The following is a 57671-nucleotide window of genomic DNA, read 5'->3' on the forward strand; positions in this document are numbered from 1 at the left end:
GCAAGGTTCGTTGCTCGACATCGACCACGGCACCTACCCGTACGTGACCAGCTCCAACACCACTGCCGGTGGCGTTGCGACCGGTTCGGGCGTAGGCCCGATGTTCCTGGATTACATCTTGGGCATCACCAAGGCTTACACCACGCGTGTGGGCTCGGGTCCATTCCCGACTGAGCTGTTCGACGACGTCGGCGCTCACCTGGCCAAGCAAGGTCACGAGTTCGGTGCCACCACTGGCCGTGCCCGTCGTTGCGGCTGGTTCGACGCCGTTATCCTGCGTCGCGCTATCGACGTGAACAGCATCTCGGGCATCTGCCTGACCAAGCTGGACGTACTGGACGGTCTGGAAACCATCAACATCTGCGTAGGTTACAAAGACGCAGACGGTAACGAGATCGCACCGACCGACGCTGACAGCTACGTGGGCCTGCAGCCTGTGTACGAAGAAGTGCCGGGCTGGACTGAATCGACCGTGGGCGCCAAAACCCTGGAAGAGCTGCCAGCTAACGCACGTGCTTACATCAAGCGCGTAGAAGCACTGATCGGCGCACCGATCGACATCATTTCGACTGGCCCGGACCGCAACGAAACCATCGTTCTGCGTCACCCGTTCGCTTAAGTCGTACGCTGTCAAACAAAGGGCCCTTCGGGGCCCTTTGTTGTTTTTGCCGCGAATGCAGTTCACGGCATGACCCTTGCTGTAGAGAACCCATCAAAGGTGCCATCAATGTAATGGCACCGTCGTAGAGGGGTTCGTCATGTCAGCCATTCTTTCTCTGTTACAAAGCCGACTGTTGCGGCCCGTGTTCGTTACCCTTGGTATCGCCCTTTTGGTGCAAGTACTGGTCGCGGTTGCACTGACACGGAGCACGGTCACGGCGTTGGAGTCGGATCTGCACACGCGTTTGGGGGCCGACAGTCAAAAACTCTCGGCGGAACTGGAGCAAGCCGGAAACGAAGTAAAAGGCAGTCTGGAAGGCTTGTCGGCGAGTACGCGGCAACGCCTGACAGCAGGGTTATCCCCGCGCTTGAAAGCCGAGCAGGCGCAGGTGCGTACGACCCTTGAAAAAAGCTTGATGGATTCCGCGAACGACATGGCGCAACTCCTTGCCGCCGTAGCGCCGCGTGCGATGTGGGACAGCGACGTGCCTACCCTGTCTGAATTCGCCCGTCGTGCTCAGCGTAATCCCAACGTGCTGTTTGTGGTCTACGACGACGCCACCGGCCAGCACCTCACGCGTTACCTCAACCGTGAAAACCCAATCAACAAAGCGCTGCTGGAAAAGGGTCAGGGGGAGCGTGCGCTGGATAAAGTGCTGGATGCGGCCCGCCATGCTCCGGCGGTGTATTACCTCGAAGCCCCTATCAGCCCCAATGGTGTGGAGATTGGCAAAGTTCTCATGGGCGTTTCCACCGCGACGATTGAGCAGGACGTGGTGGCGCTCGATAAACGTTTTAACGGGTTGATTGCCAGCAGTGAGCAGTTGGTCAGCGAAAGTCTGCAAGGGGCGGCCGCCGACAGTGCGGGCGCATTGCGTTCGCGACTGGAATCGGCCCAAGCCGCAGCCGCCCAGATGCAGGCCAATACCGCCAGCACTGTGCGTGATGCGGCGGACACCCTGCGCTGGCGCATTGGGCTGGGGCTGGCGATTGTCGGCTTTGCTGTCCTGCTGCTGGTGGCCGTAGTGCTGGGGCGGCGCGTGGTCAACAAGCTCTTGTTGCTGATCGCGGCACTGGATGACTTGGCTGCCGGGGAGGGCGACCTGACCAAGCGCGTAGGGCTTACCAGTAAAGATGAAATCGGTGACATGGCGGGCGCGGTCAACCGCTTTGTCGATAAATTACAGCCCATCGTGCGTGAAGCAGGGGACGTGGCGCAGCGCACCGGTGTCGAAATCGGTGCCATGACCCTGCGCAATGCCGGAGCGGACGCCGCCGCGCAATTGCAGCGTGATGAGGTGGCTCAAAGTCTGGACGCCTTGTCGACCATGGCCGATGACGCGCAAACGGAAAGCCAGGCGATGCAGGCAGCGCTGCAACAGGTGATGGATATTCGCCAGGCCACTGATGAAAACACCCGTACCTCCGCGCAGGTAGGCGGTCTGATCGAAGCGCTGGCGGAGCAGGTCGGTGCCGGGGCCAAAGTGATCGAGCGATTGGCACAGCAAAGCGAGCAGATCGAAGTGGTCCTGACTGTGATTCACGGTATCGCAGAGCAAACTAACTTGCTGGCCCTTAACGCAGCCATTGAGGCGGCGCGAGCGGGAGAGACCGGTCGGGGCTTTGCGGTTGTGGCAGACGAGGTGCGAGCACTGGCGAGCAAAACGCAAAGCTCGACGGGCGATATCCAGGCGCACATCGTGGCCTTGCAGCAAGGTGCTAAAGAAGCGGTCACTGCTATCGGGCTAGCGGGGCGTCAAGCGGATGAGGGGCTGGCGGTGCTGCGTGGCAGCGTGCAATTACAGAAAACCGTCCAGGCCTCGGTGGAGAAGGTGCATGCCGCCATTGACGACGCCACCCGAGCCGCAGCTCATCAGGCGCAGGGTGCCCATGCGGTGCGTGCGCGGGTGCAAGTGATCCATGCGCAGACCGAGCGGGCGGCACAGGCTGTGAGTGAAACCACGGCCAGTGGAAGGGTGCTGGATGGGTTGGCAGCGCAGTTGAAGGCGAGTCTTGGGCAGTTTCGTGCCTGAAAGCCAAGGCCTCACCCTGCCTCTCATTGCGTGAGTGGGGCGGGGTGAGGGCCTACTGTTTACCGGCTTAAATACATCCGTGTGGTCAGCAAATACACCGGCAACCCTGACACCAGAATCAACAGCGCGGCATACGGCGCCGCCGCAGCGAACTCGATGTTTGAGGTGTGCGACCACACTTGCGTAGCCAGCGTATTAAGCCCGGTCGGGCTCAGCAGCAATGTCGCCGTCAGTTCTTTCATCGCATCGAGGAACACCAGCGCAAACGCTGCGCCCAAGGCCGGGAAGATAATCGGCAATGTCACGCGGCAAAATGCCGAGAACGATGAAGCCCCCAGCGTGCGTGCCGCCTCTTCAAGTTGCGGCGCGGCCTTGTTCAGCGCCGTGCGGATCGGGGCTTGAGCCAGCGGTAAAAACAACAACGCGTATGCGATCAGCAGCAAGGCCGAGGTTTGGTACAGCGCAGGCACGTAATGCAGGGCGAAGTACACCAGCGCCAAGGCAATCACCAGGCCCGGCAAGGCGTGCAGCAGATACGGTAAACGTTCGGCCCAGATCGCCAACTGACCTTTATAACGCACCACCAGCAACCCCACCGGCACCGCCAGTACCAGACACAGCGCTGCACCGCCCAATGCCAAGGACAGCGATGAGAACAAAGCTTCGCCAATCTCCGCCATCGGGAAGGCGGCCGAGCTGCCTTTGACCAGCCAGTACACCAACATACCCAACGGAATCCCGCTGCCAATGATCGCCAGTACCAGGCAATACAACTGACCTGCCAACGCAAACGTGCCCAGACGCACTTGTTCGGCATGACGTGCGGCACCCTGGCCGATGCGCACATGGCGCCCCTTGCCGCGCACTTTGAGTTCCAGCCACAACAACGTCAGGCACATCACCAGCAGCACGGCTGACAGCATTGCCGCATTGGCATTACTGAATTCCAGTTCGAACTGCTGATAAATCGCAGTGGTGAACGTTTGCAGGCCGATGATCGACAGCGCGCCGAACTCCACCAGCATATGCAGTGCAATCAGCAGCGAACCGGCCAGTAGCGATGGCCACAACAGCGGCAGGGTGATCCTGAAAAACACGCCCCAGCGGTTCTGGCCCAAAGTGCGGGCCGACTCTTCCAGGGCCGGGTCGAGGTTGCGCAACGTGGCCGCAACCGGGAGGAAAATCAGCGGGTACTTGGACAGGCTCATCACCAGAATGGCGCCGCCCAACCCTTCAAAACTGGAGCTGAGCGACACCCAAGTGAAGCTGCTGACAAACGCCGGGACCGCGAACGGCAGGCACAAAATCACCCCCCACAAACGGCGTCCCGGCAGGTTGCTGCGTTCCAGCAACCACGCCAGTGACAGACCGACCAGTGCGCAGGTCACGGTTACGCCTACCATCAGCAGTAACGTGTTGCGCATCAGGCCGAACACATAAGGCCGCCACAACATATGCGCCGCTTGCGCCCATCCGGCTTGCCAGGCTTTGGTGCCGACATACAGCAGCGGCAACAGGCTCAGACCCACCAGCAACAGGACGGGCAACAGCAACCAGATCGAAGGCCGTTTGCGTTTCAGGGTGAAGCGGGCAGGTTGGGTGGCCGCGAGCATTAGAGCAGGCCAACGTCGCGTTCGAGGTCCAGCGCTTCTTCGGCGTTGCCCAGATCGGCCGGGGTTACTTTTGGCGGTTGCAACTCATCGAACGGCTTGAGCCCGCGCTCCGAGACCATGCCTTTGCGCATCGGGTATTCCGCAGTGGTGTTGGTAATCACGCGCTGGCCTTCTTCGCTGGCCATGTACGCCAGCAATTGCTGGGCTTCTTTCGGATGCTTGCTGGCTTTGAGCACACCTGCGCTGGACACGGTAATCAAGCCGCCCGCATCACCGTCGGTGAAGTAATGCAGCTTGGAGTCCAGTTGGCCTTTTTCGCGCTGCAAGGCAAACCAGTAGTAGTTATTGACCAACACTGCCGCCACTTCGCCATTCTCGACAGCTTTGAGCGCCACCATGTTGTTGGTGTAGGTCTTGCCGAAGGCACGCAGGCCAGTCAGCCATTCTTCTGCGGCTTCACGGCCATGCAGTTTGATGATGGCCACGGCTTGTTCCTGAAACGCGCCGCTGGTGGGCACGAAACCGATCTTGCCTTGCCATTCGGGGTCAGCAAAGTCCAGTACCGACTTGGGGAGGTCCTTTTCATCAATCTTTTTCGGGTTGAACGCAACCACGCGAGTACGTGCAGTCACGCCGATCCACGTGCCATTGGCGGCCACGTATTCCTTGGGCAGTGCTTGCAGGGTGGCGTCATCAGCCTTGGCCAGGAAACCCTGTTCGCCCAGGTTGTTCAGTGGCGGGGATTCCTCGGCGTAGAACACGTCGGCGGGCGAGCGATCACCTTCTTCCATGATTTGGCTGGCCAGCTGGTTGCTGCTGCCTTTGCGCACATTCACATGAATGCCGGTCTTGGCTTCGAACGCGGCGGCGAGGTTATCACCGACCTCCTTGTGCTGACCGTTGTAGAGCGTCAGGGAGACTTTGTCGGCGGCGTAGGCGGTAGGTGCGGTGAGTGTGAGACCGATAGCGGCGATCGACAGGCCGCGCAGTAGGAATGTCGCAAGCTGGGTATTTCGGAGCATCATTCGCTGGGTTCCTCGCTTGGGTACTACAAAACTTGTAACAATAATAAACGATATTGTTTCTCATGTGCGCTTGACCCAGCGTCCAATTGCGCAAACGCGACCAACTGTGATGCCGTTGCCCTCATAGCGTGTCGAGAAAACTGCGCAAGGCCCGTAATTCTTCCTTATCCATGTTCAGGGCTTTCAGACGTTCGCTGGTGGTGGGGAACAGCGGATCGTTGATTTGTTGCGCGGTGGGCCGTGGGCGCGGCATGCCCATGTTGTAAAACGCCAGCGTGCCTTCCATGTTCACGAACAGACCGTTATGCATCCACGGCGCGGTTTTGCTGACTAGTCGCAGGGACGGCGTACGGAAGGCGCCGACGTCTTCGGGCTTGTGGGTCACTTCGTAACGCCCCAGGTCCTCATATTTACGTCCGTAATAACTCAGTCCCACGTTATGGAATTGTTCGTCGCTCAAGGCGGGGCCGAAGTGGCAGTTCATGCAACGCGCTTTGGTGCGGAACAGGTGCAGGCCGTAAAGTTGCTCCTCGCTCATGCGCTGCGGGCGCCCGCGCAGTAATTGTTCAAAGGCGGTCGTGCGGGTAGCCGTTACCAGCGTGCGTTGAAAGGTCGCCAATGCGTGTGCGGTTTTTTCCTGGGTAATCGGCCCGGGCCCAAAGACGCGGGCAAACTGCGCCACGTAGGACGTGTCCGAGTTGAGTCGTTGCAACAGTTGCGGGATGTCGAAGGCCATTTCCACTGGGTCAGTGATCGGGTGCATGGCCTGTTGTTCAAGATTACCGCCGCGGCCATCCCAGAACAGCGCAGTGCTGTAGCCGCTCATCACCAGGCTGGGCGCATTGCGGCGGCCGTTTTGGCGGTCATGGCCAAAAGATACGCGTCGGCCATCGGCAAACGCCATGTCGGCTTCATGGCAGGACGCACAGGCAATCTGCCCTGAGCGCGACAGCTTGGGGTCGTTGAACAGTTTTTTACCCAGGGCGGCCTTGTCCTCGTTGAAGGGGTTGCTGGGGGGCGCGGGGGCATGAGCGGGGAGAGCGGCCATCTCTTGCCATTGCACGTCGGCGTCTATGCGAGGTGCTGGCCATTGCGCAATGGGCTGGCGATAAAGATTCGCGATGCAGGTTTTGTACTCGGCGGACCCTGCGATGCAGGGTTCAGCGGCGTGCGCGCTGCAGGCTAGTGCGCCCAGCCATAACCCAAGCACGCAGCGATGAAGGAGACTGTTCAAAATGTGTAACCCACTTCGACCATAAATTGGCGACCCACTTCAAAGGTTGTCATCCCCGTGGTGTCGGTGGTGCTGACGATTTGTTTGTCCAGCAGGTTGGTGACATCCAGGTTGACGAACACCGACTGGTCCCTGGCTGTTGGCATTTTCCAGGCCAGGCGGGTATCCCAGGTCAAGGCCCCGGAAAACGCTGTCTCTTCCCAGACGCGCACGGCATCCCCCTGAAACGCCGTGGTTTTACCCGTGGCCGCGATGCGCCGGTAGCCGTCGCGATAGCGCAGGAAGTTGCTCCACGTCAGGTGCAACGGTTCAACCTCGGTGACGGTGGTCAGGCGTGCCGTCCAGGGGCGGTTGTAATTGCTCGCGGGCATGTCCGAATAGTTCATGAACTTGCCGTCGTACTGGATCGTAGGGTCTTCCACATAAAGGGCGCCGATGTTAGCGCTGTAGTTGGACAGGCCAGTGTTTTGCACATTGCTCCAGTCCATGGCGAATTGCCCTGTGGTGCGGGTGCTGCCCACCACGAGGGGGTGCAGCGGGGTGATGGTCAGGGTGTAGATGTCAGCTTCGCTTTGGCCGCCGTTGTAATAGGTGTAGTAATTGGCCGCCAGGGTGGTGGGGTCGTCGGTGGGCGCACCGATCTGCGAGCCCCAGGCGCGGCTGACTTGCTCGCGGCCCTTACGGTTGACGTATTTGACGGCGAATTCGGTGTCCCACTGCACGTGGCTCAGGCCCAAGGTGAGTTCGTCGTCGTAGGGCACCTTCAACTGGTTGAACTTGCTGTCGTTGGGCGCGCGTTTGGTCATTTGCCAATCGGCCGAAGGTGTGGGCCGCGTGTATTCGGTGTTCATGGCGGCCACCCCGTCGCGCAGTTTGTAGGCGTACAGGTTGCGTCCGTAGTAACGATTGGCGCCCGCGGTGAGTCGGGTCTGCCCGTTGCCGAATACATCCAGCTCCACGGCGAATCGCGGCGCAAGTGTGACTTGTTTCATGTAGTCATCGCCGTCCATGCGCAAGCCGGGTCTCACGGTCAGGCGTTTGTAGCGTATTTCGTCCTGGATATAGAGCGCCCAGGAGCGCGTGTCGAAGGACGTCTTACCTTGGGTCACGGTTTTTTTGTTGGCATATTGCCCTTCCCAACCATTGACGGTCGTGCCCATCGAGCACAGCGGGTCATTGGCCGGGCAGGACGTGGCCTTGGCCACCGAATAACTGGTGTAGGGCGTGGCGCGCTCGTACATCACCGAGTTTTGCGCCAGCTCCAGACCGGTTTGCACGGCATGATCGACGCCCAGCCAGTTGACGCTGTTCCAGTCTGCCTTGAGCTTGTAGACCAGGGTTTTCTGCGCTTCATCGATATAGCCGAACCCGCCTTCCGTGGCCGTAAGCGCATTGGTCCAGTCTTTGGTTGTAGAGGTGCGCCAGAACACCATGTAATCGCTGTCCGAGGTGCGGGAGGTGTTCATCTGGCTCCAGCTGAGATTTTGCTCAACCCGTGCCAGCGGGGCATTCCAGACCGCGCGAGCGCTGATACTGTCACCGCCGGCTTTCATGATGCGACCGGAATAAATAGCGTTGGGCCCAAACGTTTCAGCAGTTTCTGGTGCGTGGGTGATGCTCACGTCCAACTTCCAGTCGTCGTTGACCTGCCAAGCGGCCTTGAGGAAGTAGTTGTCGATGCGTCGGGTCTGAACCTCGGCGGCATTGGCCGTTTCCGTCTGGTTGGAGACTGAAAACACGCGGGTCGGGATCGTGGAGTCCTTGCGCGAAAAGCTACCGAGCAAGCCGAAGTTCTCGGTCAAGTGACCTTCGAGGGTGGCGCGGGTGATGATTTTTTTAAATTCGGGCTGTGAGCTATTGCCGAACCCCGCCTCGTAATTCTCCAGATCGGGGTCGTCTTCGTTCAGGTGATACCGGGTCCATTCCGAGCGCGTCATTTGTACCGACAGCTTGCCGTGCAGGTCCATGCTCGGGTCACGTGTGTCTGCCTGCACCACACCGCCGTTGAAGCCACCATATTCGACGGGCACGTTGCTGTCGTAGACCTTGATGTCATTGAGCAGGTCAGTGTCGAGGGCCAGGCCTTGGCTGCGGCCAGGTATCTCGTCCATGTCATCGTTGGTGTTGCCGGGGTCCAGGTCGTTGTTCATGTTCATGCCGTCGACTATGAACAGGTTCTGCCAGGGCTGGGCGCCGTTGATGCTGATGTTGGCCGGGGCGATTTCACCGGGGGACTTACTGTTGAGCTGATTGTTGTCGAATTGCACGTTGGGGTTGGTGCGCAACAGGCTGGTGATGTCGCCATTGCCCGAAGGCAGGCTCTCGATCATTTGCCGGTCGATGACTTGCTCACCTTGGTACACCGAATCCATAGCGGTAATGGGCGTGCTTTTAATTAACAGCACATCACTTTCGGTGGGCGGCAGGATGGACACGCTGTCGGCGGACGTGACTTCCCATTGCAGCCCGCTGCCACTCAGCAGGCGGGCGAGGGCTTTCTCGGGGGTCATGTTGCCACTTACGGCGGCGCTGCCATGGGCTGCCAGTAGCGCGCTTTCCGCGCTGACTTGCCAGCCGGACTGTTGTGAAAACGCAATCAGCGCGGTAGCCAACGACTGGGCCGGAATCTGAAAGCGCAACTGCTGCTGACTAATCTGAGCCTGCGCTTCAGGAAGAGCGGCGCAGCTCAGTGAGGGCAGAAGCAGGCACGCAGCAAAGGAAAACGACCTGTAGCGAGGCAGGCTGACGCAACAACGCAAACGCGGACAAGGCATGAGATGACCTACGAAATGAAACGTCATAGTCACTAATACGAATCTTTATCAGTGACGTTCGTAGGTAAAGACGCCCGACGAATCAGGATTTCCATAAATAAATGAAAATAATCGTGGGAGCCGAAAAGGCGAGCGCAGGACCGCCCAGGTATTGCTTGTCATCGCCTCGCGCGGGGGTGACCGCTAGGGTTTTGTCGAAACGATCAACGTATACGGCACGCTGTCCTGCACATGTCCGCCAAGCGGCGCGATGGCTGCTTGCAGGGCGCGCTTGGGGTCGCGCAGGTTGAGGGCGGCTGTAATGCGACGCTGGCCGAGTGTGTTGTCTGTCAGCACAATCAGACCCGGCTGATAGCGCCGCAATTGTGCGATTACGTCATCCACCGTTTGGTTGATCGCCACCAGTTGCCAGCGTCGCCAGGGGGCGATGTGTTCGGCGGGCAGTTGAGTGAGGCGGGTGCTTTGCTCCGACGCGTTGAAGCGAAGTTGATCACCGTGGTGCAGTACGTGGTCGGGCCCGTCAGATGATTGCGAAGTTTTGACGGCCACCGTGCCGCTTTCAACGCTGACGTCTACATTGTTATCGTTCAGGTTCACGGCAAATTCAGTCCCGGTTACCCGCACGCGCACAGCGCCAGCATTGACGTAGAACGCGCGCGCAGCATCGGGCTTTACCGAGAAAAATGCCTGGCCGCGCAACAACGTGACCACCCTTCGCTGCGGGTCGATTTGCACGTCCACCACGCTATTGCTGTCGAGCAATACGTGGCTGCCGTCGCTCAGGGTGATGTCGCGGTGTTCGGCCGTCGGGCTATGAAAATCGGCACGCACGGCTTGCCAGTCCGGCAGCAGCATGAACATCGCGCAGGCTGCGACGGCTGCGCCGATCAGCGAGCGGTTACGGCGGCTAAAGCGTCTTGGGGCAGGCGCGGCCGACACCATGGGCGAGGCTGAAGGTTCCACGGGCAGGCTCAGCGCCTCGCCGCTCATGCGCCAGACTTTCAAGGCTTTACGGTAGGCCGCTTCATGCTCGGGTGCACTGGCACGCCATTCGCTCAGCTGTTTGTTCAGGCGGGGGTCGTCAGGGTGCTGCTGAATCAGCAGCAGCCAGTCGAGCGCAGTCTCCCAGACCGGGTTCGGGGTTTCAGACGTCACGGCGCACGCCACTGGATTCAAGCATGTGGGTGGGTGCGGCAGGTGGCGGCGTATCGAAAAAGTCAGTCATCGCTCATTTGTTCCGCGCAGTAGGTCAGGGCGTCGCGTACCAATTGATGGGCCAGGCTGACAGAAATCCCCAGTTGTGTGCCGATTTGCTGGAACGTCAGCCCTTGCAAGCGATGCAGGATAAACGCTTGGCGGGTACGTTCCGGAAGCCGGGCCAGAGCATGTTGCAATTTGCGCAGCTCGTCCAGATGCAGGGCCTGCTGCTCGGGCGATGGGGTGCTGGAAATGTGCTCGTCGGGTGTGTCATCGCGGGTGGTGTGGCGGTTCTCAAGGCTGATGCGGCGATTGAGGTCAAACGCCAGGTTGCGCACGATTCGGTAGAGGTAGCCAACGGGTTGGGTCAAGGGGCTGAGGTTGTCCGCCCCTTGGCTGAATCGCAACCAGGCGTCTTGCACAACATCTTCTGCCTTGGCGCGGCAGCCCACGATGGGGGCGGCATAGTCCACCAGAGCATGTCGATGCGCGAGGTACAGTTGAAGCCTTTCGTTGGTGTCGGGCACGGGTTTCCAGGAGTACGCATGAGCGATCTGAAGATGGCCGGATATTAGTGCGATTGAGATGGATTATCAAATACAGTGTTAAGGGGAGTAATAGAAGGTTTTTAACGGGGAGGGGAACGGAATGGCAGAAACTAAAAAGCCCGCTTTCGCGGGCTTTTTATGTGGTTACACAGAGTAAATCTGTAAACCTGAATTGGTGCCCAGAAGAAGACTCGAACTTCCACGACCTTGCGGTCACCAGCACCTGAAGCTGGCGTGTCTACCAATTTCACCATCTGGGCAGTATCAGCAACGTTGCCGCTGTTGATGTGGCGCACTATACGGAGCACTTTTAAATCTGTAAACCCCTGTTTTAGTTTTATTAAATCAGTGGCTTAGAACGCAAAAACCCGCTTTCGCGGGTTTTTGTGTGAGGCTGAAGATTGTACTAATCTCCATCTCTAAATTGGTGCCCAGAAGAAGACTCGAACTTCCACGACCTTGCGGTCACCAGCACCTGAAGCTGGCGTGTCTACCAATTTCACCATCTGGGCAGCATCTTCAACGTTGCCGTTGTCGATGGCGCGCACTATACGGATGCCCCTTTGACCTGTAAAGCGTTGTGAATAAAAATATCGAAAATTTTTCGCGAATGGTTACACGGCAAGCGTAAAGCGCGTCAGAAAGGACTAATAAGGCTCTGAGTGAGTCCGAAATTTCCCGTTTCAATACGCGTATGCCAAACTAACCCGCATATAGACAAGGTGAAAACTATCTAATGGCCGATTGGCAGACCCTCGATCCCGAGGCCGCACGTGAAGCGGAAAAATACGAAAACCCTATTCCTAGCCGCGAGCTGATTCTTCAGCATCTGGCCGAGCGCGGTTCGCCGGCTGCTCGCGAGCAGTTGGTAGAAGAGTTTGGTCTTACCACGGAAGACCAGATCGAAGCCCTGCGCCGTCGCCTGCGAGCGATGGAGCGCGATGCGCAACTTATTTATACCCGTCGCGGCACCTACGCCCCGGTGGATAAGCTTGACCTGATTCTTGGTCGTATCAGTGGTCATCGCGATGGCTTCGGCTTTCTGATCCCGGATGACGGCAGCGACGACTTGTTCATGAGCCCGGCGCAAATGCGTCTGGTGTTTGATGGTGACCGTGCGCTGGCCCGTGTTTCGGGGCTTGATCGCCGTGGACGTCGTGAAGGCGTGATTGTTGAAGTCGTCTCCCGCGCTCACGAAACCATCGTCGGCCGTTACTTCGAAGAAGGCGGCATCGGTTTTGTCGTGGCCGATAACCCGAAAATCCAGCAAGAAGTGTTGGTGACACCGGGGCGCAATGCCGGTGCCAAAATCGGTCAGTTCGTTGAAGTGAAGATCACTCACTGGCCGACTCCGCGTTTCCAGCCGCAGGGTGATGTGCTCGAGGTCGTGGGTAACTACATGGCGCCTGGCATGGAAATCGACATTGCCCTGCGCACGTACGACATTCCGCATGTGTGGCCTGAGGGCGTTGTTAAAGAAGCGCGCCGCCTCAAGCCTGAAGTAGAAGAGAAAGACAAAGAGAAGCGCATCGATCTGCGTCATCTGCCGTTCGTCACCATTGACGGCGAAGATGCGCGTGACTTCGATGACGCTGTGTTCTGTGAAGCCAAGCCTGGCAAGTTGCGCCTGTTCTCGGGTGGCTGGAAGCTGTACGTGGCCATCGCCGACGTTTCCAGTTACGTGAAAATCGGTTCGGCGCTGGATACCGAAGCGCAAGTGCGTGGCAACTCGGTGTACTTCCCGGAGCGCGTGATTCCGATGCTGCCCGAGGAGCTGTCCAACGGCCTGTGCTCCCTGAACCCGAAAGTCGATCGTTTGGCGATGGTGTGCGAGATGACCATCTCGAAAACCGGCGAAATGACTGACTATCAGTTTTATGAGGCGGTGATCCACTCCCAGGCGCGTCTGACCTACAACAAGGTCAGCACCATGCTTGAGCACGCTAAAACCAGCGAAGCCAAGCAACTGCGCAGTGAATACGCCGATGTGGTGCCACACCTCAAACAGCTTTATTCACTGTATAAGGTCTTGCTGGCGGCCCGTCACACTCGGGGCGCGATTGATTTTGAAACTCAGGAAACCCGCATTATTTTCGGGGCTGACCGCAAAATCGCTGAAATTCGCCCAACCACACGTAATGACGCCCATAAGCTGATTGAAGAGTGCATGCTGGCGGCCAACGTGGCCACGGCTGAGTTCCTCAAGAAGCATGAAATTCCTGCGTTGTACCGTGTGCATGATGGCCCGCCGCCAGAGCGTCTGGAAAAGCTGCGCGCCTTCCTGGGCGAACTGGGCCTGACCTTGCATAAAGGCAAGGACGGCCCTACGCCCAAGGACTATCAGGCATTGCTGGCCAGCATCAAGGACCGTCCGGATTTCCACCTGATCCAGACCGTTATGCTGCGTTCGCTGAGTCAGGCGGTGTACAGCGCTGATAACCAGGGTCACTTCGGCCTGAATTACGAAGCCTATACCCACTTCACCTCACCGATCCGTCGCTACCCGGACTTGCTCACGCACCGTGCGATTCGCAGTGTGATCCATTCCAAAATGGACACTCCGCACGTTCGTCGTGCTGGCGCGATGACCATTCCGAAAGCGCGTATTTACCCGTACGACGAAGCCGCTCTTGAGCAACTCGGCGAGCAATGCTCCATGAGCGAGCGCCGTGCAGACGAAGCCACGCGTGACGTGACGAACTGGCTCAAGTGCGAATTCATGAAAGACCGCGTAGGCGAATCGTTCCCGGGTGTTGTTACTGCCGTGACCGGTTTCGGCCTGTTCGTGGAATTGACTGACATCTATGTGGAAGGCCTGGTGCATGTCACGGCCTTGCCGGGTGACTATTACCACTTCGACCCTGTGCACCACCGCCTGGCGGGTGAGCGCACCGGTCGCAGCTTCCGTCTGGGCGATACTGTTGAAGTGCGGGTGATGCGCGTCGATCTCGACGAGCGCAAAATCGACTTCGAAATGGCTGAGAAAACGCTGACTGCGCCGATCGGTCGTAAAAATCGCGGGACCGAAAAGCCGGCTGCTAAATCGACCAAGCCTGCGGGCAAGCCAAGCGGGTACGACACTGAAAAAGCCGTCGAGCCTGCCAAGGCGCCGCGTCGCGCTCCTGCAAAGACCAGCAAGAATACGGACGACGCCTATCGCCCCAGTGATGCGGCAGCCAAAAATGCCGAGCTGCGCAAAAGTCGTGAATTGAAGCAGGCACTGCTGAACGAATCGAAAAACGGCGGTCGGACATCGGCGCCGGGAAAGTCGGGGAGGGCAGCACCCGCTAAAGACGCGGGCAAGCCTTCCAAGCCAAGCAAACACCGTAAAGGCCCGCCAAAATCGGGCGCCGCGCCAGCTGCTAAAAGCGGCGGGTCGCGCAAACCTAAGGCCAAGTCATGAGTCAGTTGGAAAAAATCTACGGCATTCACGCCGTAGAAGCGTTGCTTCGTCATCACCCAAAGCGCGTCAAGCAAGTGTGGTTGGCTGAGGGTCGTAGCGATCCACGCGTGCAGACGCTGATCACGCTGGCCGATGAAAATCGTGTGCCGGTCGGCAATGCTGAGCGTCGTGAAATGGACGTGTGGGTCGAAGGCGTGCACCAGGGCGTTGTGGCAGATGTTAGCCCGAGCCAGGTGTGGGGCGAGGCCATGCTCAACGAACTGCTGGATCGCACTGAAGGGGCTCCGCTGATTCTGGTGCTGGACGGCGTAACGGATCCGCATAACTTGGGTGCTTGCTTGCGTACTGCCGATGCGGCGGGTGCTTTGGCTGTGATCGTGCCTAAAGACAAGTCCGCAACGTTGACGCCGACGGTGCGAAAAGTGGCTTGTGGTGCGGCGGAAGTTATCCCGTTGGTGGCGGTGACCAATCTCGCGGCAACCCTGAAAAAGCTTCAACAGCGCGGTCTCTGGATCGTCGGCACTGCCGGCGAAGCCGAGCAAGAGCTGTACGAGCAAGACCTGACAGGCCCGACCATTCTGATCATGGGCGCTGAAGGTAAAGGCATGCGCCGCCTGACGCGCGAGCACTGCGACTACTTGGTGCGCTTGCCGATGGCGGGTAGCGTCAGCAGCTTGAACGTCTCCGTGGCTACGGGTGTTTGCCTGTTCGAAGCCCTGCGTCAGCGCAGCGTCAAAGCCAAGTCGCCCGCGAAAAAGAAATAAACCAGCCTTGGGGCCGCTGCCTGCGGTTGCGATCGAGCGCGAGGCTCGGTGTGCAGTCAACCGCAGCGGCTACAAAAAACAGGCATGGGTTGATTGTTCAAATAATCACCAATTGCCTTGCGCCTCTCTTGTGCCTTCTCTACAATTGCGCCCCTTGCCGTCATGGCGGGCGCATATGTGCCTCTCTAGGCAAGACACACAAGTGTCATTCACTCCTTGTCTGACCGCTTTTCAGTTAGCGGCAGGCTACAACCCGTAAGGAGCATTCATGCGTCATTACGAAATCATCTTTTTGGTCCACCCGGATCAAAGCGAACAAGTCGGCGGCATGGTAGAGCGTTACACCAAGCTGATCGAAGAAGACGGCGGCAAAATCCACCGTCTGGAAGATTGGGGCCGTCGTCAACTGGCCTACGCAATCAACAATGTTCACAAGGCTCACTACGTGATGCTGAACGTTGAGTGCACTGGCAAAGCCCTGGCTGAGCTGGAAGACAACTTCCGTTACAACGATGCTGTGATCCGTAACCTGGTCATCCGTCGCGACGAAGCCGTAACTGGCCAGTCCGAGATGCTCAAGGCTGAAGAGAACCGCAGTGAGCGCCGTGAGCGTCGTGACCGTCCTGAGCATTCTGACAGCGCCGATGGCGATGACAGCGATAACAGCGACGCCAGCGATAACGCTGACGAGTAATCCACGGACCTTTTGAGGAGCCAATTACATGGCACGTTTCTTCCGTCGTCGTAAATTCTGCCGCTTCACAGCAGAAGAAGTGAAAGAGATCGATTACAAGGATCTCAACACTCTGAAAGCTTACGTATCCGAGACCGGCAAAATTGTTCCAAGCCGTATCACCGGTACTAAAGCTCGTTATCAGCGTCAGCTGGCCACCGCTATCAAGCGCGCCCGCTTCCTGGCCCTGCTGGCCTACACCGACAGCCACGGCCGCTGAGACCGGGCAGTCGACAAGCAGTAAAGGATTGAAGCATGCGCGCCTTAGCTGAGTTCATCATGCGAGGCCGTGTGCAGGCCACGTTAGTCGTGGCCGGATGTGCGGCATTGCCGTTCTTGTTCTGGTTGAGTGCTGCTGCAGGTAGCCTTGTGCTCCTGCGGCGCGGTCCGAGAGATGCGTTAAGCATCCTCTCATGGGCGTTACTGCCGGCCTTGGTCTGGTGGTTTATCGGAGAGCCCCGCACCTTAATGGTGTTGTTGGGAACTCTGGGTCTGGCGTTGTTTTTGCGCGCCGGGCAGCCCTGGCATCGCGTGCTGCTGGTCAGCGTGGCGTTGGGTGGTGTGTATGGCGTAATCCTGGGCACGGTTTTCCGCGAACCCATTGGTGCGATGGCGCAGGAGTTGGAAAAACTCTTGCCGCAGGTCCTCAATGGTCTCTACGACAAGTTATCTGACGTAGAGCGAGCGCGCCTTGGGGCACTGATTGCACCCGTCCTGACCGGTTTGATTGCAGCTTTGATGCAGGTCGTCAGCGTGCTGAGTCTGATGCTTGGGCGTTATTGGCAAGCGTTGTTGTACAATCCGGGCGGTTTTGCCAGCGAATTTCGCAGCATCCGCCTACCGCTGGGTCCAGCGCTATTGTTGCTGGCGTGCATGCTGGTCGGTCCGAACTTCGGACCACAAATGGCCATGCTCACGCCGTTGTGCAGCGTAGCGTTGTTCTTCGCCGGGCTGGCCCTGATTCATGGGCTGGTGGCGCAAAAGCGACTGGCCAAATTTTGGCTGGTGGGGTTGTACGTCACGCTGTTGCTGTTCATGCAGCTGATCTATCCGTTGCTCGTGGTTTTGGCCATTGTCGACAGCCTGATTGATTTTCGCGGACGTTTGGCGCCGAAAGACGTCGATAAAGACTCTGCGAACGGTGAAGGTTAAAAGTTAAGAGGATTTTCACATGCAACTGATCCTTCTGGAAAAAGTCGCAAACCTGGGCAACCTGGGCGACAAAGTAAATGTTAAGGCCGGTTACGGTCGTAACTACCTGCTGCCATACGGCAAAGCTACCGCTGCAACCGCTGCCAACCTGGCTGCGTTTGAAGAGCGTCGCGCTGAGCTGGAAAAAGCAGCAGCTGACAAGAAAGCTTCGGCTGAAACTCGCGCTGCCCAACTGGCTGAGCTGGAAGTGACTATCACTGCCACCGCTGGTGACGAAGGCAAGCTGTTCGGTTCGATCGGTACTCACGACATCGCTGATGCACTGACCGCCTCTGGCGTTGAAGTTGCAAAAAGCGAAGTTCGTCTGCCGAACGGCACTATCCGTAACGTTGGCGAATTCGACGTGGCTGTGCACCTGCACGCCGAAGTTGAAGCAACCGTACGCGTTGTTGTGGTAGCTGCTTAAGCAGTCTGACTGACTGGCACCTTGTGTGTCGGACGGTTAACATCGGGCACGATCCTGTTTACAGGTCGTGCCCTTTGTCTTTCTGCAGACCCTGATTTTCACCCCAAAATTACACGTGGCCATGAACGATATCTCAGCTCCTGAGCAATATGACCTGCAAACCGCATCCCTGAAGGTGCCACCGCATTCCATCGAGGCCGAACAGGCCGTGCTCGGTGGTTTGATGCTGGACAACAACGCCTGGGAGCGCGTGCTGGATCAGGTCTCGGACGGCGATTTCTATCGGCATGACCACCGCCTGATCTTCCGGGCGATTGCCAAGCTGGCGGACCAGAATTCCCCGATTGATGTCGTGACCCTTGCCGAGCAGTTGGACAAGGAAGGTCAGACCTCGCAAGTTGGCGGTCTGGGCTACCTCGGCGAACTGGCGAAAAACACCCCGTCGGTGGCGAACATCAAGGCGTACGCCCAGATCGTTCGGCAGCGTGCGACGCTGCGCCAACTGATCGGCATCAGCACTGAAATCGCAGACAGTGCATTCAACCCCGAAGGCCGAACCGCCGAGGAGATCCTCGATGAGGCCGAGCGCCAGATCTTTGCGATTGCCGAGGCCCGGCCAAAAACCGGCGGCCCGGTAAGCGTCAATGACTTGCTGACCAAGGCCATCGATCGCATCGATACCTTGTTCAACACCGACAATGCCATTACCGGGCTCTCCACGGGGTATACCGACCTCGATAACATGACCAGCGGCTTGCAACCTGCCGACTTGATCATCGTCGCTGGTCGTCCCTCGATGGGTAAAACCACGTTCGCGATGAACCTGGTAGAAAACGCCGTGTTGCGCAGTGAAAAAGCCGTACTGGTGTACTCCCTCGAGATGCCAGGCGAATCGCTGATCATGCGTATGCTGTCGTCCCTTGGGCGTATCGATCAGAGCAAGGTGCGTGCGGGCCGTCTTGAAGACGATGACTGGCCGCGCCTCACCTCGGCAGTCAACCTGCTCAACGACCGCAAACTGTTCATCGATGACACGGCGGGTATCAGCCCGTCAGAGATGCGTGCGCGGACCCGGCGTCTGGTGCGTGAGCACGGTGACATTGGCCTGATCATGATCGACTACCTGCAATTGATGCAGATTCCAGGCTCGGGCGGCGATAACCGAACCAACGAAATTTCCGAAATCTCGCGATCCTTGAAAGCGTTGGCCAAGGAATTCAACTGCCCGGTGGTCGCACTGTCACAGCTCAACCGATCGCTTGAGCAACGGCCCAACAAACGCCCGATCAACTCCGACTTGCGTGAATCCGGAGCCATCGAGCAGGACGCCGACGTCATCATGTTCGTGTACCGGGACGAGGTCTATCACCCTGAAACCGAACACAAGGGCGTTGCTGAAATCATCATCGGCAAGCAGCGTAACGGCCCGATCGGTACGGCCCGCCTGGCGTTCATCGGGAAATACACACGCTTTGAAAACCTGGCGCCGGGCAGTTACAACTTCGACGACGAGTAAACGTTCGTCACCTCCTGACGGGCTGGTCTGCTGAGTCCTGCGCAGATTCATGGCCGTCAGGTGCCTTAAGCTTCTTATCAATTCCGACCATTGCCGTCGGAATTGGTTATTTTTTGTGCTATATTCCGCGCCCGCGAATTTCTCCGTAAATGTCGCGCCCTTTTTTTGCACTCAACACCGGTCATCGACATGCAAGCAGCGAAGCCAATTTTTGACTATCCGAAGTACTGGGCCGAATGTTTCGGGCCAGCGCCATTCCTGCCAATGAGCAGGGAGGAGATGGATCAGCTTGGCTGGGATTCATGCGACATCATCATCGTTACCGGTGATGCATATGTCGATCATCCGTCGTTCGGCATGGCGATCATCGGTCGTTTGCTGGAGTCCCAGGGGTTCCGTGTGGGCATCATTGCCCAGCCGAACTGGCAGTCCAAAGACGACTTCATGAAGCTTGGCGAGCCGAACCTGTTCTTCGGCGTGGCCGCTGGCAACATGGATTCGATGATCAACCGCTACACCGCCGACAAGAAAATCCGTTCCGATGACGCCTACACCCCCGGTGGCATGGCGGGTAAACGTCCGGATCGCGCGAGTTTGGTGTACAGCCAGCGCTGTAAAGAAGCCTACAAGCATGTGCCTATTGTTCTGGGCGGTATTGAGGCTTCCCTGCGCCGCATTGCGCATTACGACTACTGGCAAGACCGCGTGCGCAACTCGATCCTGATCGACGCCTGTGCCGACATCCTGCTGTACGGCAACGCCGAACGCGCGATTGTCGAAGTGGCCCAACGCCTGTCGTACGGTCACAAGATCGAAGACATCACCGATGTACGCGGCACCGCGTTCATTCGCCGTGACACGCCTAAAGACTGGTACGAAGTCGACTCCACGCGCATCGACCGTCCGGGCAAGATCGACAAGATCATCAACCCGTACGTGAATACGCAGGACACCCAGGCCTGCGCTATCGAGCAGGAAAAAGGCCCGGTTGAAGACCCGAGCGAAGCCAAGGTTGTGCAGATCCTGGCTAGCCCGCGCATGACCCGTGACAAAACGGTGATCCGTCTCCCGTCTGTCGAAAAAGTTCGTGCCGATGCGGTGCTTTATGCACACGCCAACCGCGTGCTTCACCTCGAAACCAACCCGGGCAATGCCCGTGCACTGGTACAGAAGCATGGCGAAGTGGACGTCTGGTTCAACCCGCCTCCGATTCCGATGACCACTGAAGAGATGGACTACGTGTTCGGCATGCCTTACGCACGTGTTCCGCACCCTGCGTATGGCAAGGAGAAAATTCCTGCCTACGACATGATCCGCTTCTCGGTGAACATCATGCGCGGCTGCTTTGGCGGCTGTACCTTCTGCTCAATCACTGAGCACGAAGGTCGAATCATCCAGAACCGTTCCGAAGAGTCGATCATCCGGGAAATCGAAGAGATTCGTGACAAGGTGCCTGGCTTTACCGGGGTCATTTCCGACCTTGGCGGGCCGACCGCGAACATGTACCGCATCGCGTGCAAAAGCCCGGAAATCGAATCCGCGTGCCGCAAGCCGTCGTGCGTGTTCCCCGGCATTTGCCCGAACCTGAACACCGACCACTCGTCGCTGATTCAGCTGTATCGCAGTGCCCGGGCCTTGCCGGGTGTGAAGAAAATCCTGATCGCTTCCGGCCTGCGTTACGACCTCGCGGTCGAGTCGCCGGAGTACGTGAAAGAGCTGGTGACCCACCACGTCGGCGGTTACCTGAAGATCGCCCCGGAACACACCGAGGAAGGTCCGCTCAACCAGATGATGAAGCCGGGCATTGGCAGCTATGACAAGTTCAAGCGCATGTTCGAGAAGTACACCAAGGAAGCGGGCAAAGAGCAGTACCTGATTCCGTACTTTATTGCTGCTCACCCCGGCACCAAAGACGAGGACATGATGAACCTGGCGCTGTGGCTCAAGGGCAACGGTTTCCGGGCGGATCAGGTGCAGGCGTTCTACCCGTCGCCTATGGCCACGGCCACGGCGATGTACCATTCGGGCAAGAACCCGCTGCGTAAGGTCACGTACAAAAGTGACTCGGTGACCATCGTCAAGAGCGAAGAGCAGCGCCGTCTGCACAAGGCGTTCTTGCGTTATCACGACCCTAAAGGCTGGCCGATGCTGCGTGAAGCCTTGACCCGCATGGGCCGCGCCGACCTGATCGGCTCGGGCAAGGATCAACTGATTCCGCTGCACCAGCCGGCCACTGACAGTTATCAAAGTGCCCGTCGTAAAAACTCGACACCTGCCGGTAGCCACAAAGTGGCCAAGGATTCGACCACCAAAATCCTCACCCAGCATACTGGCTTGCCGCCACGTGCCAGTGACGGTGGCAATCCGTGGGACAAGCGTGAGCAAGCCAAGGCTGCGGCCTTTGCCCGTAACAAACAGGCAGCCAAAGAGCGGCATGAAGCGGCCAAAGGCGGCAAAGGCAAAAAGCCTGCCCGCAAGCCCGTCGTGCCGCGCTAACAGTCCGGGCAGCGGCTACAGCATGGCGTCTGTAGCCGCTTTCCAGGCGCAGGTCTGCAACCGGACGCGCAGCGTTCGCCCTTGCTGAGCCGACTCTCTACCTGAAAACGTAATAAGCAGGTTCAATGCCAGCACAGCCTTGTGCTGCCCGACTGTGGCGACAGGGTTTACAGGGTGTGCGCTGAGAGGCTTGCCACGCGGGCCTGCGGCCAGAGTGATACCTGCTCCAGGAGCGGATCATGAAGAGCGTCTGAGGGCGTTACAAGGCGGTCAGGGTGACTGCGAGGATCAACAGCCGGGCTGCTGATCCTGATCACAGATCCTGTGGGCCGGGTTGTGGATAACCGGGCCGAGGGTGTTACGCGTTCGGTGCTTTATCGTCTGTACCGTCTGTTGCGCCAGTCTCTTGCGCGTCAACGTCACCTTCAGTGTCGACGTCCTGCTCCACGTCTGTGGCGCCACCTTCAGCGGCAGCCTTCTTGCGTTGCAGCTTCTCTTCTTTCTTCTGCTCTTTAGCCAGGTCTCTTTGACGCTTTGCGAAGTTATAGTTTGGTTTGGCCATGGGCGATCCTCTTGCGCTCGAAGATGAGGTGAGCGGTGGGTATTCTGCCCTGTATTAGTGCCTAGCCGTTAGCCGGGTTTTTGCAAGGCTGTTTTTCTCGTCTGAAATATGGCGCTGGCAGTGGTGAAAACTGGGGTATACCCCGCCGACTTATTCTCCAAACCTCAAAAAAATGACCTAAGGTTATAAGCCGTCCGTTCGTCTAGCAGGCTATTACACCGGATTAAAACGTTTTGCCATGACTCAGGTCATTGGAATTGAGACGATTTTCGGGCAACCTGTATACAAATTGTGGATTTTTTATACCCTGCCTTGGAGATACATCATGTTTGCCAAAGTTGTTGCGGTATCCCTTTTGACCCTGGCCAGCGGCCAATTGCTGGCTGCTGAATGCAAAGTGACTGTCGATTCGACCGATCAGATGTCGTACAACACCAAAGAAATCACCATCGACAAGTCCTGCAAAACGTTCACGGTAGAACTGACTCACTCCGGCAACCTGCCGAAGAACGTCATGGGTCATAACTGGGTGCTGAGCACAAAAGCCGACATGCAGGGCATTGCGACTGATGGTATCGCTGCAGGTCTGGACAAGAACTACCTGAAAGACGGCGACACGCGCGTCATTGCTCACACCAAGATCATCGGTGCGGGCGAGAAAGATTCGGTAACGTTTGACGTTTCCAAGCTCAAAGCGGGTGAGGAATATGAGTTCTTCTGCACCTTCCCGGGCCACAACTCGATGATGAAAGGCGCTGTGGTACTTAAATAAGGCCGCGCAACGCTTAAAAACAGCCCTGACGCGCTCACGCCGTCAGGGCTGTTTACGTTTTGGATCAGGCTGTAGATGCGGTCATCTTGAAAATTCCCTGGGCGTTGCTGCTGTCGAAGTCCAGGTCCAGTCGTTGCGTCTGTGGGTTGATCTCACGTTGAATGAATTCAACGAAAGACCCCGGCACTTGATGCTCCCGGTACATCCCGTGCGCATCAAGCAGACCGCGGGTCACGCTGCAGGCGCGGTACGCGGTTTGCATCACCCGTCCTGATGCCGACACCTCAATGGCGTCTTTCATCGGTCGTTGCAGGTCGCGTTGTTGCGCCACGGTGGCGTGCAGATCGCTGACACGGTCGGTCAGGTGGTTGAAGCTATTGCCTTCGGTGGCGATCCACGCCATTTCGGCGCTTTCCTTCAACAGGCACTGATAATCGGCTTCCTGCACGGCGCCATGCTGGCGATCAAATGCCTGGTACAACCCCGGTAACACGCGTTGCGCATCGCTCAGGCTGCAATGGTGGGTGAGTTGCAGGCGGTTGAGGATGCTCAGGTGCTCAGCCAGGAGAGGGTCGCGGCTACTTCGGACCACGCGAGTGACGGCCTGTTGAAACGCCACGCTGAAACGACCAGGGTGCAATTCCGATACAAAAAATTGCGCAATGCCTTCAGGCAAGTCCATGTGTCGGTAGCCCCAGCCCGTCATGTTCAATTTGGTCAGGGGATAAGTGCGCGTGTCGGTAAAGCCGAGCGGCTCCAGCAACCGCGAGAACGCCAGACGACCGCGAGGCAACTCGCCATTCAGCGGCCAGTCCACCGTGCGAATGGCACCATGATCAAAAACAACTTTGCGACCGTGCTGCGCTTGCTCGTGCACATAGCGTCGGCCATCCGGCACGGCGTCGACCAGTTTGTGCAGCAGGCACAGATTTAGCGCCTCAGCGAGCCATGCCCGATGGAGCGCTTGCGGGTGCCAGCTGAAATCCAGCAGGCCTTGGGGGACCTCGACATGCTCGCGCAACCAGCGAGCGGCGGGTTGGCCGATTACGGACTCGACCAGCGAAAACAGACCATCGAATTCAGACATGGCGGACAGGGCTCTGGGGACGAAACGAGCGTCTATCAAAGCCCTTGAGGCAAACAGTCACAAGCGAAAAAAAATGCGGGGGTCATTCCGTTTTTTCTGGCTGGACAGTCAGCCCTCTCCTGAGTGAAGAGGGCTGGGGTGAGGCAAGAGTGGCTTCGGTCTTACGGCGCAAACGGCATTTCGCGCTTGTGATGGGTTTTTTCATACGTGTTGCAGATGATGTTGAACGCTTGCTCACTCACCGGTTCGCCGTGCAGGAAGGCATCAATCTCGGCATAGGTTACGCCGTGGGACGCTTCGTCGGGCTTGCCCGGCTCCAGGTCTTCGAGGTCCGCAGTCGGGACTTTTTCGACCAGCGACTCGGGGGCACCGAAATAGCGGGCAATGGCCCGGACCTGATTTTTAACCAGCCCGCTAAGCGGTGCCAGGTCGCACGAGCCATCCCCGAACTTGGTGAAGAAGCCCATCACCGCTTCTGCTGCGTGGTCGGTGCCGATGACCAGCCCGCCCGTTGCGCCAGCGATGGTGTATTGCGCCACCATGCGCATCCGCGCCTTGGTATTGCCCAGCACAAAGTCTACCGTGGCTGGCGGTTTGCCTTCGAACGAGGCAACTTCGGCGGCCAGCGCCTTGACTGCAGGGCCGATGTTCACGGTCTGGCGTTCGTCCGGGTTGATGAAGTCCACCGCAGCGGTCGCGTCGATTTCGTCGTGCTGGACACCGTAAGGCAAGCGCACGGCGATAAAACGGTAATTCTCATCGCCGGTCTGCTCGCGCAGTTGCTTGATCGCGCGTTGCGCCATCAGGCCGGCGGTCAATGAATCGACACCACCGCTGATGCCCAGTACCAGGGTTTTGAGCCGGGCATTGTGCAGGCAGCACTGGATAAAGGTAATGCGGCGTGCGACTTCCGCCTCAAGGGCCGCGTCGTCTTTAAACGGCGGCTGGACCTTGAGGTCTTTGGCGATCTGGCGCTGTACGGCCTGCATGATTCACTCCTTGGGAGAATGTTCAGGAACTTGGAAAACGTGGCGCAAATAGGCGGCGAAGTTAGGATCAGAGCAGTGAGTCTTGCCCGGCTCATCTGAAATTTTCGCCACAGGTGAGCCGTTGCAGCCGGTCATTTTAAGCACGATGCTCATGGGCTCAACCCCAGGGATGTCGCAGGTCAGGTTGGTTCCGATACCGAAACTGACATTGATCCGGCCACGTAACGCGCGAAAGATCTCCAGTGAGCGGGGCAGGGTCAGGCTGTCGGAGAACACCAGCGTTTTGCTCATCGGATCAATGCCCAACTGGTGGTAATGCGCGATGCATTTTTCGGCCCACACCACGGGGTCGCCCGAGTCGTGACGCAAACCGTCAAACAGCTTGGCGAAGTAAAGATCGAAATCTGTAAGGAAGGCATCGGTGGTGATGCAGTCCGTGAGTGCAATCCCCAGCAGTCCACGGTATTCGCGCACCCAGCAGTCCAGCGCAGCGCTCTGGCTGTCGATCAGGCGCGGGCCGAGCTGTTGATGCGCCATGATCCATTCGTGGGCCATGGTGCCCAGCGGCTTCATGTCCAGTTCGCGGGACAGGTTGACGTTACTGGTGCCCACAAACTTTCCGGGAAAGTCATGTTTGAGTACGTTGACCACTTCCTCTTGCACCCGGTACGAAAACCGACGCCGGGTTCCGAAATCGGCTACCTGCAAGCCAGCCAATTCATCGGCGCTGGCGTTGGCCTGCAACCAGTCAAACTTTCGATAGAGCTGTTCGCGGGCCTGGGACAGCACTGTGTTGGCATACCGCGAGCGGTTGCGCACTTCACTGACAATCGCCAGCAGAGGTACCTCGAACAGAATCACATGCAGCCACGGGCCGCGCAGACGAATGAAGAGTTCGCCGTTTTCGATCCCCGTATGGACATAGCGCAGGTTGAAACGAAACAACCCGAGGAAGCGTATGAAGTCAGGCTTCATAAACGTAATCCGTTCCAGAAAGCCGAGCTGGTCCTGACTCATATTCAAGTCGGCCAAACGTTCGATCTGATGCCGAATTTCGCTCAAGTACGGGCGTAAATCTTCGTGATTACGGCACCGAAATTCCCATTCAACTTCCACATTGGGGTAGTTGTGCAGCACCGCCTGCATCATGGTCAATTTGTAGAAGTCGGTGTCGAGCAAGTTCTGCACGATGCGATCGGCAAACACACTCTCGCTCATAACGCGAATCTCCATGCTGGCCGTGCCTGATTGCCACGGCGCTCAGCTCTTTCAATGAATGACGCTAGTGGCGCATATTCGCGTGCGGTTTTGCCAGCGGTTTCTGCTTAAACAAGGGCTACAGAGCCTGTTGCTCATCCAATTGCTCCATCATCCAGCTCACAAACGCTCTCACTTTCGGCACGCCGGACGAATGCTCCGGATACGCCAGATAGTACGCGTCATGGCTGGGCATGGCGTAGGGCCAGGCAATCACCAGTTTGCCGTCCGCCAATTCCTCTTCGACCAGAAAGCGCGGCAGCAGTGCAACGCCACACCCCACCTGCGCTGCCCGGATGCACATATAGAACGTGTCAAAGCGTGGGCCATGGTAACTGTGGTCAGTGTGATAGCCCTGGCTTTCAAACCACTCATGCCACGCTTGCGGTCGCGAAGCGTTTTGCAGCAGGACCAGCTCGGTGAGGTGCGTCGGGTCGGTAAAGGGCTTGTCGGGCAGACTCGATGGCGCGCATACCGCCACCAGCGATTCGCCAAACAGCTTCAGGCATTCCGCCCCGGGACGGGCACCCTGACCAAAGTAGAACGCCAGATCGCTGCGCCCTTGCAGCAGCTCATCGGCTGGCTGTTCATTGCACAAATCCAGATGAATCTGTGGGTGGCGCAGGCCCCAACCTTTGAGACGTGGCACGAGCCAGCGGGCGCCGAAGGTGGATGGTGTCGAGACGCGCAGGACTTCCGTTTCGCCGCCGTAGGAACGTAGCGTGTGGGTCGACATTTCCACTTGGGTCAGGATTTTTCGGACTTCTACAAGGTACAAATCACCGGCTGGCGTCAGTTGCAGGCGACGGCGCACCCGTCGAAACAGCAAGTGTTGTAACAACTCTTCCAGTTGAGCGACCTGTTTGCTGACTGCGCTCTGAGTCAGGTTCAACTCCTCAGCCGCGCGGGTGAAGCTCAGGTGACGAGTCACCGCTTCAAAACACTGCAAGGCAGTGATCGAGGGCAGGTAGCGTTTGTTGAGCATGGCAGCCTCTGCGTCTTGTTGTTCGCCGACATTACCAGCGCAGTATGAATTTTCGGAATGATATCTCGCTTAAAGGTCGTTTGTTGGCGCGGGATGTGCCAGCTACAACTAAAGACCTGAGCCGCAGCCGGCGGCGAACGTTTTCAGGTTGAAGGAGTGCCCACATGATTGCTGCATTGCTGGATCGTTTAGGAGTGAACCCTGCGCTGTACCAACAGGGGAAACAGCCCGTCTACACACCGATTGATGGCAGCCAGCTGGGCGCTGTGCATTGGGAAGGCGCCGCTCAAACCGAACAGCACGTGACCCGTGCCGAGCACGCATTTGATGCATGGCGCAACGTTCCGGCCCCGCGGCGGGGTGAACTGGTGCGCCAATTCGGTGACCTGTTGCGTGAATACAAAGCGGATCTCGGCGAGTTAGTGTCCTGGGAAGCCGGCAAAATCACCCAGGAAGGTTTGGGTGAAGTGCAAGAAATGATCGACATCTGCGACTTCGCAGTCGGCCTTTCGCGTCAACTGTATGGTTTGACCATTGCCTCCGAGCGCCCCGGCCACCACATGCGCGAAACCTGGCACCCGCTGGGCGTAGTCGGTGTCATCAGCGCGTTCAATTTTCCGGTCGCGGTCTGGGCGTGGAACACTACGCTGGCGCTGGTGTGCGGCAACGCAGTGATCTGGAAGCCCTCCGAAAAAACGCCGCTGACGGCGCTGGCGTGTCAGGCATTGTTCGACCGGGTGCTGAGCACCTTCAGCGACGCGCCTCCCTACTTGAGCCAAGTGATTATCGGCGGTCGTGAAGCGGGCGAGGCGTTGGTCGATGACCCGCGCGTGGCCTTGATCAGCGCCACTGGCAGCACCCGCATGGGGCGCGAAGTGGCGCCGAAAATTGCTGCGCGCTTTGCCCGCAGCATTCTCGAACTGGGCGGCAACAACGCCATGATCCTCGGCCCTAGCGCTGACCTGGACATGGCGGTGCGCGCCATTTTGTTCAGTGCCGTGGGCACTGCCGGGCAACGTTGCACCAGTTTGCGCCGCCTGATCGCGCACGAGTCGGTGAAAGCAGAAATCCTCACCCGCCTCAAAGCGGCGTATGCCAACGTGCGCATCGGCCATCCGCTGGAAGGAAACCTGGTCGGCCCTCTGATCGACAAACACAGTTTTGACAGCATGCAGGATGCGCTGGAGCAAGCGTTGAGCGAAGGCGGGCAGGTCTTTGGGGGTGAACGCCAGCTGACACGCCAATACCCGAATGCGTACTACGTCAGCCCGGCAATTGTTGAAATGCCTGAGCAGAGCGAGGTGATGTGCAGCGAGACCTTTGCGCCCATCTTGTACGTGGTTGGCTACACCGAGTTTGAGGAAGCGCTGCGCCTCAACAATGCCGTCCCGCAAGGCTTGTCGTCGTGCATCTTCACCACCGATGTGCGTGAGGCGGAACGGTTTATGTCAGCCACAGGCAGTGATTGCGGGATTGCCAACGTCAACATCGGGCCCAGCGGCGCCGAGATTGGCGGGGCTTTCGGGGGCGAGAAAGAAACCGGCGGCGGGCGTGAATCGGGTTCGGATGCCTGGCGTGGCTACATGCGCCGCCAGACCAATACCGTGAACTATTCACAGGAACTGCCGCTGGCTCAGGGTATTACGTTTGACTGAGTGGACTGACGTGCAGTGCGTCTGAGCCCTCACCCGGCCTTGTTCAGGGCAAGGGCTCAAGGATTCTGGTTAGGTGTCATGTCTGGAGCTTGGCAATGCCTTTACGCGAAGAATGTCTGTGGGAAAACCTCACACCGCAACGTCCTCAAGCGCCTGCCTTCAAGGGCGAATTGAGCGTTGACGTTTGTGTGATCGGTGCAGGTATCACGGGATTGTCAGCCGCCATTCACTTGCTCGAACAGGGCAAAAGCGTGTGTGTGCTGGAGGCACATCGCACGGGGCAGGGGGGATCGGGGCGCAACGTGGGGTTGGTTAATGCGGGGCTGTGGATTGCGCCTGACGAAATCGAAGCCGGGTTTGGCAAAGCTGTCGGCAGTCAGCTCAATAGCATGCTTGGGGCCGCGCCAGCGCTGGTATTCAGCCTCATCGACAAATACCGCATTGATTGCCAGTTGCGCCGTGAAGGCACACTGCACATGGCCCACAACGCCAAGGGTGAGGCTGATCTGCGCAGCCGCGAACAGCAATGGAGGCTGCGCGGTGCTCCAGTGGAGTTGCTCACCGGTGCGGCCTGCGAAGCAGCCACCGGCACGTCAAAAATTGCCGCAGCCTTGCTGGATCGCCGTGCGGGGACACTCAACCCTATGGCCTACACCTCGGGGCTGGCCAAAGCCGCTGGCGATCTGGGAGGGCGGTTGTTCGACCACTCCCCGGTCACCGGGCTGGAACGCCAGGGACGACGCTGGTCAGTGCAAACCGGCCGCGGCGCCGTGAGTGCCGAGCAAGTGGTACTTGCCTCGAATGCCTACACAGAGGGCGAATGGACTGACCTGCGACGTAACTTTTTCCCAGGCTATTACTATCAGGTTGCCTCCAAACCTCTGACAGACGAAACCGCGCAACGCATCCTGCCCGGAGGACAAGGCTCGTGGGATACACGCCAAGTACTCAGCAGTATTCGGCGGGATGCTGACGGGCGTTTATTGCTGGGCAGCCTCGGCAATGGCAATCAGAAACCCGGCTGGTTCCTCAAGGCGTGGGCCGATCGCGTCCAGCAGCACTACTTTCCGTATTTGAAAGGCGTGGAATGGGAATGCACCTGGACGGGATGCATCGCGTTCACCCCCGACCACTTGATGCGTTTATTTGAGCCGGCGCCCGGTCTTGTAGCAGTCACCGGTTACAACGGCCGCGGGGTCACCACGGGCAGCGTGGTGGGCAAGGCGTTTGCCGATTATTTGTGTCACGGCGATGCCAAAGCGCTGCCCATCCCTTTTTCGCCCATGCAGCCGCTCTCCGGCGCGGGTTTGCGCAGTTGTTTATACGAAGCAGGATTTTCCCTCTACCACGCCGGGCAATGTTTACGGATCGTGATTTAGCCTGCCGTTTATGCGTGTAACGGCTAGCCTTTAATGGTGCGCCCTGTAGCAGCCACGCACCGCGAGTGTGCAGTTCGGTGACGTCGCGGGTTACAGGTCGGTTGGACGTTGCAGGGCAACCCGGTTGCAAGCGGTGTGGCTGAAGGTGGCGCCTGTAGAAAACAAACAGTTACACCTTCCTCGGTTTAGACGGTTGCACGCCCAATAAAAATGGGCTCGAAACAGTCGACAGAACAATAAGACCACGGCTTTTTCAAGAATAAAAAACCAATGGCACGCGCCTTGCTCAGCGCTTTGTGTGAAGTCGAAGTGCCAACTAAAAAAACCTCAGGAGCACCACCTCATGTCGCAGACGTTCTACAAGAAAGGTTTTCTGGCCCTCGCCGTTTCGGCTGCGATGGGCATGTCTTCGTTTGTTCTGGCAGATGTAAAAATCGGGGTAGCCGGTCCCATGACCGGCGCCAACGCGGCATTTGGTGAGCAATACATGAAAGGGGCGCAAGCGGCGGCGGATGCAATCAACGCATCGGGTGGCGTCAACGGCGAAAAAATCGTGCTGATCAAAGGCGACGATGCATGCGAGCCAAAGCAAGCGGTTGCCGTGGCCAACCGTCTGGTCGATCAGGACAAGGTAGCGGCAGTGGTGGGGCACTTCTGTTCTTCGTCCACGATTCCGGCGTCCGAGGTGTACGACGAGGCGGGTGTCATCGCAATCACGCCGGGTTCCACCAACCCGCAGGTGACCGAACGCGGCCTGAGCGCCATGTTCCGCATGTGCGGCCGGGATGACCAGCAAGGCATCGTAGCGGCCGACTACATCGTCGATGTGCTTAAGGGTAAAAAAGTGGTGGTCCTGCATGACAAGGACACCTACGGCCAAGGCCTGGCCGACGCGACCAAGGCCCAGCTGGCAAAACGCGGTGTAACACCCGTGTTGTATGAAGGCCTGACCCGTGGCGAAAAAGACTTCAGTGCTATTGTGACTAAAATCCGTGGCACCGGTGCTGACGTTGTTTACTTTGGCGGCCTGCACCCGGAAGCAGGTCCTCTGGTACGTCAACTGCGTGAGGCCGGTCTTGCAGACGTGAAGTTCATGTCCGATGACGGCGTGGTAACTGACGAACTTGTGGCAACGGCCGGTGGTAAGCAATACGTCGACGGCGTGTATATGACCTTCGGCGCCGACCCGCGCCTGTTGCCTGACAGCAAGGCCGTGGTAGAGCAATTCCGCAAAAGCGGCACCGAGCCTGAAGGCTACACCCTGTATGCCTACGCATCGATCCAGGCCCTGGCAGATGCTTTCAATGGCGCCAAATCCAACAAAGGCGAAGACGCTGCCAAGTGGCTCAAGGCCAACCCGGTGAAAACCGTCATGGGGGAAAAGGCCTGGGACAGCAAAGGCGACCTCAAAGTCTCTGACTACGTGATGTATCAGTGGGACAAAGACGGCAAATATCACCAGCTGGAAAAACAGAAGTGAGTTGAATCACCTGCCCGACCGTCGCCTGAGTGCCGGTCGGGCGGGTGAGGCTTTGCATCACCTGTCTTCTTTTCCAGGAGCCCCGTAAACACAGTCATTCAAACTGTCTTCGGACGGTGTGGGAGGCGTGTGTCTGCGGATTGGCTCCAGTGCGTGAGATTGCGTTATGGACGGTATTTTCCTACAGCAACTGCTGAACGGCCTGACCCTCGGGTCTGTCTACGGCCTGATCGCCATCGGCTACACAATGGTCTACGGCATCATCGGCATGATCAACTTCGCCCACGGCGAGGTGTACATGATCTCTGCTTACCTCGCGGCGATCAGTCTGGCTCTGTTGGCATACTTCGGTATTGAGTCCTTCCCGCTGCTGATGCTTGGCACCCTGATTTTTACCGTGGTCGTAACCGGGGTGTATGGCTGGGTGATTGAGCGAGTGGCCTACAAACCCTTACGAAATTCCACACGACTGGCCCCACTGATCAGTGCCATCGGCATCTCCCTGATCCTTCAAAACTACGTCCAAATCGCACAAGGTTCGCGCCAGCAAGGCGTGCCCACGCTGCTCAGCGGTGCGTGGCGGGTCGATATCGGGACCGGTTTCGTCCAGCTCACCTACACCAAGGTCTTCATTCTGATCGCTGCCTTTGTAGGTATGGGCCTGCTCACCTACATCATCAAGTACACCAAGCTGGGTCGCATGTGCCGCGCCACGCAACAGGACCGCAAGATGGCGTCGATCCTGGGCATCAACACCGACCGGGTGATTTCCTACGTGTTCGTGATCGGTGCAGCCATGGCGGCACTGGCCGGTGTGCTGATTACCATGAACTACGGCACGTTCGACTTTTATGCCGGGTTCATCATCGGTATCAAGGCGTTCACTGCCGCCGTGCTCGGCGGGATTGGATCACTGCCCGGCGCCATGCTCGGCGGCATCATCCTCGGCATCTCCGAGTCGCTGTTCGCCGGTCTGGTCAACTCTGACTACAAAGACGTGTTCAGTTTCTCGCTGCTGGTGCTGATCCTGATTTTCCGTCCTCAAGGCCTGCTGGGTCGTCCACTAGTGGCGAAGGTGTAAGTATGTCTGTAGCCCTTAACAAACCGATTGATGTGAAAAAAAGTGTCGTGGATTCGATCCTGGCCGGGTTGATCTCACTGATTGTGTTCGGCCCGATTGTCGGGGTGGTGCTCGACGGGTACAGCTTCAACTTGCAGCCCGCGCGTGTTGGCTGGCTGGTGGCGATTGTGATGATCGGGCGCTTTGCCTTGAGCCTGTTTTTGCAAACGCCCCGCGGCCTCAAAGTGCTCCAGAGCTTTGAATCCACGGGTTCGGGTGTGCATGTGTTGCCGCCGGACTACAAGACGCGGCTGCGCTGGATCGTGCCACTGCTGATCGTCATTGCGATTGTGTTTCCGTTCTTTGCCAATAAGTACCTGCTGACCGTGGTGATCCTCGGCCTGATTTACGTGTTGCTCGGCCTTGGGCTGAACATTGTGGTGGGGCTGGCGGGGTTGCTCGACCTTGGCTACGTGGCGTTCTACGCCATCGGCGCCTACGGCCTGGCCCTCGGCTATCAGTACCTGGGGCTGGGGTTCTGGTCGGTGCTGCCACTGGCGGCGATTGCGGCAGCCATGGCCGGGTGCATTCTCGGGTTCCCGGTGTTGCGAATGCATGGCGATTATCTGGCCATCGTGACCTTGGGTTTCGGGGAAATCATTCGTCTGGTACTCAATAACTGGTTGTCTTTCACGGGCGGGCCGAATGGCATGCCGGTGCCATCGCCGACCTTTCTGGGGCTTGAATTCGGGCGCCGCGCCAAAGACGGCGGGGTGCCGTTTCACGAGTTCTTTGGGCTCGAATACAACCCCAACATCAAGTTCCTGTTCATTTACATCGTGCTGTTTTTGGTGGTGCTGCTGGTGCTGTACATCAAGCATCGCCTGACCCGTATGCCCATCGGTCGCGCATGGGAAGCCCTGCGCGAAGACGAAATTGCCTGTCGGGCCATGGGGCTCAATCACGTATTGGTCAAACTGTCGGCATTCACGCTGGGTGCGTCCACGGCAGGCCTGGCGGGCGTGTTCTTTGCCAGTTATCAGGGCTTTGTAAACCCGTCGTCGTTCACCTTCTTTGAATCGGCGCTGATCCTCGCCATCGTGGTGCTCGGTGGCATGGGCTCGACTGTCGGCGTGGTGATTGCCGCGTTCGTGCTGACTGTCGCGCCGGAGCTGCTGCGCAGCTTTGCTGAATACCGCGTGCTGCTGTTCGGTGTGCTGATGGTGTTGATGATGATTTGGCGGCCACGGGGTCTGATCCGCATCAGCCGTGTCGGGGTTAAACCACGCAAGGGAGTCGCGCCATGAGCGAGCGTTCCATGGATAAAGACGTTGTGCTCTCGGTGGACAAACTGATGATGCACTTTGGCGGGATCAAGGCCCTGAGCGATGTCAGCCTCAAGGTCAAACGCAATTCGATCTTTGCCCTGATCGGCCCTAACGGGGCGGGGAAGACTACCGTGTTCAACTGCTTAACCGGCTTTTATAAAGCCACCGGCGGCAGGATCGAACTCAACGCGCGCGGCACTCGCACCAATGTGATCAAACTGCTCGGCGAGGCGTTTCGGGTGACAGATTTTGTCTCGCCCAAAGCGTTTGGCAGCCGGCTGTATTACAAAATGTTCGGCGGCACTCACCTGGTTAACCGTGCCGGTCTGGCGCGCACCTTCCAGAACATTCGCCTGTTCAAGGAAATGTCTGTTTTGGAAAACTTGCTGGTGGCCCAGCACATGTGGGTCAACCGCAGCCTGTTGGCGGGCATTCTCAACACCAAGGGCTACCGCAAGGCTGAAAGTGATGCGCTGGACCATGCCTTCTACTGGCTGGAAGTGGTGGACTTGGTGGACTGCGCCAACCGGCTGGCGGGTGAATTGTCCTACGGGCAGCAACGGCGTCTGGAGATTGCCCGGGCCATGTGTACGCGGCCGCAAATCATTTGTCTCGACGAACCGGCGGCGGGCCTTAACCCTCAGGAAACCGAGGCCCTGAGCGGGATGATTCGCTTGTTGCGGGACGAGCATGACCTGACAGTGGTGCTGATCGAGCATGACATGGGCATGGTCATGAGCATTTCCGACCACATCGTGGTGCTTGACCACGGTAACGTGATCGCCGAGGGCGGGCCCGACGCCATTCGCAACGACCCTAAAGTCATCGCCGCCTATCTGGGCGCTGACGAAGAGGAGCTGATATGACGAGCACGATCCTCGAACTCAAGGAACTAGACGTTCACTACGGGCCGATTCAGGCGTTGAAAAAGGTCTCGATGCACATCGAAGAGGGCGAAACCGTCAGCTTGATTGGTTCCAACGGTGCCGGAAAATCCACCTTATTGATGTCGATTTTTGGTCAGCCCCGCGCCAGTGGTGGTCAGATTCTTTACCAGGGCGTGGACATCACCCAAAAGTCCTCGCACTACATCGCCTCCAACGGGATTGCCCAATCGCCCGAGGGACGTCGTGTGTTTCCGGACATGACGGTTGAAGAGAACTTGCTCATGGGCACCATCCCCATTGGTGACAAACATGCCAAAGAGGACATGCAGCGCATGTTCGACTTGTTTCCGCGCCTCAAGGAGCGCCGTAATCAGCGCGCCATGACGATGTCCGGTGGTGAGCAGCAGATGCTCGCCATTGCCCGTGCGTTGATGAGCAGGCCGAAGTTGTTACTGTTGGATGAGCCGAGCCTGGGGCTGGCGCCGATTGTGGTGAAGCAAATTTTTGCCACTCTGCGGGAGCTCGCGCAAACCGGTATGACCATCTTTTTGGTCGAGCAAAATGCCAACCATGCGCTACGGTTGTCGGACCGCGCCTATGTGATGGTCAACGGAGAAATCCGCCTGACCGGCACGGGCAAAGAATTGTTGAGCAATGAAGAGGTGCGCAACGCCTATTTGGGCGGCCATTAGACCTCGACGTCAGCATGACCCTGCTCGCCCCATGGGGCGAGCCTTCTTACCCCGCCTGAAATTGTGGAAAACAAAATTGCAACCCTGCGAAAGCGCGACATAAAGACGCTGTAAATCGCTGTTTTGTCATCGTTTTGACTTGTCCCCGTTTGCTGTGGAGGTGGCTGTGGGTAACGTGGGAGTAGTTGGCTGTAGCCCTTTATTTATGAGGGCTGTAGAGGTGTGGTTGTTTTTTGATCGCTGAGTTTTCCTCGACCACGCCACCGATTTGTCAACAGCTTTGTTGATATAGATAGGGTCTTGAAAAAAGCCTTTCTGCCTGTGGATAAGTCTGTGGTTAAACTCTGGAAAGAATGCCCTGAGTGGCGTAATTACTGGCCTCTGGCTATCCCTGCACGTTCATCAGTACGCACCTTTTTGGGGCGTGTGCATGGAGTGCGTCTTCAGGTCAAGCAAAAAACCTTGGTTAATCGCCTGCACGCCTTGCGTGCCGGGGCTTAGCGCGTTTCGAGTTGCCCCCAAAGACTGTGGACGGGCCTGTGGATAAGGTGAGTGCATATGGCGCTATCCCTTGTGCAGCAAGGTCTGGAGGTAGTTGGTTGATTTTTGCACAGCACCTTGCAACGCACGCAACCCGCTTGCCGCCCAAACCCACTCGGGGCATTCTGCTGGCCGTCCCATTACCACGGCGGACACTGCCCGCCAGCCAAGGAGAACACGATGACTTCCACCCTGTTTATTACCGGCGCGACTTCTGGATTTGGTGAGGCGTGCGCACGCAAGTTTGCACAAGCAGGCTGGAAACTGGTGCTGACGGGCCGTCGTAAAGAACGTCTGGACGCACTGTGCGAGGAATTATCCCGGCACACAGAGGTGCATGGCCTGGTGGTCGATGTGCGAGACCGTGGAGCGATGGAGGAGGCGATTGCCAACTTGCCGCCCTCGTTCAGTAAGCTACGCGGACTTATCAACAACGCCGGGCTGGCGGTCGGCACCGACCCGGCTCCGCAGTGCAAGCTCGACGACTGGGAAACCATGGTCGACACCAATATCAAAGGGCTGCTGTACACCACCCATCTGTTGTTGCCGCGCCTGATTGCCTACGGGCGCGGTGCCGGGATCGTCAACCTGGGTTCCATCGCCGGTAATTATCCGTACCCCGGCAGCCATGTGTATGGCGGCACCAAGGCATTTGTGAAGCAATTCTCCCTGAACCTGCGTTGCGACTTGCAAGGCACGGGCGTGCGCGTCAGCAATATTGAGCCGGGCTTGTGCGAAAGCGAATTCTCGATGGTGCGCTTCGGCGGCGATCAGGCGCGCTATGACGCGACCTATCAGGGCGCTGATCCGATTCAGCCAGAAGATATCGCCGAGACCATTTTTTGGGTGCTCAACACCCCGGCCCACATCAACATTAATCGCCTTGAGCTGATGCCCGTCACGCAGTCCTGGAGCGGTTTCGCCATCGAAAGGCACGCCAAGGAGTAAACTCGCCCCTGACAGCCCACCCGCGACCTCCTGAGGGGGTCGCATTCAATGGGGCTGAAAGGAGTTTTTGTGAGTAACCGTGGTGAGCAGAATCTGCTCAAACAATCGACAGTTCTAATGTTTGCGGTGGCCATTGCGGGCATCGTGACGGGTTTTATTTCGGGTTCACAATCCATCTTGTTTGATGGGTTCTTTTCGCTTATCGCGACGTTCATCAAAGTACTGATGCTCATAACGGCGCAACTCATCGCCAAGGAGAGCAACCAGCGTTTCCAGTTCGGTTTCTGGCACCTGGAGCCGATGGTGTTGTTGATCGAAGGCAGCTTCCTCTTGTTGATTGCGATCTACGCCTTTTTGAATGGCGTGTTCGGCATCATCAATGGCGGCCGCGAGATTGAACTGGGGCTGGTGATCCTCTATGCAGCGGTATTTACCGTTATCGAATTTGCCTACTACTTCTGGGTACGGCGCAAAAATCGCAAATTGAAATCGACACTGATCCAGTTCGACAACATCAGTTGGCTGGTGGACGCCATGTTGTCGGTGGGCCTGTTGATAAGTTTCATCACGGCGCTGCTTTTGAAGCATCAGGGTTATGCACAGTGGGCGGCCTACGTGGACCCGGCGATCCTGATTTTGCTGGCCTTGAGCATGCTCCCGCCGGCGTTCAAGATCCTCAAGCCTGCCTTGCGCGACGTGCTGGGGATTGCCCCTGACGCGCTGGACGACAAGGTGCGCGATGCACTGGAAATCGCCTCGGCGCGTCATGGTTTTGAAGGTTACAAAACCTACGTGCAGAAACATGGGCGCGCGCGCTTCATCGAAATTCACATCGTGCTGCCCTCGGGTTATCCACTGACCAGTGTGAATACCCTTGATGCCATTCGTGAGGAAATATCCGCGATGCTGGGCAAGGCTGACAGCGCGCGCTGGCTGACCATTTGCTTTACCGGCGACCGCAAGTGGATTGCGTAATCATTGCGTAATGACGGATCGCAGCCATACTCGGCTGCGATCAGGCGCGAAGCGCTCAAAATCCCCCTGATACCTCGCACTATTAAGTTATCAACAGCCCTTGGCGCTCTATAAAAGCCACGATCGCATCGAGGCCAAGGCCGGTTTTCTGGTTGCTGAACACAAATGGCTTATCGCCGCGCATGCGGCGTGTGTCGCTGTCCATCAGCGCCAGAGATGCTCCCACCAGCGGTGCCAGGTCGATTTTGTTGATGACCAGCAAGTCCGACTTGCAGATCCCGGGCCCGCCTTTGCGCGGTAACTTGTCACCTGCCGACACGTCGATCACGTAAATCGTCAGGTCGGAGAGTTCCGGGCTGAACGTGGCCGACAAGTTATCCCCACCCGACTCCACCAGAATCACGTCCAGCCCCGGAAAACGGCGGTTCAATTGATCCACCGCTTCGAGGTTAATCGAGGCGTCTTCGCGGATGGCTGTGTGGGGGCAGCCGCCGGTTTCCACGCCTATGATGCGCTCGGGCGCCAATGCCTCGTTGCGCACCAAAAAGTCGGCATCTTCGCGGGTATAAATATCGTTGGTCACGACCGCCAGGTTGTAGCGTTCCCGCAGCGCCAGGCACAACGCTAACGTCAGTGCGGTTTTGCCCGAGCCGACCGGGCCACCAATGCCGACACGCAGAGGGTGTGTGTTCATTCAAATCTCCTAAGACCGAAACAGTCGGCTGTACTGGCGCTCGTGGGCCATGCTCGCTAAGGACAGGCCAAAAGCGGCGCTGCCCATGTGGGATAAATCCAGGTTACTGGCGTGCAGTTGCGCCAGTTGCAGGCTTGGGGATAACTCGCTGGTCATGCGCTGCGCCGCTTGTTGGCCCAACGGCATGGTTTTCATCAAGACAGCCAATTGGTTCTCCAGCCAGCTCCAGAGCCATGCCGCCAACGCATCCTGTGGGCTGATGCCCCACGCACGCGCTGCGAGTGCCCAGCCAAGCGCCAGATGCGGCTCGCCTTGCTGTAAGAGAAATTGCCGAGCGGGATCATCCAGTTCAGGTAAACCTGTCAGTAACTGTTGCAAGGAATAACCCATTTGCCGGCTTTCCTGATGCAGCTCGCGGGTTTCACGGCTGGCGCGGTGTTCGTCACAAAACCGTTGCAGGGCGGGCCAGTCCGCTTGGGCGGCGGCCTCGCAGTGAGCGAGCAACAGCGGGGCTTCGAAACGTGCAAGGTTGAGCAGTAGCTGGTCGTTGATCCAGCGAGCGGCGCTGGCCGGATCGCGCACCCGGCCTTGCTCCACCGCCATTTCCAGCCCTTGGGAATAGCTGTAGCCGCCAATGGGCAGTTGCGGGCTGGCCAGACGCAGCAGCGCCCAGGCCGGGCTCACAAACGCACACCAAACTGATGAAGTCTGGGCGCGTAGTTGAAGTCTTCTTCGCCCGCCCGGGAGTGGTGATGGCCGCCGCCGTAGGCGCCATGCTCAGGCTGGAACGGGGCTTCGATGGATTCGGTGCAGGCGCCCAGTTGATCGAGCATCGCCTTGAGCACGTAGTCATCCAGCAGTCGCAGCCAGCCGTCACCCACTTGCAGCGCCACGTGCCGATTGCCCAAGTGATAAGCGGCGCGGGTCAGTTCGAACGCGTTGTCACACGTCACGTGCAGGAGTTTTTCAGGGCTGGCGCATACGCGCACGATGCGCCCGTCCTGCGCCTGAAGAAATTCGCCGTCATGCAAGGGCGTCTGCCCGCGGTCCAGAAACAACCCGACATCTTCACCGTCACTGCTGAAACAGCGCAGACGGCTTTTGCTCCGGGCTTCGAAGTTGAGGTGCACCTCGGCGCTCCACACGGGGTGGGCGTCGACTCTTCGGTGAATGACCAGCATCGGTAGGCTTCCTGCGATTAACGATAGGCATGCTCAGAGCAAGGGGCTTGCCAACCTTGCCGGGCATCGCTGATTTCGTGAACCCTATGCTCAAAAACAGAGCAGGAAGATGAAACATGATCTAAACAAGTGCGCGCACAGGGCCTTGCTGCACCAACGGGGTGCAAGGGCGCTTACTCAGTGCTGCCCAGGCCTTGCCAGTGTTTTAGACCAATGAAGATAAAGCGCAGTTGCTGACTGATTTTGGCCTGCGGTTGCAGGTAGTCCGGCAGCGGTTCGGCAGGCGGGTCAATCACATCGGGCAACGCCGCAAATACGCTTTTGACCACCAGATCGGCAATCACGGTCAGGGCAGCCGGGTTCAGATGACGCAATTTTGGCTTGGAGCCCAGGTCGGCGGCCAAGTCGGAGGTGATGTCTTCGCGCAAGGCCGCGATGGCCTGCCGAACCGGTTGCGAGCCGCCGTATTGCTCACGCGCGAGGAACAGAAACTGCGAGCGATTGGCCTCGACCACATCGAGGAAAATTCGCACCGATGCGTTGATCACTCCACCCATGAACAATTCATTGTGGCGTACCAGGCGGATGGTTTCGCGAAAGGTCTGACCGACCTCGCTGACTAACGCCAGGCCCAACTGGTCCATGTCGCTGAAGTGGCGATAAAAGCCGGTGGGCACAATGCCCGCGGTTTTTGCGACTTCGCGCAGGCTCAGGCTGCCAAAGCCGCGACCCGATTCCATCAAGTGGCGGGCGGCGTCCATCAGCGCAAGGCGGGTTTGTTGCTTCTGTTCAGCGCGGGGGAGCATCTGGGCTGGTCTTCCTGACAAGTGCAGCGGCGCACTCTAGCAAATCAGCTTTGATGACGTCGAACGCAGTTAAATGCCGGGGCAGGGCAAACGTAACGTGGTGGTCGCTGGCGAGCCGCGGGTTGCGGGGCAGCGACCACGACGCAGCGCTTAGCTGACACGTTGATTCCTTTCGGCCAGACGCTCTGCGCCACCTTCGGCCAGACGGTTTTGCTGCTGTTTCTGGGTGCGGTCGTAACCGTCTTCGGCCACACGATTGTGTTGGTCCAGCGTGCGTTGGGCGCCGTCTTCCGCGACCGGATCAAGGGGCTCGCTCATCGTGCCCGAAGCCGGTTGAACCAACGGCGCAGACTGATCTTCAGCGGGCAGGGCGAAGGCGTTAAAGGCAAACAGTGATAGGGTCAAACCAAACATGGCTGGGCGTTTCATGAGGCGGGTGCTCCGTAGCAAGGCAGTAGTAGGTACGGGGGCAATGCTACGCTTGGATTTTCGATAACAAAGTTCATAAGGCCAATGGTGATAATCGACACAATTGATTGTTCAACCAAAGGCCTCTAGCCCGTAGCTTTGCGGGCAGGTAAAAGAGTGCCCAGGCCTTTTTTGCGGCAAAGCGGAACACGGGTTAAACCTTGGGCCGCCTTTGCCGGTCGTACTTTTATACGCGTCGCAATCTGGACGTTCAGACGTAATAAGGAGCCGTGTCATGACGCGCACCCGTAAAATTCTTGCCTGGGTTGTGGGCCTGTTTGTCCTGCTGGTAGCCGTGCTGGTGGTGCTGATCGCCACCTTCGACTGGAACCGCCTCAAGCCGACGATTAACACCAAGGTTTCTGAAATCCTGCATCGCCCGTTTGCCATCAACGGCAATCTGGCTGTGCAATGGCAGCGTGAACCCGATGAAGGTGGCTGGCGCGCGTGGGTGCCGTGGCCGCACGTGATCGCTGAAGACCTGACGCTGGGCAATCCCGAGTGGTCGAAAACCCCACAGATGGCCAGCCTGAACAAGGTTGAGGCTCGTCTGTCGCCACTGGCCTTGCTGACACAGACCGTTGCCATTCCGCGCATTAATTTGGTTCAGCCCAGTGCTGACCTGGTGCGTTTGGCTGATGGCCGGGCTAACTGGACATTCACCTTCGATCCCAAGGACCCGGACGCCGAGCCCTCAAACTGGACCGTGGACATTGGCGCCATAAAATTCGACAAGGGCCACGTGACCCTGAATGACCAGACCCTGAAAACCCGGTTGGATGTGTTGATTGATCCACTGGGCAAGCCGATTCCGTTCAGTGAAATCGTCGGTGAGAAAGAAGCGAAAAAGACGCAGGAAAAGGGCGCTGCTCCGCAAGACTATGCCTTTGCGTTGAAGGTCAAAGGTGAGTATCACGGTCAGAAACTTGATGGCACGGGCAAGATAGGTGGCCTGTTAGCGCTTCAGGATGGGAACAGGCCATTTCCGTTGCAGGCTCAAGTCAGCATTGCTGACACCAAGGTCGCTTTGGCCGGGACACTCACGGACCCGCTCAATTTGGGGGCGCTTGATCTGCGCCTGAAGCTGGCGGGCAGCAGCCTGAGCAACCTCTACCCCCTGACAGGCGTGACACTGCCCGACTCGCCGCCCTATTCCACAGATGGCCACTTGATCGCCCGGCTGCATGAGCCGGGCGGGGCAGTATTCACTTATGAAAACTTCAACGGCAAGATCGGCAACAGTGATATCCACGGCGACCTGACATACGCTGCCAGCCAGCCGCGACCCAAGTTGTCGGGCAAGCTGGTCTCCAACCAGCTATTGATGGCTGACCTTGGGCCGTTGATTGGCGTTGACAGCAAACAGCAACCCAAGACTGCGGGCGGTGCGAGCAAACAGCCCGCAGGCAAGGTGCTGCCAGTGGAAGAGTTCCGTACCGAGCGCTGGCGCGACATGGACGCAGACGTGGAATTCACCGGCAAACGCATCGTGCAGAGCGCCGAGTTGCCGTTTACCGATCTCTACACGCATCTGGTGTTGAACGAGGGTGAGCTAAGCCTGGAGCCCCTGCGTTTCGGCGTGGCGGGAGGCAAGCTGGATGCTCAGATTCGCCTCAACGGGCGTAGCACGCCGCTCGTAGGCCGGGCCAAATTGACCGCGCGTAACTTCAAACTCAAACAACTGTTCCCCACCTTTGAACCTATGAAAACCAGCTTTGGTGAGCTTAATGGCGATGCGGAAATCTCGGGCCGTGGCAATTCGGTAGCCAAGTTGTTGGGCACCTCCAATGGCGGCTTGAAGATGATCGTCAACGATGGCGCCATCAGCCGAAGCCTGATGGAAATTGCCGGGCTCAACGTGGGTAACTACATCGTAGGTAAAATCTTTGGTGACGAAGACGTGAAGATCAACTGCGCGGCGGCTGATGTCGGCATCAAGAACGGCCTGGCGACCTCGCAGCTGTTCGTGTTCGACACGGAGAACGCGATCATCTACATCGACGGCACCGCCAACTTCGCCACGGAGCAACTGGACCTGAAAATCACCCCTGAGTCCAAAGGGCTTCGGTTGTTCTCACTGCGTTCGCCGTTGTATGTCCGCGGAACGTTTGGCAACCCGTCGGCAGGTGTGCAAGCCGTGCCGTTGATGCTACGGGGGGCAGGCATGGTCGCCTTGGGTGTGATTGCAGGTCCGGCTGCCGGGTTGCTGGCGTTGATCGCGCCCAGTGGCGACGAGCCCAACCAGTGCGCACCGCTGCTGCAACAGATGCAGCAAGGGAAAGTGCCTAAGACGGTGAAATAAAGGCTGCCCAACCCTGACCTTCTGTATGGAAGAGGGTTAGGGCACTTTTGGGTATACGCAAAAAAGCCCGCCCCCAGGTGCCTGTGGGCGGGCTTTGTAACACTTGAGATGGCTTACAGGTCTTGCAGAATGTCTGCCATGTCGTCGGCGTGCTCTTCCTCTTGCGCGAGGATGTCTTCAAAGATCCGGCGTGTGGTCGGGTCTTTGTCGCCGATGTACTGAATGATTTCACGGTAGCTGTCGACGGCAATACGCTCGGCAACCAAATCTTCGTAAACCATTTCCTTCAAGGTCGTACCCGCCACGTATTGGGCGTGGGCATTCTTGGACAGCAAGTCTGGGTTGAACTCGGGCTCACCGCCCAGCTGAACAATGCGCTCGGCCAGTTTGTCGGCGTGTTCCATTTCCTGATTGGCGTGCTCCAGGAACTCATCCGCCGCGACGCTGGCTTTCAGGCCGCTGGCCATGAAGTAGTGGCGCTTGTAACGCAGAACACACACCAACTCAGTGGCCAGCGACTCGTTGAGCAAGCGCAAAATTTCTTCGCGGTCTGCGCTGTAGCCTTCTGTTACGGCACCTTCTTCGACATTCTTACGAGCGCGTTCGCGAAGGGTTTGCTTGTCTGACAACGTGATCTCGGTCATTTCAATCTCCTCACTAATCCGGTTGCCGCCTCGCTCTGCTGGCGAAGTCGGTTCATAGGGTGTGAGTTCAGCGCGCCGAGAAAGTTTTATCGGATGTTGCGCACCGGGGTGGTCCAGCGTTCCGACAGAATCACCCCGCCCAGTGTCAATGCTCCGCCCACCAGATGAAACAGGTGCAACTGCTCTTTAAGTACCACGGCGGCGATCAGGGCGGTGATCAAGGGCAGCAGGTTGAAAAACAGCGTGGTGCGGCTCGGCCCCAGGAGCGCTACGGCCTTCATCCAGGCCAAGGGTGCGATCATCGATGCCAGGACGCAGGCGTACAGCACCAGCCCGATGTTGTGCACGGTCGGGCCGACCTTCGGTGAGATCAGGTACAGCGGCAGCAGCACCACAATCGCCACCAGCACTTGCAAGTAGAGCATTTGCAGCGGCGGCAAGCGCAATTGCCACTTCTTGAGCAGGGTGCTGTAAATCGCGTAGGCGAGGGTGGCGACGAGCATCATGGCGTCACCGAGGTTCAAACCTTGATCGAGCAGGGTGCCGAGGCTGCCACTGGAAACCACCACCAGCACGCCAAAAAACGACAGCACGGCGCCCACCAACGCACCGGCGGTCAGGCGCTGGCCGAGGCTAATGATGGACAAGGTGAGCACCATCAACGGCATCAGCGACAAGATGATGCCCATGTTGGTGGCCGAGGTGCGGGCGGCCGCGTAGTACGCAAGGCTTTGATACACCGCCATGCCCAGCACGCCGAGGACAAAGATCTTGCCCAGGTTGGGGCGGATGACTGACCAGTTGGCCAGAACGGGTTTGATCATGAACGGAGTAAACAACAGGCCGGCCAATAGCCAGCGATAAAAACCGATCTCCGAGGGGAAGATCGCGCCCACGGCAAGTTTGTTGATCACGGTATTGCCGGCCCAGATAAAAATGGCCAGAAGCGGGTAAGCGTATTGCATCAGGAACAACCACAGGATTAATGAGCGGCGATTATCCGCTTGTCTGTTCACAGGCCTATACTTCGATCCAGCCAACCTCTTCGTGAATCCAGACAGCATGCGCAAGAACCTGATCAGCGTTCCCGAGTTCGATGAATTACCGGCTCCGGTCTACTTTCGCTATGCCGAAATCGACGCGCACAGCCACGCGTGCCCTCACCGGCATGCTTGGGGTTCGCTGGATTATGTAGCCCATGGCGTCATGCGCTTTGAGGTTGAGGGGCAGCGTTTCATGTCGCCGCCGCAGTACGCGTTATGGATCCCGCCCAATACTGAGCACAGTGCCTACAATGCCCAGGCGATTGTTTACCGCTCGGTGTATCTGGATGCGGCGCATTGCCAGCACCTGCCGACTCAGCCTGTCACGCTGGCGATCAGCGACATCCTTAAAGCCATCCTCAGCGATTTTGCCCGCCGCGATGTCAACATTCCCGAAGGCGAGGCCGACCAGCGCCTTGCGCACGTGCTGGTCGATCAACTGCGCCAGGCGGCGGTGCATCAATGCTTTTTGCCTTACGCCAATCACCCCGGCTTGCAAGGGGTGCTTACAGCGCTGCAGCAACAACCGGGTGATAACCGCCCGTTGGGGCAGTGGGCCGCGCAGGTGCATGTCAGTGAGCGCACGCTGGCGCGGCTGTTTGTGCGCGAGTTGGGCATGAGCTTTGGAGAGTGGCGCCAACGCCTGCGTTTTTTGGCGGCAATTGAAGCGCTGGAGTCGTCTGCGCGCAGCGTGCAAGACATTGGTTTCGACATGGGTTACAGCACCGCGTCGGCGTTTATTGCGATGTTTCAGCGTCTGGCTTGCTGTACGCCCGAGCAGTATCGGCGCAAGGCGCGGCATGTTTAGGCGCGCATGAGGAAGCTGTAACAGAGTTTGTCTACACTGCGATGAAGTCCGCCGCGTCCGCTGCGGCCACAAGGAGAAAACTCCATGAAGATGCTGCGTGTTCCTTTGCTGATGGTGGGTATGTTGCTGTGTTCCCAAGGCTTTGCGGCCACGGCCCAACAAAACAAAATGACCGCGTGCAACGCCGAGGCCAGTGCCAAAACCCTCAAAGGCGATGCGCGTAAAGCCTTCATGAGCAGTTGCCTCAAAGCCAAGCCGGCCGCTGCCATGACCCAGCAGGAAAAAATGAAAACCTGCAATGCCACGGCAACCACCCAAGCCCTCAAAGGCGATGCGCGTAAAGCGTTCATGAGCGATTGCCTGAAGAAAAAGTAACCCGCAACCGGCCTGTGGTGGCTGCGGGAGGCTGCGAAGCGTTGCCGCGCCAGGCGTCAGCAAACCCTTCGCGGCTTCCCGCAGCGCCAAACAGAGGGCCTGACGCCACCCTCCTTGAGTCACATTCTGTAGTGATCCCGGTCGAAGGCTGGCAGACTGCCTGTCCTTTCACCCTGCTTGTTTTGAGGCTGTATGCCATCGTTTTCTCAGCGTCACATCGTGCTGGCCAGCTACATCATTATTGCGGGCGGCTTGTTGCTGGTATTTCCTTTGCGGCTGTTGCCCAGCCTGCTGGCGGGTTTGCTGGTGTACGAGCTGGTCAACATGCTCACCCCGCAACTGCAACGCCTGATCGCCGGGCGCCGTGCGCGCTGGCTGGCGGTGATGCTGCTGGGCACATTAGTGGTCAGCGTGCTGGCGCTGATTTTTGCCGGGGCCATCAGCTTTTTGCTGCATGAGGCCGAAAATCCTGGTGCCTCTTTGAATAAGTTCATGGCCGTGGTCGACAAGGCCCGCGGCCAGTTACCGCCATTTTTAGACAGCTACTTGCCCGCCAGTGCGGCGGAGTTCCGCGTCGCCATCGGGGCATGGATGAACAAGCACCTGAGCGACCTGCAACTGGTCGGCAAAGACGCGGCGCACATGTTCGTGACGTTGCTGATCGGTATGGTGCTGGGCGCCATCATTGCCTTGCAGCGCATCCCTGACGTGAGCCGCCGCAAGCCCTTGTCCGCCGCACTGTTCGAGCGCCTGCACCTGCTGGTTCAAGCGTTTCGCAACATTGTCTTCGCGCAGATCAAAATCGCACTGCTCAATACCGCGTTTACCGGGGTCTTCCTGGCCGTGGTGCTGCCGTTGTTTGGCGTTCACTTGCCGTTGACCAAAACCCTGATCGTGTTGACCTTCCTGCTGGGTCTGTTGCCGGTGATTGGCAACCTGATCTCCAACACACTGATCACCATTGTGGGGTTGTCGCTGTCGATTTGGGTGGCGGTAGGGGCGTTGGCGTACCTGATCGTTATCCACAAGCTGGAATACTTTTTGAACGCCAAGATTGTGGGCGGGCAGATCAGTGCCAAGTCGTGGGAGTTGCTGCTGGCGATGCTGGTATTCGAGGCCGCGTTCGGCCTGCCGGGTGTGGTGGCAGGACCGATTTATTACGCGTATTTGAAGAGTGAGTTGAAGCAGGTGGAGTTGGTCTAACCGCTTGCCTTCACGCCTGACCCTCTCCTTCTAGAGAGGGACAGTGTGAGGGGCTTTTAGCCGTAACGCTTTTTGGCCTCAATCGCCAGACCGCTGCCGATGCTGCCGAAGATGTTGCCTTCGACATGACGTGCATTGGGCAGCATGGCCGAAACGCTCTGGCGCAATGCCGGAATACCGCTCGAACCGCCCGTGAAGAACACGGTGTCCACCTGCTCTACACCCACCCCGGCATTGCCCAACAGTTGGGTCACGCTGTTGCGGATGCGTTCGAGCTGGTTGTCGATCGAGGCTTCGAACATCGCACGGCTCAGGTCAACATTGAGTCCTGCTTCGATACGGTCCAGCGGCACGTGGCGGCTGTCGTTGCGGGTCAGTTCGATTTTGGTTTCTTCGATTTCCATGGCCAGCCAGTGTCCGGCGCGCTGTTCGATCAACTTGAACAGGCGGTCGATGCCGCCGGTGTCTTCGATGTCATAGCGCATGCTGCCCAAGGCCAGTTGGGATTTCTGCGAGTACACCGAGTTGATGGTGTGCCAGGTCGCCAGGTTCATGTGGTGGCTGGTTGGCATGTACGCACCGCTTTTCATGCGGCTGCCGTAGCCGAACAGCGGCATTACGCCGTGCAGACTCAGTTGTTTGTCGAAGTCGGTGCCGCCCACGTGCACACCGCCGGTGGCCAGAATGTCGTCCTGGCGGTTGTCCATGCCGCGCCGCTCTGGCGACAGGCGCACCAGCGAGAAGTCGGACGTACCACCGCCGATGTCGACAATCAGCACCAGCTCTTCACGTTCGATGGTCGACTCGTAGTCGAAGGCCGCGGCGATGGGTTCGTACTGGAACGACACTTCCTTGAAGCCAATGGCACGGGCCACGTCGGTGAGGGTGTTTTCGGCTTCCTGGTCAGCCAGCGGATCGTCATCGACGAAGTACACCGGGCGGCCCAGGACCACTTCCTCAAATTCACGACCGGCGGTCGCTTCGGCGCGTTTTTTCAGCTGGCCGATAAACAGCCCCAACAAGTCCTTGAAGGGCATGGCGGTGCCCAGAACACTGGTGTCGTGCTTGATCAGCTTGGAACCCAGCAGGCTTTTGAGCGAGCGCATCAGGCGGCCTTCGTAGCCTTCCAGGTACTCATGCAGCGCCAGACGGCCATACACCGGGCGGCGCTCTTCAATATTGAAGAACACCACCGAGGGCAGGGTGATCTTGTCGTCCTCCAGCGCAATGAGGGTTTCCACGCCTGGGCGCAGCCAGCCGACGGTGGAGTTTGACGTGCCGAAGTCGATGCCGCAGGCACGGGCCGGAGAGGCGTTTTTCATGTCTGTCGTGTTCCGGTTAAAAAACGGCCGCGCAGTGTATGTCAGACGCTCTCAGAATCGAAGTGTGCTTATTCGTTAATTCGCAGGTTTTAATGCCCTTGAAAGACTATCCTTCACCCCCAAACTTCCAGACATTGGCTTGGTGGTTGTAAGGCAACTCAGTGAAGCCCGTAGGCTGCCGATAAACTTTTTGCAGCGCCGTAGCGTCGGAAGATTGAGATCGGTCAATCGACAGACTGGCCAACCCAAGCATTGTGGGTGGTCTGAGTGGCGCGATATTGATAACGGATGGTGATCCTTACATGGACTTCAAAGACTATTACAAGATTCTGGGTGTAGACCCCACAGCCGACGATAAGACGATCAAGACCGCTTATCGCAAGCTGGCGCGCAAATATCACCCGGATGTCAGCAAAGAGAAGGACGCCGAGAGTAAATTCAAGGACGTCAACGAGGCGTATGAAGCCCTCAAAAGCGCCGACAAACGTGCCGAGTACGATGAGATTCGCAAGTACGGTCAGCACGGCCAACCTTTCCAGGGCCCTCCTGGCTGGCAAGGCCGTTCCAGCGGCGGTTTCGAGGATGCTGGCGATTTTTCGGACTTTTTCAGCTCGATCTTCGGTTCGCGCGGTAATGGCTTTGGTGGTCAATCAAGCCGCAGCGCAGGGCGTCGCGGTCAGGATGTTGAAATGGAATTGCCGATCTTTCTGGAAGAAACCCTGTCAGGCGAGTCCAAGCAGATCAGCTTTCAGGTGGGCGGCAACAGCAAGACCCTGAACGTGAAGATCCCGGCTGGCGTCACCGACGGTGAGCGGATTCGCCTCAAAGGTCAGGGTGGCCCGGGCATGGGCGGCGGGGCCAATGGTGATCTATACCTGATCATTCGGTTTGCACCGCATCCGAAGTTCGACGTCGAAGGCCACGACCTGGTGATCACTGTGCCTCTGGCACCGTGGGAAGCTGCGCTGGGCACCAAGGTCGCCGTACCGACGCTGACCAGCAAGATCAACCTGACCATTCGTCCGGACAGCCAGAGCGGCCAGCGTTTGCGCATCAAAGGCCATGGTTTGATGGACAAGAAAGGTCAGCGTGGCGATTTGTATGCCCAGTTGAAAGTGGTCATGCCCAAACACACTGACGAAGCGAGCAAAACCTTGTGGCAAGAGCTGGCTGACAAAGCCGCCTTTGATCCGAGAGCCCAATGGAGTAATTGATCATGAGCAGCACCCTGATCGTTCAGCTGGACATGGAAAGGTTCTGCGAAGAGGCCAATTTACCGGCCACTTACGTGATAGAGATCGTCGAACACGGAATTATCGAACCTCAGGGCCACGCACCGGAGGCGTGGCGTTTTGAAGACTATGAACTGGTCATCGCAAAGCGTGCAGCCAAGCTGCACCGGGACCTTGAACTGGAATGGGAAGGTGTTGCGCTGGCGTTGGACCTGCTCGACGAAGTGCAGCACCTGCGGTCCGAAAACCGCCGTTTGAAGCAGCAATTGGGGCGGTTTGTGGGCAGTAATCCCAACGTGTGACCGGTCTGTGGGCGCACCCTTGGCAACGAGGTAATTGCGGGTGTGGCTGCAGCATTGCCGGGCCATCGGCGGCGCAGTTGTTCCTCGACGGCGACGACACGGGGTCGATGCCCCGGCGTGTCGTCGCTGCCGAACAGTGCGGTGTCTCAAGCTTTTTTAGGCAGCACCACGGTAAACGTTGTGCCTTCAGCGAGGGTCGATGTGACCTCGATGGTGCCACTGTGGGCGCTGACCGCCTCTTTGACGATATACAGGCCCAGGCCCAGACTGGTCGAGGTGCCCGGTACGCTCAGGTCTTCACTCGGGCTGCGCACCAGCGGGTCAAACAAGGTCGCCAGTGAACTTTCATCAATGGGCGTGCCGCGGTTGTGGACCGAGAGCAGAACCTGCTCTGCACCGCCAGTCAGAGTCACCGTCACCACGCGGCTTTTGCTGCCATGTTGCAGCGCATTGCCAATCAAGTTTTGCAGCAACTGATTAATCAGACCGCGATCCCACTCACCCTCTACCGGCCCGTCAATCGTCAATACGGGCTCGCAGTCCGGTTGACCGGCACAGGCTTCGGCCAGGGCCGCGTGGCAGGCCTCGCCCAGATCCAGCTTCACCGGTTCAATCGGGAGCTGGCTGCCCAGACGGCTGCGTACAAATGCCAGTAGATCACTGACCATTGAGCCCATGTGGCGTGCACCGTTTTTGATGGCGCTCACATAATTCAAGGCGTCGGCGTCGAGCTTGGCTTTGCGCTCCAGCATCTCGGTGGACATGCTCACTGCTTGCAGCGGGGCGCGCAGGTCGTGGCCCAGAATGGCCAGAAAGATATCCCGCGAGCGATTGACCTGGTCCGCATACGCGGCCGTGGATTCGGCCAGCGCTTCATCAATGGCTTCGTTGAAGCGGATCATGTCTTGAAAGTGCTCATGTTCCGGGGCTTGCAGGCTATCGACCCACAACCGGATGACGCACGCGCGCAAGTGCCGGAACTCGGACGTCATTTGCACCAGATCGAAACCGACGGTATGACGCAACTCGCCATGGCTGGCGGCTGCCTCGTCCAGGCTCGGGGTTTTATCCGGGCCTTCGCCTTCGGCCTTGGCTTGTTGCTCACTGGCTGTTTGCGCAGTGGTCATGTCACGCGAGGCTGCCAATAGAATGGCTTTGGCGTGGTCGCGCAAGGCCACGCTGTCCATGTTCTCGGCCGCAGGTGTGATGGTTTCGGCAAAGCGCTCCCACTCATCGACGATACGATTGGCGTTTTGCACGATGAATTCGGAAAGGCGCATGCCCAAACACCTTGCTGCAAGAGCGGTAGTCAAAAAAGGTGAGGCATATTAGCGCCTAATAGCGCGCTTCAGTACTACCGCAGGCTTGTTTCGTCACGTGAAGGGCAAAGCTTGTGCAGGGCAGTGCCTTTCACGGCCGGGGTGCAGGTTCAAAACAGGAAGTAACGCTGCGCCATCGGTAACACGTCGGCCGGTTCACACCACAGCAACACGCCGTCCGCCTTGACCTGATAAGTCTGCGGGTCGACTTCAATGTCGGGCAGGTAACCGTTGTGGATCAGGTCGGTCTTTTGCACATCGCGACAGCCTTTGACCACGGCAATCTGTTTCTTCAGGCCCAAGGTTTCAGGCACACCCGCTTCGGCTGCGGCCTGGCTGATAAAGGTCAGGCACGTGGCGTGACGCGAGCCGCCGTAGCTGGCGAACATCGGTCGGTAGTGAACCGGCTGTGGCGTCGGTATTGAGGCGTTGGCGTCACCCATCAGGCTCGACGCAATCGCGCCGCCTTTGAGAATCAATGTCGGTTTGACCCCGAAAAACGCCGGGCGCCACAGCACCAGGTCGGCCCACTTACCCACCTCGACCGAGCCTACTTCATGGCTGATGCCGTGGGTAATGGCGGGGTTGATGGTGTATTTGGCGATGTAGCGTTTGGCACGAAAGTTGTCGTTGCCAACCGCGTCTTCCGGCAACGGGCCGCGTTGTTTCTTCATCTTGTCGGCGGTCTGCCAGGTGCGGGTGATGACTTCTCCCACGCGCCCCATGGCTTGGCTGTCGGAGCTGATCATCGAAAATGCGCCGAGGTCATGCAGGATGTCTTCAGCGGCAATGGTTTCGCGGCGGATACGGCTTTCTGCGAAGGCCACGTCTTCAGCGATGCTCGGGTCGAGGTGATGGCAGACCATCAGCATGTCGAGGTGTTCGTCGATGGTGTTGCGGGTGAAGGGGCGGGTCGGGTTGGTGGAACTGGGCAGTACATTGGTCAGGCCGCAGGCCTTGATGATGTCGGGTGCATGGCCGCCGCCCGCGCCTTCGGTGTGATAGGTGTGAATGGTGCGGCCTTTGAAGGCGGCGAGGGTGGTTTCCACAAAGCCGGATTCGTTCAAGGTGTCGCTGTGAATCGCCACCTGCACGTCGTACTGGTCGGCAACGGTCAGGCAGTTGTCGATGGACGCGGGGGTGGTGCCCCAGTCTTCATGCAGCTTGAGGCCGATGGCGCCAGCTTCGACTTGTTCGATCAACGGTTGCGGCAAGCTCGCGTTGCCCTTGCCGGTAAACCCCATGTTCATCGGGAACGCGTCTGCCGCTTGCAGCATGCGCGCCATGTGCCACGGGCCAGGGGTGCAGGTGGTGGCGTTGCTGCCGGTGGCCGGGCCGGTGCCGCCGCCGATCATGGTGGTTACGCCGCTGTTGAGCGCTTCTTCGATCTGCTGCGGGCAGATGAAATGAATGTGAGTGTCGATGCCGCCAGCCGTGAGGATCATGCCTTCACCGGCAATTACTTCGGTGCTGGCGCCAATGGCGATGGTGACATTGGGCTGCACGTCCGGGTTGCCCGCTTTGCCGATGGCGTGAATGCGGCCGTTCTTCAGGCCCACGTCGGCTTTGACGATGCCCCAGTGGTCGATGATCAGCGCGTTGGTGATTAACGTGTCCACCACCTCGGCCGCCAGCAATTGGCTTTGGCCCATGCCGTCTCGGATCACTTTGCCGCCGCCGAACTTCACTTCTTCCCCGTAGGTGGTGAAATCCTGCTCGACCTCAATCCACAGCTCCGTGTCAGCCAGACGAACCTTGTCACCTACAGTCGGGCCGAACATATCGGCATAGGCGTGGCGGGATATTTTCATGATGCGTTCCTGAGCGTTAAGTCAAACCCGGTTGCTGCCGAGGGCGGCGAGCGGGCGTTTACATGCCAATGCCACTGTCAGTCCAGATCGCCCATGACCCGCCCGGCAAAGCCGAATACCCGGCGCAGACCGGCCAGTTCAACCAGCTCAACGTCGCGGCTCTGGCCCGGTTCAAAACGCACGGCGGTGCCAGCCGGAATGTTCAGGCGCATGCCCCGGCTTTCGCCGCGCTCGAACATCAGCGCATCGTTGGTTTCAAAGAAGTGGTAGTGCGAACCGACTTGAATCGGCCGATCGCCACGGTTGGACACTTTCAGGGTGTGCGTGCGTCGGCCGGCGTTTAGCTCGATATCCCCTGACTCGATGCGGTATTCGCCTGGAATCATTGCGGTTCACTCAAGGTTTTGAAGTAGATGGCGGTCGGGCTGTAATGGCCGTCGGGGCTGCGGCAGTAGTTGGGTAGCTCGCCGACGCGGGTGTAGCCCAATGCGCTGTAGAAATTTTCAGCGGGCGAACCGGCCTCGGTGTCGAGGTGCAACAAACCGCGTTTTTGCTGACGCGCGCCGTTTTCCAGCGCTTGAATCAATACCTGGCCCAGCCCCCGGCGGCGTGCTTCGTTGAGTACCAGCAGCTTTTGCACTTCGGCGCGGTTCAGGCCATTGGCTTTCTGGCACAGGGCCAGCTGCACGCTGGCCAGCACCCGTTGATCTTCGACCAGCACCCAGAGCAACAGGCTGCCTTGTTCCAGTTGGCTCAGCACCTCGCAGAAGTAAGCGCTGGCCTGCGGCACGTCCAGATCGTCCATAAAGCCGACCGAAGCGCCGTGGTGCACGGCATCGACCAGCAGGGCTATCAGCCCTTCCCGGTAGTTATTGAAGGTTTGCGGGGTGACCTGTAACACCTGCTCGTGGCTCATTGAGCGTGCTCCTGCGGGGGAAGGGCGCCGGGGTTGATCATCAGTTGCATGAAGGTCAGGTCAAGCCAGCGGCCGAATTTGATCCCCACTTGCGGCATGCGGCCGCAGGTCACGAAACCGAGTTGTTTGTGCACATGAATCGACGCGGCATTGGCGCTTTCAATGGCGGCGACCATCACGTGTTTGCCGCCACTGCGGGCACGCTCGATCAGCGCCGCGAGCAGTTGTGGGCCCAGGCGTTTGCCGCGCTGATCGGGGTGTACGTAGACCGAGTGCTCGACCGTGTGGCGAAACCCTTCAAACGGGCGCCAGTCGCCAAACGAGGCGTAGCCCAAAGGCACGTTGGCGTCGTCCACAATCACCAAGATGGGGTAGCCCTGTTTTTGCCGGGCTTCAAACCATTGCTCGCGGTTGTGCAGGTCGACGGTCTGTTCGTTCCAGATAGCCAGGGTGTTGAGCACGGCATCGTTGTAGATCTCGCGTATCGCCGGCAGGTCGGCCGGGATTGCATCGCGAATGACGTAAGACATGGCTCGGCCTCAGGCGATGGGTTGATGGACGGTGACCAGTTTGGTGCCGTCCGGGAACGTGGCCTCCACCTGGATGTCAGGGATCATTTCCGGGATGCCCTCCATCACTTGCTCGCGCGTCAGCAGGGTGGTGCCTTCATGCATGAGCTGGGCGACTGTTTTGCCGTCGCGCGCGCCCTCAAGCAAGGCGGCCGAAATGTAGGCAATGGTTTCCGGATAATTGAGTTTCACGCCGCGCGCCAACCTTCGTTCAGCCAGCAGGCCTGCGGTGAAGATCATCATCTTGTCTTTTTCGCGTGGGGTCAGGTCCATGTAAGGGTCCGTGTTCGGCAGTTAAAAAGTAGCGATCCTTATGCCCCGTTCCCATAGGAAGAGCGCTGGGGCAAGGGCACTTCAGGTACTCCATATTCGTGGTGTAACCGCTTCACGGCCCAGCAGGGCCGGGCGCAGCAGTCGCCACAGATCAATCAGCCAGCTGCGCGCCTGTAACGCTTCGCCCGCCAGGCAGCGGGCCACCAGCAAGCCCGGCAGTTGGGTCAGATCGCCGCGTACCGGGTGAGGCAGCGAGCGACAGGCTTCAAGCCGTTCAGGGCTGACCTCTCCGGTCACCAGCAGCGTCGCAAACACTGGGTTGCCGTCCAGCCCGATGGGCGAGTCCAGCAGGCCGTCGCCGCCTACAATGCGCTGGCGCTCATGCCAGAGCAACTGGCCATCACGGCGGATATCCAGATGCGATTGAAAGTACCCGTGCTCGAAACGTTCCCCGCTGGCCTGCCTGCCCAACGCAATCATGTCCCAGTAAAACAGGCGTGCATTGCCTTCAAGTTCGATGCGGGTGCTCAGTTCGGCCTGCGCCGCGCTGAAGACGATGGTTTCTTGGGGCAACCATTCCAGCGTGGCCCCCGCCGCGACCTTTAATTCAACACGTTGATAGGCCGGGCCTGCGGCGCGGTACCACTTTGCTGCGCCGGGGCTGGTGAGCTGGGCCCAGGCGTCAGGGCCGACGCTGGCGCGAATATCGAGCTGATCGCCACCGGCAATCCCGCCGGGCGGGTGCACGATGATGTGTTGGCACACCTGTGGCCCTTCGGCGTACAGGTGTTTTTGCACGCGCAAGGGGCCGAGGTGACGGCGCAGGGTCGGGCGTGTGCTGTCGCCAAAACGCCCATAGCCCAGCTCCAGCTCGGCAAGCCAGTTGGGGGTAAACAGGGCAGTGTTGGCGGGTAAATTCATAGGGGCTCAGCTTGGCAATAAAGAGTTACAGATTAAATCGTCACGAGGCCACGTACACCGTCTGTTTGCATATTTTCACCCCGGCCTTGCTGAATGATTTCGCCCCGTGACATCACCAGATACTGATCGGCCAGCTCCTCGGCAAAGTCGTAAAACTGTTCCACCAGCAAAATCGCCATGTCCCCACGTGCGGCCAATTGCTTGATCACGGTGCCGATTTCCTTGATGACCGAGGGCTGGATGCCTTCGGTGGGTTCGTCGAGGATCAACAGCCGCGGGCGGCTGGCCAATGCACGGCCAATCGCCAGCTGTTGTTGCTGCCCCCCGGACAAATCGCCGCCGCGCCGATGCTTCATGTGCAGCAGCACCGGAAACAGTTCGTAGATAAACGCCGGTACGGCTTTGGCTTCGGCGCCGGGGAAGCGGGACAGGCCCATCAACAGGTTTTCTTCCACCGTCAGACGCCCGAAGATTTCCCGGCCCTGCGGCACATAAGCGATGCCGGCATGAACCCTTTGGTGAGGTTTGAGCGAGGTGATGAGCCGGTCTTCCCACCGCACGTCACCCTCTTTGACGGGCAGCAAACCCATCAGGCACTTAAGCAAGGTGGTTTTGCCGACGCCGTTACGGCCCAGCAGGCACGTGACTTCGCCCACCCTGGCCTCAAACGACAAGCCGCGCAGGATGTGGCTGCCGCCGTAGAACTGATGCAGTTTTTCAACCTTCAACATGTTTGATCCCCTTTTGACGACGCCGATCTGTGCCTGCTCTCTCAACGGCCCAGATACACCTCGATCACGCGTTCATCGGCTTGCACGTGCTCCAGCGAACCCTCGGCCAGCACACTGCCCTGATGCAACACGGTGACGTGGTCGGCAATCGAACCCACAAAGCCCATGTCGTGCTCCACGACCATCAGTGAGTGCTTGCCCGCCAGGCTTTTGAACAGCTCGGCGGTGAACTCGGTTTCGGCGTCGGTCATGCCCGCCACGGGCTCATCCAGCAGTAATAACTGCGGGTCTTGCACCAGCAACATGCCGATTTCCAGAAACTGTTTTTGCCCGTGGGACAACAACCCCGCCGGGCGATGCGGCGCGTTGGCGAGACGGATGGTTTGCAGCACCTCGTCGATGCGGTCTTTTTGTTCGCCGGTCAGTGTGGCGCGCAAGCTGGCCCACACCGACTTGTCGGTTTTTTGCGCCAGCTCCAGGTTTTCGAACACGCTCAGCGCTTCGAACACCGTGGGTTTTTGAAACTTGCGGCCAATCCCCG

At 58.4% G+C, this 57671-nt stretch carries 54 protein-coding genes and 2 tRNA genes (2 of these 56 cut by a window edge); 26 read left to right on the top strand and 30 right to left on the bottom strand.

The genetic code is table 11. The features are described from left to right. Positions 1-619, top strand: the final stretch of a protein-coding gene (locus tag HBN68_RS09070) for an adenylosuccinate synthase (RefSeq protein WP_047273128.1). The gene continues 671 nt to the left of window position 1, outside the view; 619 of the gene's 1290 nt are visible here — the last part of the coding sequence; its start codon lies off the left edge, out of view; its stop codon occupies positions 617-619. Between the two features lie 139 nt (positions 620-758). After that, a complete protein-coding gene (locus tag HBN68_RS09075; protein ID WP_169963735.1) occupies positions 759-2693 on the top strand; it encodes a methyl-accepting chemotaxis protein in 1935 nt (644 codons plus the stop codon). 59 nt (positions 2694-2752) lie between these two features. Here HBN68_RS09075 and HBN68_RS09080 read toward each other — a convergent pair whose 3' ends face one another. From HBN68_RS09080 to HBN68_RS09115, 8 genes are all read right to left on the bottom strand, one after another. Further along, on the bottom strand, positions 2753-4306 hold the full coding sequence (locus HBN68_RS09080) for an iron ABC transporter permease (RefSeq protein ID WP_094991962.1): 1554 nt from the start codon (positions 4304-4306) through the stop codon (positions 2753-2755). Then, complete coding sequence (locus HBN68_RS09085; protein WP_094991963.1) at positions 4306-5331, bottom strand: iron ABC transporter substrate-binding protein; 1026 nt, start codon at positions 5329-5331, stop codon at positions 4306-4308. The genes HBN68_RS09080 and HBN68_RS09085 overlap by 1 nt, the downstream gene beginning before the upstream one ends. A 121-nt stretch (positions 5332-5452) precedes the next feature. Then, complete coding sequence (locus tag HBN68_RS09090; protein ID WP_262373493.1) at positions 5453-6565, bottom strand: cytochrome c peroxidase; 1113 nt, start codon at positions 6563-6565, stop codon at positions 5453-5455. After that, a complete protein-coding gene (locus HBN68_RS09095) occupies positions 6562-9204 on the bottom strand; it encodes a TonB-dependent receptor (protein WP_262373494.1) in 2643 nt (880 codons plus the stop codon). Before HBN68_RS09095 ends, HBN68_RS09090 begins: the two co-directional genes overlap by 4 nt. A gap of 318 nt (positions 9205-9522) precedes the next feature. After that, on the bottom strand, positions 9523-10494 hold the full coding sequence (locus HBN68_RS09100) for a FecR domain-containing protein (protein ID WP_169963737.1): 972 nt from the start codon (positions 10492-10494) through the stop codon (positions 9523-9525). Between the two features lie 62 nt (positions 10495-10556). Further along, a complete protein-coding gene (locus HBN68_RS09105; RefSeq protein ID WP_094991966.1) occupies positions 10557-11063 on the bottom strand; it encodes a sigma-70 family RNA polymerase sigma factor in 507 nt (168 codons plus the stop codon). A 194-nt stretch (positions 11064-11257) separates the two neighbouring features. After that, positions 11258-11344: transfer RNA gene (locus tag HBN68_RS09110), tRNA-Leu, on the bottom strand. A gap of 165 nt (positions 11345-11509) precedes the next feature. Then, positions 11510-11596 (bottom strand) — tRNA-Leu (locus HBN68_RS09115). 224 nt (positions 11597-11820) lie between these two features. Here HBN68_RS09115 and rnr point away from each other — a divergent pair. The 8 genes from rnr to HBN68_RS09155 all read left to right on the top strand — a co-directional run bounded on the left by rnr (position 11821) and on the right by HBN68_RS09155 (position 21614). After that, complete coding sequence (gene rnr, locus HBN68_RS09120; protein ID WP_094991967.1) at positions 11821-14487, top strand: ribonuclease R; 2667 nt, start codon at positions 11821-11823, stop codon at positions 14485-14487. Then, complete coding sequence (gene rlmB, locus HBN68_RS09125; RefSeq protein WP_047273136.1) at positions 14484-15251, top strand: 23S rRNA (guanosine(2251)-2'-O)-methyltransferase RlmB; 768 nt, start codon at positions 14484-14486, stop codon at positions 15249-15251. Before rnr ends, rlmB begins: the two co-directional genes overlap by 4 nt. A 268-nt stretch (positions 15252-15519) precedes the next feature. Beyond that, on the top strand, positions 15520-15945 hold the full coding sequence (gene rpsF / locus HBN68_RS09130) for a 30S ribosomal protein S6 (protein WP_003439045.1): 426 nt from the start codon (positions 15520-15522) through the stop codon (positions 15943-15945). Between the two features lie 28 nt (positions 15946-15973). Continuing rightward, positions 15974-16204 (top strand): 30S ribosomal protein S18, encoded by a 231-nt coding sequence (gene rpsR / locus HBN68_RS09135; protein ID WP_003171373.1) that lies wholly within the window; start codon positions 15974-15976, stop codon positions 16202-16204. Between the two features lie 35 nt (positions 16205-16239). Further along, positions 16240-17136, top strand: a complete 897-nt coding sequence (locus tag HBN68_RS09140; protein ID WP_047275106.1) for a hypothetical protein — start codon at positions 16240-16242, stop codon at positions 17134-17136. A gap of 19 nt (positions 17137-17155) precedes the next feature. Next, a complete protein-coding gene (gene rplI, locus HBN68_RS09145) occupies positions 17156-17602 on the top strand; it encodes a 50S ribosomal protein L9 (RefSeq protein ID WP_010563337.1) in 447 nt (148 codons plus the stop codon). A 121-nt stretch (positions 17603-17723) separates the two neighbouring features. Next, positions 17724-19118, top strand: coding sequence for a replicative DNA helicase (gene dnaB / locus HBN68_RS09150; protein ID WP_047273273.1), 1395 nt, complete (start codon positions 17724-17726; stop codon positions 19116-19118). Between the two features lie 189 nt (positions 19119-19307). Further along, positions 19308-21614 carry a YgiQ family radical SAM protein gene (locus tag HBN68_RS09155; protein WP_047279951.1) on the top strand — a complete coding sequence of 769 codons (2307 nt, stop codon included), beginning with the start codon at positions 19308-19310 and terminating at the stop codon, positions 21612-21614. 358 nt (positions 21615-21972) lie between these two features. Here HBN68_RS09155 and HBN68_RS09160 read toward each other — a convergent pair whose 3' ends face one another. After that, the gene (locus tag HBN68_RS09160) at positions 21973-22176 is read right to left on the bottom strand and encodes a hypothetical protein (RefSeq protein ID WP_169963739.1); all 204 of its coding nucleotides are present in this window, start codon (positions 22174-22176) and stop codon (positions 21973-21975) included. Positions 22177-22501: 325 nt separating this feature from the next. Here HBN68_RS09160 and azu point away from each other — a divergent pair, with 325 nt between their 5' ends. Then, a complete protein-coding gene (gene azu / locus HBN68_RS09165) occupies positions 22502-22948 on the top strand; it encodes an azurin (protein ID WP_094991972.1) in 447 nt (148 codons plus the stop codon). 64 nt (positions 22949-23012) lie between these two features. Here azu and HBN68_RS09170 read toward each other — a convergent pair whose 3' ends face one another. The 4 genes from HBN68_RS09170 to HBN68_RS09185 all read right to left on the bottom strand — a co-directional run bounded on the left by HBN68_RS09170 (position 23013) and on the right by HBN68_RS09185 (position 27266). Beyond that, entirely contained in the window at positions 23013-24035 is a 1023-nt protein-coding gene (locus HBN68_RS09170; protein ID WP_169963741.1) for a DUF1338 domain-containing protein, read from the bottom strand. Between the two features lie 161 nt (positions 24036-24196). Further along, positions 24197-25024: an ammonia-dependent NAD(+) synthetase gene (gene nadE, locus HBN68_RS09175; protein WP_094991974.1), complete on the bottom strand. Its 828-nt coding sequence runs from the start codon at positions 25022-25024 to the stop codon at positions 24197-24199. Between the two features lie 3 nt (positions 25025-25027). Then, complete coding sequence (gene pncB / locus HBN68_RS09180; RefSeq protein ID WP_094991975.1) at positions 25028-26242, bottom strand: nicotinate phosphoribosyltransferase; 1215 nt, start codon at positions 26240-26242, stop codon at positions 25028-25030. A 118-nt stretch (positions 26243-26360) separates the two neighbouring features. After that, positions 26361-27266, bottom strand: coding sequence for a LysR family transcriptional regulator (locus tag HBN68_RS09185; protein ID WP_169963743.1), 906 nt, complete (start codon positions 27264-27266; stop codon positions 26361-26363). A 164-nt stretch (positions 27267-27430) separates the two neighbouring features. Here HBN68_RS09185 and HBN68_RS09190 point away from each other — a divergent pair, with 164 nt between their 5' ends. From HBN68_RS09190 to HBN68_RS09230, 9 genes are all read left to right on the top strand, one after another. Then, complete coding sequence (locus HBN68_RS09190) at positions 27431-28921, top strand: aldehyde dehydrogenase family protein (protein ID WP_094991977.1); 1491 nt, start codon at positions 27431-27433, stop codon at positions 28919-28921. A gap of 95 nt (positions 28922-29016) precedes the next feature. Continuing rightward, on the top strand, positions 29017-30300 hold the full coding sequence (locus tag HBN68_RS09195) for an FAD-binding oxidoreductase (protein WP_169963745.1): 1284 nt from the start codon (positions 29017-29019) through the stop codon (positions 30298-30300). Positions 30301-30643: 343 nt separating this feature from the next. Then, positions 30644-31780, top strand: coding sequence for an ABC transporter substrate-binding protein (locus HBN68_RS09200; protein ID WP_169963747.1), 1137 nt, complete (start codon positions 30644-30646; stop codon positions 31778-31780). Positions 31781-31946: 166 nt separating this feature from the next. Continuing rightward, positions 31947-32861, top strand: a complete 915-nt coding sequence (locus tag HBN68_RS09205; RefSeq protein ID WP_094991980.1) for a branched-chain amino acid ABC transporter permease LivH — start codon at positions 31947-31949, stop codon at positions 32859-32861. 2 nt (positions 32862-32863) lie between these two features. Continuing rightward, positions 32864-34147 (top strand): high-affinity branched-chain amino acid ABC transporter permease LivM, encoded by a 1284-nt coding sequence (gene livM, locus HBN68_RS09210; RefSeq protein WP_169963749.1) that lies wholly within the window; start codon positions 32864-32866, stop codon positions 34145-34147. 11 nt (positions 34148-34158) lie between these two features. Then, on the top strand, positions 34159-35034 hold the full coding sequence (locus tag HBN68_RS09215; RefSeq protein ID WP_094992099.1) for an ATP-binding cassette domain-containing protein: 876 nt from the start codon (positions 34159-34161) through the stop codon (positions 35032-35034). Further along, positions 35031-35747: an ABC transporter ATP-binding protein gene (locus HBN68_RS09220; protein ID WP_094991982.1), complete on the top strand. Its 717-nt coding sequence runs from the start codon at positions 35031-35033 to the stop codon at positions 35745-35747. Before HBN68_RS09215 ends, HBN68_RS09220 begins: the two co-directional genes overlap by 4 nt. Positions 35748-36467: 720 nt before the next feature. Beyond that, the gene (locus tag HBN68_RS09225) at positions 36468-37235 is read left to right on the top strand and encodes an SDR family oxidoreductase (protein ID WP_094991983.1); all 768 of its coding nucleotides are present in this window, start codon (positions 36468-36470) and stop codon (positions 37233-37235) included. Positions 37236-37304: 69 nt separating this feature from the next. Further along, positions 37305-38210 carry a cation diffusion facilitator family transporter gene (locus tag HBN68_RS09230; protein WP_169963751.1) on the top strand — a complete coding sequence of 302 codons (906 nt, stop codon included), beginning with the start codon at positions 37305-37307 and terminating at the stop codon, positions 38208-38210. Between the two features lie 82 nt (positions 38211-38292). Here HBN68_RS09230 and ureG read toward each other — a convergent pair whose 3' ends face one another. From ureG to HBN68_RS09255, 5 genes are all read right to left on the bottom strand, one after another. Beyond that, the gene (ureG, locus tag HBN68_RS09235; RefSeq protein ID WP_094991985.1) at positions 38293-38904 is read right to left on the bottom strand and encodes an urease accessory protein UreG; all 612 of its coding nucleotides are present in this window, start codon (positions 38902-38904) and stop codon (positions 38293-38295) included. Between the two features lie 9 nt (positions 38905-38913). After that, positions 38914-39588, bottom strand: a complete 675-nt coding sequence (locus tag HBN68_RS09240) for an urease accessory protein UreF (protein ID WP_094991986.1) — start codon at positions 39586-39588, stop codon at positions 38914-38916. Next, positions 39585-40085 carry an urease accessory protein UreE gene (gene ureE, locus HBN68_RS09245; protein WP_094991987.1) on the bottom strand — a complete coding sequence of 167 codons (501 nt, stop codon included), beginning with the start codon at positions 40083-40085 and terminating at the stop codon, positions 39585-39587. Before ureE ends, HBN68_RS09240 begins: the two co-directional genes overlap by 4 nt. Before the next feature lie 173 nt (positions 40086-40258). Further along, complete coding sequence (locus tag HBN68_RS09250; protein WP_094991988.1) at positions 40259-40891, bottom strand: TetR family transcriptional regulator; 633 nt, start codon at positions 40889-40891, stop codon at positions 40259-40261. 150 nt (positions 40892-41041) lie between these two features. Further along, a complete protein-coding gene (locus tag HBN68_RS09255) occupies positions 41042-41320 on the bottom strand; it encodes a hypothetical protein (protein ID WP_094991989.1) in 279 nt (92 codons plus the stop codon). Positions 41321-41594: 274 nt separating this feature from the next. On the opposite strand from HBN68_RS09255, the gene HBN68_RS09260 reads away from it, so the two are divergent. Then, positions 41595-43661 (top strand): AsmA family protein, encoded by a 2067-nt coding sequence (locus HBN68_RS09260; protein ID WP_169963753.1) that lies wholly within the window; start codon positions 41595-41597, stop codon positions 43659-43661. A gap of 113 nt (positions 43662-43774) precedes the next feature. Here the strand turns inward: HBN68_RS09260 and HBN68_RS09265 are convergent, their stop codons facing one another. Next, positions 43775-44305, bottom strand: coding sequence for a ferritin-like domain-containing protein (locus HBN68_RS09265; RefSeq protein ID WP_047273160.1), 531 nt, complete (start codon positions 44303-44305; stop codon positions 43775-43777). A gap of 86 nt (positions 44306-44391) precedes the next feature. Continuing rightward, the gene (locus HBN68_RS09270; RefSeq protein ID WP_094991991.1) at positions 44392-45270 is read right to left on the bottom strand and encodes a DMT family transporter; all 879 of its coding nucleotides are present in this window, start codon (positions 45268-45270) and stop codon (positions 44392-44394) included. A 97-nt stretch (positions 45271-45367) separates the two neighbouring features. On the opposite strand from HBN68_RS09270, the gene HBN68_RS09275 reads away from it, so the two are divergent. The 3 genes from HBN68_RS09275 to HBN68_RS09285 all read left to right on the top strand — a co-directional run bounded on the left by HBN68_RS09275 (position 45368) and on the right by HBN68_RS09285 (position 47734). Next, the gene (locus tag HBN68_RS09275) at positions 45368-46156 is read left to right on the top strand and encodes a helix-turn-helix transcriptional regulator (RefSeq protein WP_094991992.1); all 789 of its coding nucleotides are present in this window, start codon (positions 45368-45370) and stop codon (positions 46154-46156) included. A gap of 84 nt (positions 46157-46240) precedes the next feature. Beyond that, positions 46241-46531, top strand: coding sequence for a PsiF family protein (locus HBN68_RS09280; RefSeq protein WP_094991993.1), 291 nt, complete (start codon positions 46241-46243; stop codon positions 46529-46531). A 192-nt stretch (positions 46532-46723) separates the two neighbouring features. Continuing rightward, positions 46724-47734: an AI-2E family transporter gene (locus HBN68_RS09285; RefSeq protein WP_094991994.1), complete on the top strand. Its 1011-nt coding sequence runs from the start codon at positions 46724-46726 to the stop codon at positions 47732-47734. A 56-nt stretch (positions 47735-47790) separates the two neighbouring features. On the opposite strand, the gene HBN68_RS09290 is transcribed toward HBN68_RS09285, so the two are convergent. Next, positions 47791-49056 carry an Hsp70 family protein gene (locus HBN68_RS09290; protein ID WP_094991995.1) on the bottom strand — a complete coding sequence of 422 codons (1266 nt, stop codon included), beginning with the start codon at positions 49054-49056 and terminating at the stop codon, positions 47791-47793. A 302-nt stretch (positions 49057-49358) separates the two neighbouring features. Here HBN68_RS09290 and cbpA point away from each other — a divergent pair, with 302 nt between their 5' ends. Both cbpA and HBN68_RS09300 read left to right on the top strand, forming a co-directional pair. Next, positions 49359-50270 carry a curved DNA-binding protein gene (gene cbpA, locus HBN68_RS09295; protein ID WP_094991996.1) on the top strand — a complete coding sequence of 304 codons (912 nt, stop codon included), beginning with the start codon at positions 49359-49361 and terminating at the stop codon, positions 50268-50270. Positions 50271-50272: 2 nt separating this feature from the next. Beyond that, positions 50273-50590 carry a chaperone modulator CbpM gene (locus HBN68_RS09300; RefSeq protein WP_094991997.1) on the top strand — a complete coding sequence of 106 codons (318 nt, stop codon included), beginning with the start codon at positions 50273-50275 and terminating at the stop codon, positions 50588-50590. 146 nt (positions 50591-50736) lie between these two features. Here HBN68_RS09300 and HBN68_RS09305 read toward each other — a convergent pair whose 3' ends face one another. From HBN68_RS09305 to urtD, 9 genes are all read right to left on the bottom strand, one after another. Further along, on the bottom strand, positions 50737-51870 hold the full coding sequence (locus HBN68_RS09305; protein WP_094991998.1) for a HAMP domain-containing sensor histidine kinase: 1134 nt from the start codon (positions 51868-51870) through the stop codon (positions 50737-50739). Between the two features lie 149 nt (positions 51871-52019). After that, positions 52020-53720 carry an urease subunit alpha gene (ureC, locus tag HBN68_RS09310; RefSeq protein WP_169963756.1) on the bottom strand — a complete coding sequence of 567 codons (1701 nt, stop codon included), beginning with the start codon at positions 53718-53720 and terminating at the stop codon, positions 52020-52022. A gap of 77 nt (positions 53721-53797) precedes the next feature. Continuing rightward, on the bottom strand, positions 53798-54106 hold the full coding sequence (locus HBN68_RS09315; RefSeq protein WP_094992000.1) for an urease subunit beta: 309 nt from the start codon (positions 54104-54106) through the stop codon (positions 53798-53800). Further along, positions 54103-54636, bottom strand: a complete 534-nt coding sequence (locus HBN68_RS09320) for a GNAT family N-acetyltransferase (protein WP_094992001.1) — start codon at positions 54634-54636, stop codon at positions 54103-54105. Before HBN68_RS09320 ends, HBN68_RS09315 begins: the two co-directional genes overlap by 4 nt. Continuing rightward, positions 54633-55166 (bottom strand): GNAT family N-acetyltransferase, encoded by a 534-nt coding sequence (locus HBN68_RS09325; protein WP_094992002.1) that lies wholly within the window; start codon positions 55164-55166, stop codon positions 54633-54635. Before HBN68_RS09325 ends, HBN68_RS09320 begins: the two co-directional genes overlap by 4 nt. A 9-nt stretch (positions 55167-55175) precedes the next feature. Then, positions 55176-55478 (bottom strand): urease subunit gamma, encoded by a 303-nt coding sequence (locus HBN68_RS09330; protein WP_094992003.1) that lies wholly within the window; start codon positions 55476-55478, stop codon positions 55176-55178. 81 nt (positions 55479-55559) lie between these two features. Continuing rightward, complete coding sequence (locus HBN68_RS09335; protein ID WP_169963758.1) at positions 55560-56399, bottom strand: urease accessory protein UreD; 840 nt, start codon at positions 56397-56399, stop codon at positions 55560-55562. A gap of 32 nt (positions 56400-56431) precedes the next feature. Next, a complete protein-coding gene (gene urtE, locus HBN68_RS09340) occupies positions 56432-57130 on the bottom strand; it encodes an urea ABC transporter ATP-binding subunit UrtE (protein WP_094992005.1) in 699 nt (232 codons plus the stop codon). Between the two features lie 41 nt (positions 57131-57171). Next, positions 57172-57671: the 3' portion of an urea ABC transporter ATP-binding protein UrtD gene (gene urtD, locus HBN68_RS09345; RefSeq protein WP_094992006.1), read on the bottom strand. 346 nt of this gene lie beyond the right edge of the window; the window shows 500 of its 846 coding nt (coding positions 347-846); the start codon falls outside the window, past its right edge; it ends in the stop codon at positions 57172-57174.

This window comes from Pseudomonas sp. WS 5078, assembly GCF_012985745.1.
Taxonomy (GTDB): Bacteria; Pseudomonadota; Gammaproteobacteria; order Pseudomonadales; family Pseudomonadaceae; genus Aquipseudomonas; species Aquipseudomonas lundensis_A.

Coding starts and splice junctions, on each gene's coding strand:
- HBN68_RS09075 (WP_169963735.1), top strand. CDS start 759: ATGTCAGCCATTCTTTCTCTGTTACAAAGCCGACTGTTGCGGCCCGTG.
- HBN68_RS09080 (WP_094991962.1), bottom strand. CDS start 4,306: ATGCTCGCGGCCACCCAACCTGCCCGCTTCACCCTGAAACGCAAACGG.
- HBN68_RS09085 (WP_094991963.1), bottom strand. CDS start 5,331: ATGATGCTCCGAAATACCCAGCTTGCGACATTCCTACTGCGCGGCCTG.
- rnr (WP_094991967.1), top strand. CDS start 11,821: ATGGCCGATTGGCAGACCCTCGATCCCGAGGCCGCACGTGAAGCGGAA.
- rlmB (WP_047273136.1), top strand. CDS start 14,484: ATGAGTCAGTTGGAAAAAATCTACGGCATTCACGCCGTAGAAGCGTTG.
- rpsF (WP_003439045.1), top strand. CDS start 15,520: ATGCGTCATTACGAAATCATCTTTTTGGTCCACCCGGATCAAAGCGAA.
- rpsR (WP_003171373.1), top strand. CDS start 15,974: ATGGCACGTTTCTTCCGTCGTCGTAAATTCTGCCGCTTCACAGCAGAA.
- HBN68_RS09140 (WP_047275106.1), top strand. CDS start 16,240: ATGCGCGCCTTAGCTGAGTTCATCATGCGAGGCCGTGTGCAGGCCACG.
- rplI (WP_010563337.1), top strand. CDS start 17,156: ATGCAACTGATCCTTCTGGAAAAAGTCGCAAACCTGGGCAACCTGGGC.
- dnaB (WP_047273273.1), top strand. CDS start 17,724: ATGAACGATATCTCAGCTCCTGAGCAATATGACCTGCAAACCGCATCC.
- HBN68_RS09155 (WP_047279951.1), top strand. CDS start 19,308: ATGCAAGCAGCGAAGCCAATTTTTGACTATCCGAAGTACTGGGCCGAA.
- HBN68_RS09160 (WP_169963739.1), bottom strand. CDS start 22,176: ATGGCCAAACCAAACTATAACTTCGCAAAGCGTCAAAGAGACCTGGCT.
- azu (WP_094991972.1), top strand. CDS start 22,502: ATGTTTGCCAAAGTTGTTGCGGTATCCCTTTTGACCCTGGCCAGCGGC.
- HBN68_RS09170 (WP_169963741.1), bottom strand. CDS start 24,035: ATGTCTGAATTCGATGGTCTGTTTTCGCTGGTCGAGTCCGTAATCGGC.
- nadE (WP_094991974.1), bottom strand. CDS start 25,024: ATGCAGGCCGTACAGCGCCAGATCGCCAAAGACCTCAAGGTCCAGCCG.
- pncB (WP_094991975.1), bottom strand. CDS start 26,242: ATGAGCGAGAGTGTGTTTGCCGATCGCATCGTGCAGAACTTGCTCGAC.
- HBN68_RS09185 (WP_169963743.1), bottom strand. CDS start 27,266: ATGCTCAACAAACGCTACCTGCCCTCGATCACTGCCTTGCAGTGTTTT.
- HBN68_RS09190 (WP_094991977.1), top strand. CDS start 27,431: ATGATTGCTGCATTGCTGGATCGTTTAGGAGTGAACCCTGCGCTGTAC.
- HBN68_RS09195 (WP_169963745.1), top strand. CDS start 29,017: ATGCCTTTACGCGAAGAATGTCTGTGGGAAAACCTCACACCGCAACGT.
- HBN68_RS09200 (WP_169963747.1), top strand. CDS start 30,644: ATGTCGCAGACGTTCTACAAGAAAGGTTTTCTGGCCCTCGCCGTTTCG.
- HBN68_RS09205 (WP_094991980.1), top strand. CDS start 31,947: ATGGACGGTATTTTCCTACAGCAACTGCTGAACGGCCTGACCCTCGGG.
- livM (WP_169963749.1), top strand. CDS start 32,864: ATGTCTGTAGCCCTTAACAAACCGATTGATGTGAAAAAAAGTGTCGTG.
- HBN68_RS09215 (WP_094992099.1), top strand. CDS start 34,159: ATGGATAAAGACGTTGTGCTCTCGGTGGACAAACTGATGATGCACTTT.
- HBN68_RS09220 (WP_094991982.1), top strand. CDS start 35,031: ATGACGAGCACGATCCTCGAACTCAAGGAACTAGACGTTCACTACGGG.
- HBN68_RS09225 (WP_094991983.1), top strand. CDS start 36,468: ATGACTTCCACCCTGTTTATTACCGGCGCGACTTCTGGATTTGGTGAG.
- ureG (WP_094991985.1), bottom strand. CDS start 38,904: ATGAACACACACCCTCTGCGTGTCGGCATTGGTGGCCCGGTCGGCTCG.
- ureE (WP_094991987.1), bottom strand. CDS start 40,085: ATGCTGGTCATTCACCGAAGAGTCGACGCCCACCCCGTGTGGAGCGCC.
- HBN68_RS09250 (WP_094991988.1), bottom strand. CDS start 40,891: ATGCTCCCCCGCGCTGAACAGAAGCAACAAACCCGCCTTGCGCTGATG.
- HBN68_RS09255 (WP_094991989.1), bottom strand. CDS start 41,320: ATGAAACGCCCAGCCATGTTTGGTTTGACCCTATCACTGTTTGCCTTT.
- HBN68_RS09260 (WP_169963753.1), top strand. CDS start 41,595: ATGACGCGCACCCGTAAAATTCTTGCCTGGGTTGTGGGCCTGTTTGTC.
- HBN68_RS09265 (WP_047273160.1), bottom strand. CDS start 44,305: ATGACCGAGATCACGTTGTCAGACAAGCAAACCCTTCGCGAACGCGCT.
- HBN68_RS09270 (WP_094991991.1), bottom strand. CDS start 45,270: ATGCAATACGCTTACCCGCTTCTGGCCATTTTTATCTGGGCCGGCAAT.
- HBN68_RS09275 (WP_094991992.1), top strand. CDS start 45,368: ATGCGCAAGAACCTGATCAGCGTTCCCGAGTTCGATGAATTACCGGCT.
- HBN68_RS09280 (WP_094991993.1), top strand. CDS start 46,241: ATGAAGATGCTGCGTGTTCCTTTGCTGATGGTGGGTATGTTGCTGTGT.
- HBN68_RS09285 (WP_094991994.1), top strand. CDS start 46,724: ATGCCATCGTTTTCTCAGCGTCACATCGTGCTGGCCAGCTACATCATT.
- HBN68_RS09290 (WP_094991995.1), bottom strand. CDS start 49,056: ATGAAAAACGCCTCTCCGGCCCGTGCCTGCGGCATCGACTTCGGCACG.
- cbpA (WP_094991996.1), top strand. CDS start 49,359: ATGGACTTCAAAGACTATTACAAGATTCTGGGTGTAGACCCCACAGCC.
- HBN68_RS09300 (WP_094991997.1), top strand. CDS start 50,273: ATGAGCAGCACCCTGATCGTTCAGCTGGACATGGAAAGGTTCTGCGAA.
- HBN68_RS09305 (WP_094991998.1), bottom strand. CDS start 51,870: ATGCGCCTTTCCGAATTCATCGTGCAAAACGCCAATCGTATCGTCGAT.
- ureC (WP_169963756.1), bottom strand. CDS start 53,720: ATGAAAATATCCCGCCACGCCTATGCCGATATGTTCGGCCCGACTGTA.
- HBN68_RS09315 (WP_094992000.1), bottom strand. CDS start 54,106: ATGATTCCAGGCGAATACCGCATCGAGTCAGGGGATATCGAGCTAAAC.
- HBN68_RS09320 (WP_094992001.1), bottom strand. CDS start 54,636: ATGAGCCACGAGCAGGTGTTACAGGTCACCCCGCAAACCTTCAATAAC.
- HBN68_RS09325 (WP_094992002.1), bottom strand. CDS start 55,166: ATGTCTTACGTCATTCGCGATGCAATCCCGGCCGACCTGCCGGCGATA.
- HBN68_RS09330 (WP_094992003.1), bottom strand. CDS start 55,478: ATGGACCTGACCCCACGCGAAAAAGACAAGATGATGATCTTCACCGCA.
- HBN68_RS09335 (WP_169963758.1), bottom strand. CDS start 56,399: ATGAATTTACCCGCCAACACTGCCCTGTTTACCCCCAACTGGCTTGCC.
- urtE (WP_094992005.1), bottom strand. CDS start 57,130: ATGTTGAAGGTTGAAAAACTGCATCAGTTCTACGGCGGCAGCCACATC.